This window comes from Microbacterium sp. ANT_H45B (assembly GCF_008369345.1).
In the GTDB taxonomy this organism is placed as follows: domain Bacteria; phylum Actinomycetota; class Actinomycetes; order Actinomycetales; family Microbacteriaceae; genus Microbacterium.
Map to the genome: position 1 here is coordinate 1,077,827 of NZ_VOBK01000001.1, position 54,925 is coordinate 1,132,751.

Sequence of the window (54,925 nt, forward strand, 5' to 3'; positions counted from 1 at the left end):
TTCGGCTACGACAAGCTCGAGTTCACGGCCAACATCGGCATGTTCGTCCCTCTCGGGTTCCTGCTCGGTCTCGCCCTCGCCCGCTCGGCGTGGTGGGTGGCGATCTTCCTGCTGCCCGCGTTCTCAGGGGCCATCGAGTTCACCCAGGGCATCGCTCTCGACGAGCGGGTGTCGACGGTGCTCGACGTGCTCTCCAACACCATCGGCGGCTACCTCGGTCTGCTGCTCGCGATGATCCTGCGCGCGATGATCCACGCCAGGGACCGCACCAAGATCGAACGCGAACTGTGGGAGCGCCGCGCCGCAGCCGCCGAGCTCCAGAGGCAGAACGCGGCACGCGCGCAGGCGGCGGCCTCCTCGCACCAGGCGCCGGCGCCGGCCGCCGCCCGCATCGCCGAGCCCGACCCGGTCACCCGCGTGCTGGATGCGGATTTCTGGGAGACCGGCGACGCCCCGACCGTCCGCCTCCCGCTATGACCGGCACCTCGGCACGGCGCCCCACCGCCGACGACATAGGCTGAACATGATGAACGAGCCGACGACTCCCGCAGAAGCCTCGCCGACCGTTGCAGCGCACGCTGCGCGTACGCTGTCCACCCGCAGGATCATCCTGCTGTCCATCGCGGGCGTGCTGGTCGTGGCGCTCGTCGCCACCCTGCTTGTGTTCCGTCCCTGGGAGGGGCGTGCGGAGGCACGTCCTGCGCCGATCCCGAAGTCGCAGACGCAGGTCGAGCCGGCCCTGGGAGAATGCACGGCTCCGCCCGAGGGGGACGGTTCGTCTCCCGGATTGGCGCCCGCGGCAGCGGACGATGCCTTCGGCGGATGGGAGCAGCGGCTCAACGACACGGCGGCCACCACGCGCTTCTCCGCGTCGGAGGACGTCCGTGAGGGGCTCACGTCCCTGTCTCTGACCAGCGGCACGGGCGCGCAGCCGCCGGTCCCCGAGAGGTTCGAGCAGTCCGTCCCGGTCACCACCGGAGAGACCCTGACGGTCGCCTTCTCGAGCAAGGCCGCGACGGCCGGGAGCCAGGTGTCGATCGTCCTCGGCCCGAACGCCGTGGCCAAGCGTCTCGCCATCCCCGACGGCGCCGAGTGGGCGGATACCTCCGTCAGCTACACGGTCCCGCGCGGAATGGCGTCGCTGAGCGTGGCCATCGAGATCACGTCGCTTCAGGGCGAGGTGCTGATCGACGGGCTCACCGTGCAGCGCAACGGCACGGAACTGCTCGTCAACGGCGGTTTCGAAGACACCTCGGCCGTTCTCAGCATCGACAACGCGACTCTGCTCTTCGACGGAGCTCCCGATTCCCGGGACCTGAACGTGCGCACGCGCGTCGCCGCCGCGACGACGATCGCCTGGTGCGTGTCCGGCGGCGAGACCGAGTACGGGGGCGTGTCGACGTTCGAGGACGGGCTCGTGCAGGTTCCGGTCGAGTACAGCGATCCCGGCCTGTACACGGTGAAGATCTCCATGCACCATGCGGGTCAGCTCGTCGAGCGATCTGCGACCTTCGGGGTCGTGCCGCCGCGCAACGGGGTACCCTCGGGGATCGGCATCGCCGCTCACTTCCAGGGCGGGGTGGCGCGGATGACCAACGCGCCCGCCACGCTCGCGATGCTGGGGGCGGACAGCGTGCGGTTCGAAGTTCCCTGGCAGCGCATCGAGAAGGAACCGGGGGTGTACACCTACCCGCAGTACATCGACCAGGTGATGGGCGCGTACGAGACGGCGGGCATGTCGGTCCTGACCGTCCCCGCGTACTACAACCCCCTCTACGACCAGGGCAAGACGCCGTCCACCGATCGGGGGCTGCAGGGCTACTCGGCCTACACGGGCGCGCTCCTGTCGAAGTACCCCGCCAGCGGCGGTCTCACGGAGATCTACAACGAGTACGACCACATCTTCAACACGGGAGCGTGCGGCACGACGCCCGACTGCTACATGCGGATGCTGGTGCCGGCCGCTGCCGCAGCGAAGGCGACGAACCCCGCCGCGACGGTCTACGGCCCCTCGACGGCGGGGATGCAGGTGCGCTTCGACTGGCTCGCGCCGTTCATCGCGCAAGGGGGGCTGGATCACGTCGACGTCCTGACCTTCCACCCCTACACGCAGCCGGAAGGACCCACGCTCCTGGACTCGCAGCTGCAGGAGCTGAACGGGATGATCGCCGCCGCCAAGCCCGGCGTCGATGTGCCGATCTCCTTCACCGAGATGGGATGGGCCACGGTGGACGGGTGGGTCAGCCGCGACGAGCAGGCGGCGTACACCGCGCAGACGGCTCCGATCGCGCTCAAGGCGGGCGTCGACAGCATCTACTGGTTCACACTGGCGGACACCGGTTCCGACCGGTCGAACTACGAAGCCAGCTTCGGATTCTTCGAGACCGCGAGCACGTTCACTCCGAACACCTACCAGCCCAAGATCTCCGCGATCGCTCTCGCAGTCAGCCAGAGGATGCTCGGCGGAGCCACGTTCTCCGCGGAGGAGAACTGGGGTGAAGGGGTGAAGGCGTACACGTTCACCACCGCGGACGGGCGCACGATCACCGCCGCCTGGGCCCCGGATGCTCCGGCGTCCGTGGCGGTGGAGGACCTTCCCGACGGCAAGGTGCTCGACATGAACGGACGGCAGGTGGACGCCGAGGACTCCCTCGACATCGGGGAGGCCCCCGTGTATCTGGTTCACAACGACTGATCGCCGCTCGTCCGGACGAGAAGGCGCGCGTCGGAGCCGCTGATACGATTGGCCGCGTCTTTGTCTCTTTTTCAAGGAAGTATTGGTATGTCGCGAGTACTCATCACCGGTGGCGCCGGGTTCATCGGGTCGCGGCTGGCGGTCAGCCTCCACGAGCGTGGCGATGAGGTCATCGTGCTCGACACCTTGAGCGAGCAGGTCCACGGCCCCGACCCCGAGACCACGTCGGCCACCTATCCCGTCGCCGCGAAGGTGGCGACGGTGATCCGGGGATCGGTCACCGACAGAGACGACGTGAAGCGCGCGCTGAACGGTGTGGACGTCGTCGTCCATTTCGCGGCGGAGACCGGTACCGGTCAGTCGATGTACGAGATCGAGCGCTACGTCGACGCGAACATCCGGGGCACCGCTGTGCTGCTCGAGGCGATCGCCGAGTCGGACCACCCGGTGCGCCGTGTCGTCGTCGCGTCGTCGCGTTCGGTCTACGGCGAGGGCGCCTACGAAGACGCGACCGGCGCGGTCCGATACCCGGAGCACCGCCCCGACGAGCAGCTGTCGCGGGGTGTGTTCGACGTCGTCGGTGATGACGGTGAGCCGCTGACGTGCATCGCCACGGGCGAGGAGTCGGTTCTGCATCCGTCGTCGATCTACGGCATCACGAAGCAGGTTCAGGAGCAGCTGGTTCTGACCGCGGCGCGATCGCAGGGCATCGAGGCCGTCTCCCTCCGGTTCCAGAACGTCTACGGGCCGGGGCAGTCGCTCACGAACCCCTACACGGGGATCCTGTCGATCTTCACCTCGCTTCTGCTCGCGGGGCGGCAGATCAACGTGTTCGAAGACGGCGAGGAGTCGCGCGACTTCGTCTTCATCGACGACGTCGTGGCGGCGACGGTCGCTGCGATCGACAGCGACACCGCGGACGGGCAGGCGATCAACGTCGGGTCGGGTGAGCCGACCACCGTCCTGCGCGTCCTGCAGCTGTTGGGAGCGGCGTACGCCGTCGAACCCGACCACTACGTGAGCGGCGACTACCGTCTCGGCGACATCCGACACAACTACGCCGACCTCCGCAAGGCAGAGCGGCTGCTCGGGTTCGCGCCGCAGCTCTCGGTGGAGGAAGGGATCCGGCGTTTCGCCGAGTGGGCTCGAGATGAACAGACCGATGCGGACGCGTACAAGGGGTCTCTCGGAGAGCTCCAGGATCGCGGCCTTCTCCGTTCAGTGAACTCGTGAGGCTCGCGTTCATCACGCCCTCGTTCTTCGGGTACGAGGAATCGATCGCCCAGGCCTTTCGCGACCGCGGGGTCCAGGTAGACCGGTTCGACGAGCGGCCGAGCAACTCCGCCGTCTCGCGCGCCGTCCTGCGCGTGGCTCCGAAGCTCGCGGCACGACGTGTGCGTGCGCACTTCGACGACATCGTGCGACAGATGAGCGCGCACCGATACGATGCGCTGCTCATCATCAAGGGCGAGAATCTGCCTCCGTATGTGCTCCGTGCCTTCTCCGAGCGCAACCCGAACGCCGTGCGGATCTTCTACACGTTCGATTCCCTCGCGAACAGCGGTCGATGCGTCGACCTGTTCCCTGATCTCGATGTGCGGTACTCCTTCGACCGCGGTGATGTGGCGGCGCGGGACGACCTGCGGTACAAGTCGCTGTTCTTCGCCAGGGAGTTCGCGGAGGTCAGGGGCCGGGAGCGGGCATTCGACGCATCGTTCGTCGGCACCCTGCATTCGGATCGATACAGCTTCTACCACGGTGTGGTCCGAAGCCTTCGCCCTGAGCGCTGCTTCGCGTTCTTCTACTCCCCGGCGAGATGGTACTTCGCACTCCAGCGCGTGTTCGACCGTCGGATGCGCGGTATCGCCGCCCGCGAGGTCAGCGTCGACAAGATGCCGCGGTCGCGCGTCGCCGAGGTGTTCGGGTCGTCGCGAGCCGTCGTGGACTATCAACGCCCCGGCCAGGACGGACTCACCATGCGGACCTTCGAGGCCCTGGGCAGCGGCGCCGCGCTGATCACCGCGAACCGCGCCATCCTCGACGAGAGCTTCTACGACCCCGCGCGCATCCTCGTGGTTCCCCGCGATGCGGACTCGATAGACGGCGACGCCGTCCGAGAATGGGTCTCGACCCTCGACGACGAGTGGTCCGCGGAAGACTTCGACCAGTACGGCATCGACGCGTGGGTCGACGAGTTCCTCCGCGACGTGACCCCGGGGGGCGACGTATGAGGATCGTCATCGATGCGCTCGGCGCACCCGCGGAGTCCGGGGGTATGCGTGTGCACGCCGAGGAGCTCATCCGCACGTGGACCGAGGTGTTCCCCGCGGACGAGCTCATCGTCCTCGGGTACAGCTGGCTCGAGGACTCCTTCCGCGGCGTCGAGGGCGTGGAGGTCGTCACCGCGAAGGGCAAGGCGGCGCGGTACACCGGGCAGATCTTCTGGACCGCGCAGGTCTTCCGCCGCCGGCATGCTGACGCGCTCCTCTCGCTCTCGACGATCGTGAGTCCCTTCGTCCCCTCCGACCGCACGGCGTGCTTCATCCACGACTGGCGGCACAGGCTGAACCCGGCCGAGTTCGGACGTGCGCAGCGTCTGTACCGTCGCCTGTGGCAGCTGTCGATCCGCCGTGCCGGCACGACCTTCGCCATCTCCGAGAAGACGCGGCGGGAGACGGAGAGGTTCGCTCGGCCAGCTCGCCTCGTGGTGGCCGAGAACGGCGACGATCACGCACGCAGATGGGGCGTCGAGCGAATCGTCGATCAGGGGACTCCGACGATCCTCACCTTCGGCCATTTCGCCAGCAAGCGGCCGGAACTCGTCATCGACGCGGTGTCGGTGCTGCGACGGGGCGGTGAGGATCACCGGTTGGTGGTCCTCGGAGCCAAGGGCGACTATCGCGAGGAACTCCGGACGAAGGCCGAGGTCGAGTCGGTCTCGGATCTCGTGGAGTTCCCCGGTTTCGTCACGGACGACACCCTCCATCGGTCGGTGAGCTCGGCATCCGTCCTCGCACTCGTGTCCAGCGACGAGGGATACGGCATGCCGGTGGTCGAGGGAGCGTACTTCGGAGTGCCCACCGTCGTCACCGCGGACAGCGGTCTCGTCGAGATCCACGGAGACCGGGTTGTTCCGGCCGAGGCGACCGGAGAGTCGGTCGCCAGCGCGATCCTCAGGGCGCGGGAGTCCGGACCGGAGCGGGGAGCGGATGCGCACCCGTGGTCCGACACGGTCCGCACCGTGCGGGACTCGCTGCGCGCACGCGCGCGAACGACGATGCGAGGCGAGTGATGGCTGCACGGGGGGAGTCGGTCGCTTCGCGACGGGGCGCGGGGTTCATCGGGGAACTCGGCTGGGTGCCGACCGTGATGCTCGTGTCCGCGGCGCTCGTGCTGGTGTCCCTCGCGTTCCCCGCCGTGGCGGAAGGGCACGGGCCGTGGATCGAGGGCGTCCGCAACGTCGTGCTCTGCGTGTCCCTGGTCGGCACCGCCACCGCCTCGTACGTCGCGTGGCCGAATCGGTGGAACATCCCGGCGCACCTCCAGTTGGCCTTCTCGATTCCCGCGTACGTGGTTCCCGTGTTCGGGCTCGACTGGCTCGAACTGCCGTCGCCGGGCGTATCCGCGCTGTACTTCCGCCTCGTCGCCCTGGGCTTCGTCGCGATGACGGCGGGTGTGCTCATCGGAAGGCTCCTCGCGTCGCGGTTCGTGCGCGATCGTGGCCCCGTCGTCCGCATCCAGCGCGTGCTGCACGATGCCGAGGACCGGGTGCGGCAGCGGGTGCTCCTGGTGGTCACGGCGTGCGTGGTGATCCTCCTCGTATGCTTCCTCGTGATGGGGTTCACACCCGCCCTGGCCGCCGATCCGAACGCGGCGAAGTTCTTCAAGGGCGTGTACCACGAGCCGTACCAGGTCGTGTCCATCCCATACCGGCTCACCACCACGGTGATCCCGCTGCTGATGCCCCTCGTCGCGGTGTACGCGTGGAAGCGTCGACGGAGCGTCTACTGGGTCGTGCTGCTGGCCGTCTCCGTCGGTGTGATGCTCCTCTCGCTTCTGCGAGAGCCGGCGATCAGCGGGCTGCTGCTCGCCCTCGGAATCCTCATCGCGTTCTATCGCCGGTTCCGGATCCTCTACGCCGTCGTGCTCGTCGCCGCGTATGTGGCAGGCAGTGCGATGTACGCGGTTCTCGCCCTCCTCGGCGTCAAGCAGTACCAGTCGATGGTCCGATCGCCCGAGAGCCTGCTCACGGGCATCGCGTCCGGGGCCCCCGACATCAAGGACCAGCTGGCCTTCCTGAACGCGTGGCTGCCCGGACACGAACTGACGCTCGGCCGGACGTTCCTCGGGGGACTGCTTCCCGGGAACAACCCCTGGAACCCGTCCGTGTGGGCTCTGCAGACGCTCAATCCGAACACGCCGATCGAGGACATCCGATCGGGTGGGCTGCGGCTGCCCCCGTCCGTCTGGGGATATGTGAGCTTCGACTGGGTCGGTGCCGCGATGGTGCCGCTTCTCTCCGGTGTCATCCTCGGAGCCATGTCGTTGATCGCCGCCCGCGCGGTGAACGGGATCGGACTCGAGCAGGCGGCCATGCTGATGCTCGTCTACGTCGCCGCGATCGACGTGTTCCCGGTGTTCTACCGATTGAGCTACCTGTCGGTTCTCGCCCTGATCGTCGTGCTGCTGCTGCTCGTCCCGTGGCGCCGAACCCGGTCTCGATCGCGTCCCGCCGAACAGCCGGCGCCATGAAACGACTTCTCAGGCTCGGCGCTCCGACCGTGGGCACCGTCCTTCTGCGTCTGGCCCAGCTGACGGTGCTGCTCGCGTTCGCCAGGCTCACCGAGGGTGAGACGCAGCACTTCCTGGTGACGGGGTTCGGGGTGCTCGCGTCCTTCGCGATCATCAGCGACGCGGGCGGCGCTCCCTTTCTTCTGAGTCTGCGCCCGGAGCGGCACAGTCTGCAGACGTTCGGTCGCGTGCTCGCGCTGCAGGGAGGGTTCGCGCTTCTCGGGCCCGTGGCCTTCTTCGGGTTCGCGATCCTGATCGCCCCGGACGGCATCGCGACACCGCATTTCTTCGTTCTGATCGCCCTCTCACTGGCGCAGGCCTTCGACACCATGGCGAGGACGGCGAAGTCTCCGTGGCTCGTGCAGCGCCGGGACCACCTCTTCGCCTTCCCCGACATCCTCAACGGCCTGTTCAAGATGGCCCTGGTCGGTCTCGCGCTCCTGGTCGGGAGCGTCGACCTCGTCGCAGCGGTGATGCTCGTCTCCGCGATCGCCTTCATCGGCACGTTCCTCGTGGTGCGTCGCGGTCTCCCGGAGCAGACGGAGCGAGAGCCGAAGCTCGCGCGTCGTGTGCTCGAGATCGGCGTCACAGGCATGCTGAGCAGCGCCTACTCCCAGACGCCCATGCTCTTCGCCGCGGGGATGCTGCCTCTCGAGGTCTCCGCGGTGTTCGCGGTGACATACCGGATCGTCCAGGCGCTGGAGCTGCTCCCCGCCACCGCGACGGTCCAGCTCATCCCCCGATTCCGTTCGCTGGATGCACGCAGGGTCTGGATGCTGTTCACCGGTGTCGGTGTGATCCTCGCCGTCGTGCTCATCCTGGCGTGGCCGATCGTCACCGAGGTGTTCACGATCGAGGTGCCCCTGGAATACGTCGTCCCCATCGCTCTCGCCTTCGCCCTGAAGTGCGGCAACTACTCGGTGGTGGCCTATCTGCTCAGCTCCGAGAAAGTACGTCAGAGACTCGTCGTCACCGTCCTGACGGGTATCTTCGCGGTCATACTCGTTCCGTCGCTCATCCTGGCCGCCGGACCTCGAGGACTCGCGCTCTCCGCGCCGATCATCGAGGTCGTGTTCCTCGCCACCACCATCATCATCCTTCGCACCACGATGCGACCCCTACGCCGAAAGGGATCCGAGTGAGGATTCTCGTCATCAGTTCCGACCGCACCTCGGAGCTGAACCGCCCCGTCAACCTGGGCGATGCCATGCTGACCGACGCCCTCGTCGCCTCACTGCGAGCGAAGGGGCACGACGCCATCGCCGCCGACTTCGGCGACTCGGCACGCACGGGGGGAGAGGCGCGTCTGAGACTGTCCGGAGTGGGCGCTCTCCTGCGCGCTCTGCGCGACGTCGACGCCCTCGTGATCGGCGGAGGCACCCTGCTGCAGGATGACGCCCGCGAGATCCCGGGCGGCTGGGGCGGCCTTCCGCGGCTCTGCGCTGCCAGCAGCGTCCTCGCTCGTCTGACCCGGACCAAGGTGGCGTTCTACGGCGTCGGATGCGATCCCGTCGAGAGGGTGGGAGCCCGGACTCTGCTGCGCCTCGCGGTCAGCGGAGTGCCGGTGTGGGTGCGCGACACGCGGAGCGCCGCCCGCGTCCGCGAGACGCTGAAGGGGACGGCGATGCTCGGAGCGGATGCCAGCCTGCTGATGGGATTCGATCCTCGCGGACAGGCCGCGGATGATGCGCCCGTCGTGGTCGCGCTCAACGGAGAGCATGCACGCCACCTGACTGCCGGCCAGGTGGAGGCACTGAAGCGGTCGGGGCGTCGTCTGGTCTTCCTGAACATGTCGCAGGGCGGTTCGTTCCTGGACGCGGACTCCCTCTCCGTCGAGGCCAGGGCGGCGTTCGACGAGGTGACAGAGCCCATGGGCTGGGACGAGGCGTTCCGATTGATCCGCTCGGCGGAGTCGGTCTGGGGGTCGAGGATGCACGCGCTGTACGCGGCGATGCTCAGCGGCGTCCCGATGGTCGCCCTGTCGGCGCTCCCCAAGGTCGTCACCTTCGCGGAGGACTTCGGAATCCCCCGAGTCACCGAGACGTCCGAGATCGGGGACGTGCATCCGACCCTGGCGGACACGGCTGCTCTCGACGCTGCCGTCGCGACGGCGGACCGCACGCTCGACGACCTGCTCGTCGGTTTCGTCGGCACGGGGCGGTAACGACGCGAATGGTCTTCTCCAGCCCGACTTTCCTCTTCCTGTTCCTGCCCCTCACGATGCTGGGGTATCACCTGCTCCCCGTGCGCGGACGATCGCGCAACTGGTGGCTGCTCGCCATGAGCATCGTCTTCTACTACTGGGGAGCGGGCAGCGCGATCGGCGCGATCCTCTGGGTGTCGATCTTCAGTTTCGGCGCGGCCTGGGCGATGTGGCGCTACGCGCGTCGGCGTCATGCGACCGGCCGTGCCCCTCTGGCACGCGTGCCGCTGGCCGTGGCCCTGGCGATCGTGCTGGTCCCGCTCGTGCTGTTCAAGTACCTCCCGCAGCTGGCCATCCAGGGGGTTCCGGGGGCCGTCCACATCGCCGCGCTGACGGGGGCGGAATCCTGGATCCTCCCCCTCGGCGTCTCTTTCTTCACGTTCCACGGGATCTCCTACGTCATCGACTCGTACCGGAACGGTGCCCCTCTGACCCGGTCGTTTCCGGCATACCTCCTCTACCTCTTCGTCTTCCCGCACCAGATCGCCGGACCGATCGTGCGATATGCGGAGATCAAGGACGAGGTGGAATCCTCGCGGACGATCACCGCGAGTCGCTTCGGCTACGGGGCGACCAGGTTCGCCTGGGGGCTCGCGAAGAAGGTGCTCATCGCGGACAGCGCCGGTCAACTCGCGAACGCCATGTTCGACAGCGCCGCGTTCTCCGGCCAGCTCTCGATGCCCACCGCGTGGATCGGGGCCGTCGCCTACGCCGTCCAGATCTACTTCGACTTCAGCGGATACTCCGACATGGCCATCGGATTGGCCGCGATGTTCGGCTTCCACTTCCCGGAGAACTTCCGCAGCCCGTACACGTCGCACTCCGTGAGCGAGTTCTGGCGGCGCTGGCACATCACCCTCACCCGATGGTTCCGCGATTACGTGTACATCCCGATGGGCGGAAACCGCAAGGGCCGACTGGTCGAGTACGGCGCGCTGCTGACGGTGTTCACGCTGACGTCCATCTGGCACGGGGCGCTGGCCGGGTTCCTGGTGTGGGGCGGGCTGCAGGCCGCGGCGATGCTGTTCGAACGGGCGACGGGGCTGCGCGATTCCCGACGATTCCTGGTCGCACGCCGCATCCTCACGGCGTTCTTCGTGATCCTCGCCTGGGTGCCCTTCCGGACGACCGAACTCGATGCGACGGGGCGGATCTGGAGAGCCATGTTCACCGGCCCGACGGACTTCATCGCGCCTCAGCTCATCACGGCGATCACGCCGTTCACGCTGGCGGCGCTGCTCATCGGCCTCCTCGCGTTCTTCACCACCTCGAAGAACACCGCGTTCGAGATCCTCTTCCGTCCTTCGCTGCGCGATCAGACCGTCTCCGCGGTGCGCGGATGGGTCATCGCCGCTCCGCTGTTCGTGGTGACCATCGCGATGGTGCTCCTGAGCGATTTCAGCCCGTTCCTCTACTTCCAGTTCTAAGGAGAGCCCCATGCTCACGACCTGGCTGCGACGCAGGGCCGTACCCGTCGCCGCGGTGGGCGGAAGCCTGCTGCTTCTCTCCCTGTGGCTGGTTCCCGGCGACGTCGCCGAGAGCCAGAACCGCGCCGAGGTCGAGTTCCCGGCCGTCTCGCCCCAGGCGCTCACCGAGGCGGAGACGTTCGCGCACGTCGATCGCGCTCTGAGAGATCGACTCGGCGCTCAGGTGCCGGTCGTCCACGTCGCCGGCGCGGTATCGAACGACGTCGGGATGAGCCCGAACAGCACGACCTGGCTCGGTGAGGGGCGCGAACCCTTCTTCGCTGTCGACTTCATCTATCCGTGCCGAGGGAATCCGGCGCGGATCGACGCGGTGCATCAGCAGCTCCAGGACGACACCGCCGCCGTGCAGGGCAACGGCGCCTACATCGTCTACACCGTGGCGCCGGACAAGTCGTCGATCCGGGACGAAGAGCTCGGAGTGCTGCGCGACTCCCTCCTGAACTGCTCCGACCGCGTCCGCTCGGCCTTCGCCGGCTGGGGCGAGGCTCAGGACTTCCCGCTGATCACGCTCTGGGACCGTCTCGAGCACGCCGACTCGTCGAGACAGGGGCGCGACGACGGCGCGTACTACTTCGGTGACAGCCACTGGAACGCCGATGGCGCCGCCGTGTGGACGAGGGCGTTGCTGGAGAGGCTTGTCGACGACGGCGTGGTGTCCAGCTCGGTGCTGTCCGACCTCGACGAGACCAGCACGGCTCCGGGGGAGGTCGTGATCCCGGACCTCTTCCGCAACATGGGGCTGACTGAGACCGTGGAGCGCGTCGAGAAGCTCTACGACCGTCCGGGAGTGACGACGACGACCGACACCGTGGTGAACTCCGCGGGGACGACGCTCACGCACAAGTCGTCCACATCCGCGGAGGCGGAACTCGTCCCGGGCAAGACCCTGATTCTGGGGGATTCCTTCCTGCGCACCCACGCCGCCACGCAGCTCGCTCCGTTCTTCGCCGACGTCACCTTCGGCTCGCTGGCCGACTACGAGGATGTCGCGGACTACGACAACGTCATCGTGGAGCGCGTGCAGCGCAACGCCGTGGAGCCGGGATGGCCCGACTTCGCCGGAGTGATCGGCTGACTCCGGCGAGGCGATGCCCCGGGACGCTGCTCAGCGGCGTGTCAGGTGCCCCCCGGTAGGATCACAGCGTGACCCCTACGTCTCGACGAGCAGCGCGTGAAGCTGCGCAGAAGCAGCAAGCCGATCGCGACGCCGCGGTGCGTGACACGCACGCCGGAGAGAAGAAGCCGCGACGACGGGGCGCGCGCATCGCCTGGCTCATCGTGGCGATCGTCGTCATCGTGCTGCTGGGCCTCGCCTGCTGGGTGGCCTTCAAGGCCCTCGCCGTGAAGAACGGGCTCGAGGAGAGCCAGCAGCTCATCGGCGAGCTGCAGAACGGTGCCGACCCCAAAGAGACCGTCCAGAAGATCTCCGAGCCGGCGAGGAGCGCCGCAGCGGCGGCGTCGGATCCGGTGTGGGCCGCAGTGGAGTGGGTGCCCGTCGCCGGCGAGAACCTGCGGGGCGTTCGTCTCGCGGCCCAATCGGTCGACGTGCTGATCAACGACATCGCCATGCCGGTCCTCTCTGCCGACGCGGCCAGCGGGTCGCTCATCACCCAGATCCTCGACGTCGCGAAGGGGCAGGCGCCTCGGATCGGTCAGCTCGCCGACGAGATCGCCGAGGTGCAGAAGTCGACGGCTCTGGTCGGACCGGTGCGCAGCGGAGTTGACCAGGTGGCCGAGGTCATGGACGGGGTGGCGCCCGCCGTCGACCTGCTTCCCACTCTCCTCGGTGCAGACGGTCCGCGTAATTATCTGCTCGTCTTCCAGAACAATGCGGAGTCGCTCGCGTTGGGAGGCAGTGCCGCCTCGCAGACCCTGATCCATGTGGACAACGGCGCGATCACGATGGGGGCGCAGGGCAGCAGTCTCAGCTACCAGAACGGCGTGGCCGTCGACGTCCCCGTCGACCAGAGCGCCATCGATCTCTACTCCAGCTTCCTGGTCGATCACGTGAACACGAGCATGAGTCGGCCCGACTTCCCGACCGCCGCGAAGATCATGCGCGCGTGGTGGCAGCGGGACATCGGCGCCGACCAGATCGACGGCGTGATCTCCATCGACCCGCTCGCCCTCTCCCGGATCCTGGTCGCCACAGGACCGATCGAGCTCGTGACCGGCGACACCCTGTCGTCGGAGAACGCCGTGTCCCTCCTCCTCAACGAGGTGTACAAGCGCTGGGACAGCTACAAGTACCCGGAACTGGTCGACGGCTTCTTCGCGGCGGCCGCAGGCGCCGTCTTCGACAGGGTCGCTTCGGGGCAGTTCGACCTCAAGAACATGGCGACCGCGCTGACCGAGAGCGCCGCGCAGGGGAGCATCCTCGTCTGGAGCGAAGACCCGAAGGTGGAGGAGGCGATCCGCGGCGAGCGAGTCAGCGGCGTGCTTCCGACCGAGAACGACGAGGAGACCACCCTCGGGGTCTACTTCAACAACAGCAACGGATCGAAGATCGACTACTACACCCGCACGGCCATCACCGTGGCCGAGACGTGCGAGGCGGATTCGACGACCTTCTCGGTGAACGCCGCGCTCGCGCTGCCGATCACTCAGGAGGAGGCCGACGCGCTGCCGCGGTACATCCAGAGCATGACCTTCGGGACGACCTTCCGAGACTGGATCTACATCTACGGCCCGCCGGGGACGACGGTGTCGAACGTGGAGGTGAACGGTGAGCGCATCGACATCCTGTCGCACGGGATCGACGACCTCGGCCGGCCGACCGCGCGATTCGAGGCGTGGTTCACGCCGGGCCAGCGGGTGGACGTGACCGCGGCCTTCACGGGCTCGGGGAACTTCGGGCCCGTCGCGGTGCAGACGAACCCGATGATCAACTCCGTCGAGCCGGGAATCACCGATTCCTGCAACTGATATGCCGATGTTCCCGAAGTCACAGTGACTGGAGTAAACTGACTGCCGATTCAGTGAATTCGCTGAGAGGTCAGCGGTTCGCGCCGGAGGGACAGGGTGGTCGACATAGCTGTGGATGCGGTACCGAAGCAGTCGAAGGGCCGAACGTCGTCGGACTCTCGGCAGCAGCCGCACAAGCGCAGACGTGGCGAGTGGCCCCGTCGATACGCCAGCCGGCTCTTCTACAGCGATGTGCTGGTCCTGGCCCTCACCCTCGTCTCCGCCTGGCTCCTCTCGCGCCCGAGCATGACCGTGGCCGTGTCCTGGCCGAACGGACCCCGGATCAGCTACGTCATCGTTCTCGCGATCATCGGAGCGGCCTGGCTCGTAGGGCTCGACGCGATCGACACGCGAGATCACCACATCGTGGGCCACGGCATCCTCGAGTACCGCCGCATCGCCGACGCGACCATCGCGGTCTTCGCCTTCACCGTCGCGGTCGCCTTCTTCCTCGGCATGGAGATCTCGCGGCTACTGCTCGCGCTGATCTTCCCGGTCGGTCTCGTCCTCCTCCTCGCCTCTCGGTGGATCTGGCGGCAGTGGCTCCGCAGACGACAGCGCAAAGACGAGTACACCCATCGCGCCGTCATCATCGGGGAGCGGAGCAAGGTCAAGCACGTCGCGCAGCAGATCCGGCGCAGCAAGGACAGCGGGTACACGATCGTCGGCGTCATCACCGACGGCGTCCCCTCCGAGGGCATGCCTCAACTCGAGGTTCTCGGCGACATCCGCAGCGCCGACAAGGCGCTCGATGCGGCGAACATCGATGCACTCATCATCGTGGGATCCGACGACATGGATCCGGAGACGATGCGCCGGCTCGGCTACGCGGTCGCCGACCGGGACATCCAGATGATCATGGCGCCTGCGCTCACCGACGTCGCCGGCCCACGACTGCACTCGCGTCCCGTCGCGGGCCTGCCGCTCGTGCACGTGGACTTCCCGCGCATGGAGGGCGCCCACCGCTTCCTCAAGAGGGTGTTCGATCTCGTGGGCTCCGTGCTCCTGCTCGCGCTGTTCTCGCCGGTCTTCCTCGTCACGGCGATCGCGATCAAGATCGACGGCCCCGGTCGGATCTTCTACCACCAGGAACGCATCGGTCGCGGCGGCAGGACCTTCGGCATGCGCAAGTTCCGCTCGATGGTCGCCAACGCGGACGACCAGCTGGCCAGCCTTCTCGACCTGCAGGGTTCGAGCGAGACCCCGCTGTTCAAAGTGGCCGACGACCCGCGCATCACGAAGATCGGGCGATTCCTGCGCAAGCACTCCATCGACGAGCTCCCGCAGCTGATCAACGTGTTCCGTGGCGAGATGAGCCTCGTCGGGCCCCGTCCGCAGCGTGCTGCGGAGGTCGCTCTGTACGACGACATCGCCCTGCGCCGTCTCGCGGTCAAGCCGGGTATGAGCGGTCTCTGGCAGGTGAGCGGTCGCTCCACGCTGTCGTGGGAGGAGACGATCCGTCTCGACCTCTATTACGTCGAGAACTGGTCGCTCACGCAGGATGTCGTGATCCTCTTCCGCACGATCCGTGCGGTCGTCGCTCCCGGCGCCAGCGCCCACTGACGGAGATTCCGAACGAATCCCGGCGACTGACCGGGTGCTAACGTCGTGCGAGCCATCGCCCTGGGTACATTCAAGATCATGAGATCCCCCCTTGCGACGCGTCTCGCTGCGAGTGCTCTGGCCATCGTCGTGCTCGGAGGAGCCGCGGGGTGCGCTGCGGACCCCGGTGCATCGAACCCCGTTCCCACGTCGACGGCCACGTCGGCTCCCGATCCGACGCCGACCACCGAGGCGCCGACGGCTGAGCCCACTCCGGAGCCGACCGCGTCGCCCGCTCCGGAGTACGGAGCCTTCACCTTCGAGCAGCTCGCGCAGATCTGCATCGATGCGACCGTCTCCAGCTACGCTCCCGACGTCGTCTTCGACACCCCGAACACCCGCATCGAGCAGCGGATCGTCACTCCGGAATGGCTCGTCATCGTGCCCGCCGCGACGATGGGCTACCAGGGCCAGTCCGTCTGCACGATCGGCGGAACACCTGCCGAGCATCAGCTCGAGCTCGGCTCCGGATCCATCGAGCAGCTGCCCGAAGAGCAGATCCAGAACCTGATCCGCGGCGAGAACGAGGGGGGCGATCGCTAGTGTGCGAGCCGGGGGACTCCGAGCCCTCGACGCCGCACGTCGCTCAGCCGTTCTTCTCGCGCCGAGCGATGCTGATCGGAGCCGGGGCGGCACTCGGTGCGGCAGCGATCGGGTGGGACTTCGTCTCGCCCTCCCTCTCCGCGACGGCAGCGGGCACCTATGCGCGGCCGTGCGGCGATGTCCGGATCTCCAGCACCTGGCAGGACCACAGGAACCGCAATCCGCCGTCGGGCGAGCCCGGCACCGACTACGCCGTCCCGATCGGCACGCCGGTGCGTGCAGCCGCGAACGGGGTCATCGTCGATCGCAAGGACACGACCACCACGGCGACAGGCAGATATCTCGCTCTGCGCGCCGACGACGGCAACTACATCCGCTATCTGCACCTGCGCTCCAGTGCGGTCCTTCCCGGGACGCGGGTCGTCCGCGGACAGATCATCGCGGAGTCCGGAGCCTCCGGGTTCGGCAGCGAAGGCGGCTACGGATCCCACGTCCACGTCTCCCTGTGGATCGGCGGCACGCCGCTCCAGCTGGGATTCACCAACTCAGTCGACTTCGAGAACTACGTCCAACCGGAGGATCCTGTGCCCACCCACCAATCCACGACCTACGCCTGGAACGGCATCCTCCCTCTCGCGACCTGGACGCCCATCCCCGTCTCCGCGAACTTCTTCTCTCTGGCGGAGAGCAGTTCCCTGGCGAAGGAGACCGGAGACCTCAACATCTACATCCATGCCGCCGGGGTGACGAAGGGATTCCAGATCCGTGTGATCGCGGAGTCGCTCAACGGATCCGGCGCCGTCGTGGACACCGCGGTCCAGCCGCCTCTCGAGATCCCCGCGACCGCGGACACCGGGCCGAACACGCCCACCTTCGGTGTGTACACCCTTCCGTACTTCCTCTCGGGGCGACTGCGTCTGTACTCGCAGATCCGCGCGCTCAACGCGGGCATCAAGGTGCAGCGGGTGACGGTCAAGAAGAACTACTGGCTCTCGTAGCCCGGATCGCCGAACGCCTTCCACCGCGCACCCGTTCCGTGCAGAATGTACGTGCGTCGGGCATCCGACGCAGGTGATCTCACACAAGGGGGCCCGCAATGGGTATCGAAGACACGGTCAACAAGGGCAAGGACCTGTACGAGCAGAACAAGGACAAGATCGCCGAGGCGGTCAAGAGCGAGCAGGCGGAGGACGTCAGCGACAAGGTCCTCGACGGCGTCGCCGACTTCGCCAAGAAGATCGCGCCGGGCGCGGCCGACAAGATCGACGAGATCCGCGACGCCGCCGACAAGGCCGTCGGCAACGAGTAGCGCTCTCGAGTACACGAGCGGCGGCTCCCCTCCGGGGGAGCCGCCGCTCCTCTGTATCGGGGACCAAGTATTCCGCGTGGTGGTATCGCGTTTCACTGCGTCGTGAGGTTAGACTGAATCTCGATCGCCTGGGGAACTTGCGATCAGGGATGTCGAAGGGGTTCGACATTCCGATTTCACGCGGTTGACCGCGTCAAACTGGGGATAGCGATTTTGGGGATCATCGTGCGACGTGCGCACTCTGTGCGCTCTGACGTCATCCCGCCTGCGCGGCGGTCTCATCGCCGCGCCCTCGGTCGAGGATTCCGACGTCCCTTCACGTCGGCGTCCTCGCGTTCGGTGTGCCCCCTCGCACTGAACGCCCTCCCCAAGCGGGGCGAGGCATGGGGATGCCTCGCCCCGCTCTCCTCAGCGCGCTGAGGAGGCCGTCGGCGGCGTCGATCAGAGGCGCCGGACCGGCGGCTGGGCGCGCGCTCAGGAGATGCACAGCGACCGCGACACGCCCGGGTTTGCACAAGTGAAATCGGCCGTGGCAGAATAGACAGGTTCGACATTCCGGCGCGCTCAGCGTGTACCGGATCACCATCACGGCAGTGCATAGGCGGCGCGGAAGCGCAGGGACCTAGGCCGCGGGTGGCAGGACGGCCCCGACACTCACTCCACGACGGCTCCGCCGTGTGCGGCGGGTGGGGCACATCCGCTCGCTGCGAGGCGTGCGGGATGACAGCAGAACAGTGGTGCAGCAGATCGGTTCGTGAGGGTCGTTCGAGTGCCGAGGCGCGAACAGCGCCGACGTGCGTCCAATGCCCCAGGGTCATCCGGCCCAGGACGGTAAGACGCTTAAAGAGAGTGAGCAGACAATGGCGGGACAGAAAATCCGCATTCGCCTGAAGTCGTATGACCACGAGGTCATCGACTCGTCGGCACGCAAGATCGTCGACACCGTGACCCGTGCGGGCGCGACCGTCGTCGGCCCCGTGCCGCTTCCGACCGAGAAGAACGTCGTGTGCGTCATCCGGTCGCCCCACAAGTACAAGGACAGCCGCGAGCACTTCGAGATGCGCACCCACAAGCGTCTGATCGACATCGTCGACCCGACGCCCAAGGCCGTCGACTCGCTGATGCGTCTCGACCTGCCCGCCGATGTCAACATCGAGATCAAGCTCTGAGGTCCGCCATGGTTGACATCAACTCCAAGATTTCCAAGGGCATGCTGGGCACGAAGCTCGGTATGACCCAGGTGTGGAACGAGAACGGCAAGCTCGTTCCCGTCACCGTCATCGAGCTCGCCGCGAACGTGGTCACCCAGATCCGTACCCCCGAGAAGGACGGCTACAACGCCGTGCAGATCGCCTACGGTCAGATCGACCCGCGCAAGGTGAACAAGCCCCTGACCGCCCACTTCGAGGCTGCAGGCGTCACGCCTCGCCGTCACGTCACCGAGATCCGCACCGCGGATGCCGCTGACTACTCGCTGGGCCAGGAGCTCACCGTCGACGGAACCTTCGAAGCAGGCCAGCTCGTCGACGTCGTCGGCACGAGCAAGGGCAAGGGCTTCGCCGGTGTCATGAAGCGTCACAACTTCAAGGGCGTCTCGGCGTCGCACGGTTCGCACCGCAACCACCGCAAGCCCGGCTCGATCGGCGCATCGTCGACCCCGAGCCGCGTCTTCAAGGGAATGCGCATGGCCGGCCGTATGGGTGGCGAGCGCGTGACCGTCCTCAACCTCACGGTGCACGCCGTCGACATCGAGAAGGGTCTGCTGCTCGTCAAGGGCGCCGTCCCCGGTGCTCGTGGCCGCATCGTCTACGTCCGCAACGCAGTGAAGGGTGCCTGATCATGGCTGACTCCACTCTCGCGCTTGACGTCCTCAAGGCAGACGGCAAGAAGGCTGGCTCGATCGAGCTTCCCGCCGAACTGTTCGACGCCAAGACGAACATCCCGCTCATCCACCAGGTCGTCGTCGCGCAGCTCGCGGCGGCTCGCCAGGGAACCCACTCGACCAAGCGTCGTGGTGAGGTCTCGGGTGCCGGCCGCAAGCCCTTCAAGCAGAAGGGCACGGGTAACGCTCGTCAGGGCTCCATCCGCGCGCCGCACATGACCGGTGGTGGAATCGTGCACGGCCCCAAGCCGCGCGACTACTCTCAGCGCACCCCCAAGAAGATGATCGCCGCCGCCCTCCGTGGCGCACTGAGCGATCGCTTCCGCGGGGACCGCATCCACGCCATCGAGTCCTTCGGCATCGACGGCACTCCTTCGACCAAGACCGCGGTGAACTTCCTCACCAACGTCGTCTCGTCGAAGAACGTGCTCGTCGTGATCGAGCGAAACGATGACGTGACGCTGAAGAGCATCCGCAACCTGTCGAACCTGCACGTGCTGACGTTCGACCAGCTCAACGCCTACGACGTGCTCGTCTCCGACGACATCGTCTTCACCCAGGCCGCGCTCGAGGGCTTCATCGCCTCGAAGTCCGGCGCCAACCAGGAGGTCTCCGCATGAGCGAGCAGGCATCTGTTCTCCAGACGGCCCTGAACAAGGACCCGCGCGACATCATCCTGAAGCCGGTCGTGTCCGAGAAGAGCTACGGGCTCATCGACGAGGGTAAGTACACCTTCCTCGTCGACCCCCGCGCTTCGAAGACCGAGATCAAGCTCGCCATCGAGAAGATCTTCGGCGTCAAGGTCGCAGGGGTCAACACCCTCAACCGCGTCGGCAAGGCACGCCGCACCCGCTTCGGCACGGGCAAGCGCAAGGACACCAAGCGCGCCATCGTGACCCTGAAGTCGGGCACCATCGACATCTTCACGGCAATCGGCTGATCCGGGGGATAAGGACAATCATGGCTATTCGCAAGTACAAGCCCACGACCCCGGGCCGTCGCGGCTCGTCGGTGGCTGACTTCGCCGAGATCACTCGATCGACGCCGGAGAAGTCGCTGCTGCGCCCGCTCTCGAAGACCGGTGGTCGCAACAACCAGGGACGTATCACGACCCGTCACATCGGTGGTGGCCACAAGCGCCAGTACCGCGTCATCGACTTCCGTCGCAATGACAAGGACGGCGTGGACGCCAAGGTCGCTCACATCGAGTACGACCCCAACCGCACGGCACGCATCGCGCTGCTGCACTACTTCGACGGCGAGAAGCGCTACATCCTCGCGCCGGCGAAGCTGAAGCAGGGCGACGTCATCGAGTCGGGTGCAGGTGCCGACATCAAGCCGGGCAACAACCTCCCGCTGAAGAACATCCCGACGGGTACCGTCATCCACGCGATCGAGCTCCGTCCCGGTGGCGGCGCGAAGATGGCACGTTCGGCCGGTGCATCCGTCCGTCTCGTCGCCAAGGATGGCAACTTCGCCCAGCTGCGTCTGCCCTCGGGCGAGATCCGCAACGTCGATGCGCGCTGCCGCGCGACCATCGGCGAGGTCGGCAACGCCGAGCAGTCGAACATCAACTGGGGTAAGGCCGGCCGCATGCGCTGGAAGGGCGTCCGCCCGACCGTCCGTGGTGTCGCGATGAACCCGGTCGACCACCCGCACGGTGGTGGTGAGGGCAAGACGTCCGGTGGACGTCACCCCGTCTCCCCGTGGGGCCAGGCTGAGGGTCGCACCCGTCATGCCAACAAGGAAAGCGACAAGTACATCGTGCGTCGTCGTAACGCCGGCAAGAAGCGTAAGTAGGAGTAAGAGAAGATGCCTCGCAGTCTTAAGAAGGGCCCCTTCGTCGACGATCACCTGCTTCGCAAGGTGGTCGTGCAGAACGAAGCCGGCACCAAGAACGTCATCAAGACCTGGTCTCGCCGGTCCATGATCATCCCGGCCATGCTGGGTCACACGATCGCGGTCCACGACGGTCGCAAGCACATCCCCGTGTTTGTCTCCGAGACCATGGTCGGTCACAAGCTGGGCGAGTTCGCGCCCACCCGCACCTTCCGCGGCCACGAGAAGGACGACAAGAAGGGACGGCGTCGCTGATGGTCGAATCGATCGCACGCGTGCGACACATCCGTGTGACCCCTCAGAAGGCTCGTCGTGTCGTCGCGCTCATCAAGGGCAAGCAGGCTCAGGAGGCTCTCGCCATCCTGAAGTTCGCGCAGCAGAGCGCCAGTGAGCCGATCTACAAGCTTGTCGCGTCGGCCATGGCCAACGCGCAGGTGAAGGCGGATCGCGACGGAGAGTTCCTCGACGAGCAGGACCTGTACGTGGCTAACGCGTACGTCGACGAGGGCACGACGCTCAAGCGTTTCCAGCCCCGTGCACAGGGTCGCGCTTTCCAGATCAAGAAGCGCACGAGCCACATCACGGTCGTGCTCTCGACGCCCGAGGCGGCTCCGGCCGTCAAGGGCGACAGCAACAAGAAGGCGAGCAAGTAATGGGACAGAAGGTAAACCCGTACGGCTTCCGTCTCGGTATCACCACGGACCACGTGTCGCGCTGGTTCTCGGACTCGACGAAGGCCGGTCAGCGTTACGCCGACTACGTCGCCGAGGACATCAAGATCCGCAACCTGCTGAAGACGCAGCTCGACCGCGCCGGTGTCTCGAACATCGAGATCGAGCGCACCCGTGACCGCGTCCGCGTCGACATCCACACCGCCCGTCCGGGCATCGTGATCGGTCGTCGTGGAGCCGAGGCCGAGCGCATCCGTGGCGACCTCGAGAAGCTCTCGGGCAAGCAGATCCAGCTGAACATCCTCGAGGTCAAGAACCCCGAGGCCGATGCTCAGCTCGTCGCACAGGGCATCGCCGAGCAGCTCTCTGCTCGTGTGGCGTTCCGTCGTGCGATGCGCAAGGGTCTCCAGGGCGCGCAGCGCGCTGGCGCCAAGGGCATCCGCATCCAGGTCTCCGGCCGTCTCGGCGGCGCCGAGATGAGCCGTTCGGAGTTCTACCGCGAGGGTCGTGTGCCGCTGCACACGCTGCGCGCGAACATCGACTATGGCTTCTACGAGGCCAAGACCACCTTCGGCCGCATCGGCGTGAAGGTCTGGATCTACAAGGGCGACCTGACGGCGAAGGAGCTCGCTCGCGAGCAGGCCAACGCTCCCAAGGCTCGTCGTGATGACCGTGGTGGCGACCGTCGTCGTGCACCGCGCAACGAGGCACCCGTCGCAGAAGGAGCGTCTGCCTGATGCTTATTCCCCGCAAGGTCAAGTTCCGTAAGCAGCACCACCCCGGCCGCAGTGGCCAGGCGACCGGTGGCACGAAGGTCTCCTTCGGCGAGTACGGCATCCAGGCGCTCACGCCTGCCTACGTGACGAACCGTCAGATCGAGTCCGCTCGTATCGCGGTCACGCGTCACATCAAGCGTGGCGGCAAGGTGTGGATCAACATCTACCCCGACCGTCCCCTCACGAAGAAGCCTGCCGAGACCCGAATGGGTTCCGGTAAGGGTTCGCCGGAGTGGTGGGTCGCCAACGTCAAGCCGGGTCGCGTCCTCTTCGAGGTCGCCGGTGTGAGCGAGGAACTCGCTCGCGAGGCACTGACCCGTGCAATTCACAAGCTGCCGTTGAAGGCACGCATCATCAAGCGCGAGGAGGGCGACGCGTAATGGCGATCGGCACCAAGGAGCTCGCTCCGGCAGAGCTCGACACGTTCGAAGACCAGCGCCTCGTCGAGGAGCTGCGTAAGGCCAAGGAGGAGCTGTTCAACCTCCGTTTCCAGTCGGCCACCGGCCAGCTGGAGAGCCACGGCCGCATCCGCGCGGTCAAGCGCGACATCGCGCGCCTGTACACCGTGATCCGCGAACGCGAGCTGGGCATCCGTGCGACGCCCGCTCCGGTCGAGGCTCCGGCCAAGAAGGCGACCAAGTCGAAGGCGAAGAAGGCGGACTCCGCCGACGACGCCGTGAAGGAAGAGGCTGAGTGATGGCCACCAAGAAGGAAGCGACTGTGGAGACGCAGGCCGCAGGGCACGAGTCGGCTGCACACGACGTGCGCGACTCCGCGGCTCGCGGTTACCGCAAGACCCGTCGCGGCTACGTCGTCAGCGACAAGATGGACAAGACCATCGTGGTCGAGGTCGAGGACCGCGTGAAGCACCCGCTTTACGGCAAGGTCATCCGCCGCACCTCGAAGGTCAAGGCGCACGATGAGGCGAACTCCGCCGGCATCGGCGACCTCGTCCTGATCAACGAGACCCGCCCGCTGAGCGCCACGAAGCGCTGGCGTCTGGTGGAGATTCTGGAGAAGGCCAAGTGATCCAGCAGGAATCGCGCCTCAAGGTCGCCGACAACACCGGCGCCAAGGAGCTGCTCACGATTCGCGTGCTCGGCGGCTCGAAGCGTCGTTACGCCGGTCTCGGCGACACGATCGTCGCGACCGTCAAGGACGCGATCCCGGGCGGAAACGTCAAGAAGGGCGATGTGGTCAAGGCCGTCATCGTCCGCACGGTCAAGTCCACGCGCCGTCCCGACGGCTCGTACATCAAGTTCGACGAGAACGCCGCCGTCATCCTGAAGAACGACGGGGAGCCTCGCGGCACCCGTATCTTCGGACCGGTCGGTCGCGAGCTTCGTGACAAGAAGTTCATGAAGATCGTCTCGCTGGCGCCGGAGGTTATTTAAGTCATGGCGAAGATCAAGAAGGGTGACCTGGTTCAGGTCATCACCGGAGCGACGCAGGAGCGTGGCGGAGATCGCGGCAAGCAGGGCAAGGTCCTCGAGATCCTGTCCGACAAGAACCGCGTCATCGTCGAAGGCGTGAACTACGTCACCAAGCACACGCGCGTCGGACAGACGCAGCGTGGCACCAAGACGGGCGGTCTCGAGACTGTCGAGGCGTCCATCCACATCTCGAACGTCGCACTCGTCGACCCTTCGACCAAGAAGCCGACCAAGGTCGGCCACCGGGTCGAGGAGCAGACCAAGGACGGCGTCAAGCGCACCGTCCGCGTGCGGTACGCGAAGAAGTCAGGTAAGGACCTCTGATGGCAACCACCGACGCTGCGGTGGCTGGCAAGATCCAGCCCCGCCTGAAGGCGAAGTACAACTCCGAGATCAAGAAGGCCCTGCAGGAGGAGTTCGGCTACGCGAACGTCATGCAGATCCCCGGACTGGTCAAGGTCGTCGTGAACACCGGTGTCGGCGAGGCAGCTCGCGACAGCAAGGTGATCGATGGCGCGGTCGAGGATCTCACCAAGATCACCGGCCAGAAGCCCATCGTGACCAAGGCTCGCAAGTCGATCGCGCAGTTCAAGCTGCGTGAGGGACAGGCGATCGGCGCGCACGTCACCCTCCGCGGTGACCGCGCGTGGGAGTTCATCGACCGTCTCGTCTCGCTCGCTCTGCCCCGCATCCGCGACTTCCGCGGTCTCTCGGGCAAGCAGTTCGACGGCAACGGCAACTACACCTTCGGTCTCCAGGAGCAGAGCGTGTTCCACGAGATCGATCAGGACAAGATCGACCGGGTTCGCGGTTTCGACATCACCGTCGTCACCACCGCGAAGACGGACGATGAAGGTCGCGCGCTTCTGCGTCACCTCGGCTTCCCCTTCCGCACGGAAGACGCCAAGGCGTAAGCAGGTTTCGGGCGGGGCGCACAGCGCCCCGCCCGATCCCGTACAATTGAAGATTGCGTGTCATCGCAGGCCGTCTGTCGTGTAACAGCAGCCGGAACCTCATGAACAAAGGAAAACAACAATGACAATGACAGACCCGGTCGCAGATCTGCTGACCCGTCTGCGCAACGCGAACTCGGCGCATCACGATTCCGTGACCCTGCCGTCGAGCAAGCTCAAGACGCACATCGCCGAGATCCTCCAGCAGGAGGGCTACATCGCCGGATGGGAGACGACTGACGCACGCGTCGGCTCGAACCTCACCCTCCAGCTGAAGTACGGCCCCAACCGCGAGCGGTCGATCGCGGGCATCAAGCGCGTGTCGAAGCCCGGCCTCCGCGTGTACGCGAAGTCCACCGAGCTGCCCCGTGTCCTCGGCGGCCTCGGCGTGGCCATCCTGTCCACCTCCTCCGGTCTTCTCACCGACCGTCAGGCAGAGCAGAAGGGCGTGGGCGGAGAAGTTCTCGCCTACGTGTGGTAATCGAAAATGTCGCGTATTGGACGACTTCCCATCGACGTTCCCGCGGGCGTGACCATCTCGGTCGACGGCCGTGAGGTCGCGGTGAAGGGCCCCAAGGGTGAGCTCACCCTGACGGTCGCCAAGCCCATCGAGGTCGCGGTCGAGGAGAACCAGGTTCTGGTCTCCCGTCCCGACGACGAGCGCGAGTCGCGGTCGCTTCACGGCCTGACCCGCACGCTCATCAACAACAACATCATCGGCGTGACCCAGGGCTACACCAAGGGTCTCGAGGTCGTCGGAACCGGTTACCGCGTGGCGCAGAAGGGCAGCTCGGTCGAGTTCGCCCTCGGCTTCTCGCACCCGGTCCTCATCGACCCGCCCGCCGGCATCACGCTCACGGTCGAGGGCAACAACAAGCTCACCGTCAGCGGAATCGACAAGCAGGCTGTCGGCGAGGCAGCTGCGAACATCCGCAAGATCCGCAAGCCCGAGCCGTACAAGGGCAAGGGCGTGCGCTACGCCGGCGAGATCGTGCGTCGCAAGGCCGGAAAGAGTGGTAAGTAACCATGGCTCTCAAGTCAAAGTCTGACGCCCGCGCGCGTCGTCACGCCCGCCTTCGCAAGAAGGTCGTCGGCACCGAGGTGCGTCCGCGCCTCGTCGTCAACCGTTCGGCTCGCCACGTCTTCGTGCAGCTTGTCGACGACAGCAAGGGTCACACCGTCGCGTCGGCTTCGACGCTCGAGACCGACCTGCGCTCGCTCGAGGGTGACAAGACCGCCAAGGCCCGCAAGGTCGGCGAGCTTCTCGCCGAGCGCGCGAAGGCCGCTGGCGTTTCCGAGGCAGTGTTCGACCGTGGCGGCAACCGCTACGCCGGTCGTGTCGCCGCCATCGCCGACGGCGCCCGCGAAGGGGGTCTGGCACTGTGAGTGACAACAAGGAGAACGAAGTGACCGAAACGGCTGCTGCCGCTCCCGAGACGGCTCCTGTCGTCTCTGAGACGGCCGCCGGCACGACCCAGGCCGAGCCTGCCCGCGAGGGCCGCCGCGGTGGCGGTCGCGATCGCAACCAGGGTGGCGGTCGTGACCGCAACTCGCGCGACCGCGGCGACAACCAGTTCCTGGAGCGCGTCGTCACCATCAACCGCGTCTCGAAGGTCGTGAAGGGTGGTCGTCGCTTCAGCTTCACCGCTCTCGTGGTCGTCGGCGACGGCAACGGCCTGGTCGGCGTCGGCTACGGCAAGGCTCGTGAGGTCCCTCTGGCCATCCAGAAGGGCATCGAAGAGGCCAAGCGCAACTTCTTCCGCGTTCCGCGCGTCGGAAGCACCATCCCGCACCCCGTGCAGGGTGAGGCCGCAGCAGGCGTCGTCCTGCTCCGTCCGGCCGCTGCCGGTACCGGTGTCATCGCCGGTGGTCCGGTCCGCGCCGTGCTCGAGTGCGCCGGTATCCACGACGTGCTGTCGAAGTCGCTCGGTTCGTCGAACACGATCAACATCGTGCACGCCACGGTGACGGCCCTGAAGCAGCTCGAGGAGCCCCGTGCGGTCGCCGCACGTCGTGGCCTCGAGTTCGACCAGGTCGCACCCGCGCGTCTCGTCCGTGCGGAGGCTGACGCCATCGCCGCACAGAAGGTAGGTGCCTGATGGCTGCGCGCCTGAAGGTCACGCAGGTCAAGTCCAAGGTGAGCGAGAAGCAGAACCAGCGTGACACGCTGCGCAGCCTCGGTCTGAAGCGCATCGGTGACAGCACCGTGCGCCCCGACGACGCGCAGACGCGCGGTTACGTCAAGACCGTCGCCCACCTCGTCAAGGTTGAGGAGATCGACTAATGGCTGAGAAGAACGAAGCCGAAGGCGCCGAGAAGGCCCCGAAGAAGGCTGCCGCTCCCAAGGCCGCAGCCGCCAAGAAGCCCGCAGCCAAGAAGGCACCGGCCAAGGCGTCCGACGCCAAGGCCGACGCCGTCTCGAAGCCGGCTGCCAAGAAGGCTGCGCCGAAGAAGGATGCTCCGGCATCCCGCCCCGGCGTGCTGAAGGTCCACCACCTGCGTCCGGTCCCCGGATCCAACACCGCGAAGACCCGTGTCGGTCGCGGTGAGGGCTCCAAGGGTAAGACGGCGGGTCGCGGTACCAAGGGCACCAAGGCTCGCAACACCGTTCGCGTCGGCTTCGAGGGTGGGCAGATGCCTCTGCACATGCGCACCCCGAAGCTGCGCGGGTTCAAGAACCCGTTCCGCGTGGAGTACCAGGTCGTGAACCTGGAGAAGCTCGCGGAGCTGTACCCCTCCGGTGGCGATGTCACCATCAGCGACCTGGTCGCCAAGGGTGCCGTTCGCAAGAACGAGAAGGTCAAGGTTCTCGGAGACGGCGACATCGCCGTCAAGCTCACCGTCGCGGTCGACAAGGTCTCGGGTTCTGCCGAGCAGAAGATCGTGGCAGCAGGCGGATCCGTCAAGTAACCACTTCATAAGAGGGGTCGGAGATTCTCCGGCCCCTCTTATGGGTTAGCCTGTTCTTTCAGCCGTCCCTCAGGGACGGCAACCTTTTCAGGAGGAACGTCCTTGTTTAGCGCCATCGCGCGGATCTTCCGCACGCCCGACCTGCGTCGGAAGATCGGTTTCACCCTCGCCATCGTCGCCATCTACCGACTTGGCTCGAATGTCCCTGCTCCGTTCGTGAACTTCCCGAACGTCGAGGAGTGCCTCGCGCAGAACTCGGGCACCGAAGGACTCCTCGGGCTGGTCAACCTCTTCTCCGGCGGGGCGCTCCTCCAGCTGTCGATCTTCGCGCTCGGCGTCATGCCGTACATCACCGCGACGATCATCACGCAGCTCCTCCGGGTCGTCATCCCTCACTTCGAGGCACTGCACAAAGAAGGCCAGGCCGGCCAGGCCCGCCTGACGCAGTACACGCGGTACCTCACCATCGCCCTCGCGCTGCTGCAGTCCACGACCCTCGTCACCGTCGCCCGCAGCGGACAGCTGTTCGGCACCACCGACGTCGCCGCCTGCCAGAACCTGCTCACCAACGACGTGTGGTGGGCGCAGCTGCTCATCATCATGGCGATGACGGCCGGTACCGGGCTCATCATGTGGTTCGCGGAGCTCGTCACCGAGCGCGGCATCGGCAACGGCATGTCCCTGCTGATCTTCACCTCGATCGCCGCGACCTTCCCCGGGGCCATGTGGCTCATCTGGGAGAGCAAGGGCTTCGAGGTCTTCCTTCTGGTGCTCCTGGTCGGAATCATCGTGATGGCGCTGGTCGTGTTCGTCGAGCAGTCGCAGCGGCGCATCCCCGTGCAGTACGCGAAGCGCATGGTCGGACGCCGCACCTACGGCGGCACCAACACGTACATCCCGATCAAGGTCAACATGGCCGGTGTGATCCCCGTGATCTTCGCCTCGTCGCTGCTGTACATCCCGGCGCTCATCGCCCAGTTCAACACCCCGCAGGACGGCTCGGAGCCGGCCGCGTGGGTCACCTGGATCAGCGCCAACTTCACCACGGGAAACCACCCGGTGTACATGGCCGCGTACTTCCTGCTGATCATCGGATTCACGTACTTCTACGTCGCGATCACCTTCAACCCCGTCGAGGTCGCCGACAACATGAAGAAGTACGGCGGGTTCATCCCCGGTATCCGCGCAGGTCGTCCGACCGCCGAGTACCTCGACTACGTGCTCACGCGCATCACGCTGCCCGGCTCGATCTACCTCGGTCTGATCGCGCTGATCCCGCTCATCGCCCTCGCCACCGTCGGCGCCAACCAGAACTTCCCGTTCGGTGGCGCATCGATCCTCATCATCGTGGGTGTCGGTCTTGAGACGGTCAAGCAGATCGATGCGCAGCTGCAGCAGCGTCACTACGAAGGGCTCCTCCGATGACGGCATCCGCTCGTCTCCTGATCGTCGGCCCCCAGGGGTCCGGCAAGGGCACGCAGGGCGTGCGCATCGCCGAGTCGTACGGGATCCCGGTCGTCTCGACCGGAGACATCTTCCGCGCGAACATCAAGGAGGGGACGCCGCTGGGCCAGCAGGTCACGGCGGTCCTCGACAAGGGCGACCTGGTTCCCGACGAGCTCACCAGCGAGATCGTGCGCGATCGTCTCTCTCAGGATGACGCGGCCGACGGCTTCCTCCTCGACGGGTATCCGCGCAACAGTGCGCAGGTCGCGCACCTCGACGCGTTCCTCGCCGGACGCGGCGAGTCGCTCGACGCGGTGATCCTGCTCGACGTGTCGCGCGACGAGAGCATCCAGCGACTCAAGCTCCGCGCGGCGGAGCAGGGCCGTTCGGACGACACCGACGAGGCGATCGCCCACCGTCTCGACATCTACGAGCACGAGACGGCGCCGATCCTCGAGGTCTACGGCCCCCGCGGCATCGTCGACCGGATCGACGGCATCGGATCCCTCGACGAGATCACCGAGCGCATCTTCGCCGCGCTGGCTGCGCGCGGTCTCCGCCTCGCGGCCTGATCGCCTGCGATGTTCCGCAAGTCGATCTACAAGAACGCCGCGCAGCTGCGCGCGATGGTCGAACCCGGCCTCATCACGGCGGCGGCACTCGACGCCGTGCGCCCGCTGATCCGGCCGGGTGTCACCACGCTCGAGCTCGACGCCGAGGCGAACCGGGTGATCCTCGCCCGCGGTGCGGAGTCGAACTTCCAGCTCGTGCGCGGCTACCGGCACACGACCTGCATCTCCGTGAACGACGAGGTCGTGCACGGCATCCCCGGCGAGCGGATCCTGCAGGCGGGCGACATCGTCTCGATCGACTGCGGAGCGCAGTACCAGGGCTGGAACGGCGACAGCGCGATCACGGTCGTCGTCCCCGATGACAGCCGTCCCGAGCTGGTCGCTCAGCGTCTCGAGCTGTCCCGGGTCACCGAGGGCTCGATGTGGGCCGGTATCGCCGCGATGGCGTCCGCTTCGCATCTGGGCGACATCGGCGCCGCGATCCAGGGATTCATCGAGGCACAGGGGCCGTCAGCGGTCTCCGGCGAGACCTACGGGATACTCCGCGAGTACGTCGGGCACGGCATCGGCCGCAAGATGCATGAAGCGCCGAGCGTCTTCAACTACCGCACGCCGGATCCCGGCGCAGAGGTCAAGCCGGGACTGGTGCTCGCGATCGAGCCGATGGTCACTGCGGGCAGCGACGAGACGTTCGTCGAGGACGACGACTGGACCGTGTCGACCGTCGACGGCACCGATGGCTCGCACTGGGAGCACAGCGTCGCGCTGCATGACGGGGGCATCTGGGTGCTCACCGCCGCAGACGGGGGAGCGGCGGGACTCGCCGCCTTCGGCGTGACGCCCACTCCCATCCCCTGACACCCGGTACTGCGGCCTGAGCGATGATCGTCGTGCAGAGCATCATCACAACGCGCGCATAGGTTTCTCCGGGCACAATGGGTGTATGGGTGCGCATGCACCCGAGGATTTCAGGCCGAGCCCGCAGCGGGCGGGCCTCGACAGAAACGGAAGATCCATGGCAGCTGCGAAGAGCAACACCAACTGGTTCGTGATCGGCGTCTCGGCGGCAGTGGTGGTCGTGCTGGCCGTCCTCGCCCTCGTCGTGGTGAACCTCAACAACCAGGCGACCGCGCCGGGGCCGACCCCCGAGGCCAACGACACCTTCAATTCCGACACGGGCGCCATCTCCTTCGGAGACGGCAAGGACACCGTGTCGGTCTTCGTGGACTTCCAGTGCCCCATCTGCAAGACCTTCGAAGATCAGTACGGCGCGGCTCTCGAAGAAGCGGCTGCTGATGGCCGAATCACTCTCGAGTACCACCCGATCGCGATCCTCGACCGCTACTCGCAGGGCACGGAGTACTCATCGCGTTCGGCAGGCGCCGCCGTGTGCGTTGCGGAGTCGAACCCGGAGCTCTACCTCGACTACGCCAAGACTCTCTTCGACAATCAGCCGGCTGAGAACTCCGCGGGGTTGACCACGCAGCAGCTCGCCGACTACGCCACGCAGGTAGGGGCGGACAAGGCCGCATCGTGCATCACGGACGAGACCTACCGCAAGTTCGGCGTCTCCCAGGCCAAGAGCAATGAGATCTCGGGAACCCCGACGGTGATGGTGAACGACAAGCGTCTGAACCTCCAAGACCCGACCGACTTCAAGACGTTCACCGATCTGGTCAGCTGACCGTCGGTCGGAAGTCGAGGCGAAGGCGCATCCATTTGCCGGATGCGCCTTCATCGGATAACATAGATCCTTGGTGCTTTGCGCCTTGATTCGGCGTGTCTGAATCGGCGCGAGAACCGCAATCCAACCACCCACCGCAGATCGACCGGTCTGCAGAAGCGTCAGCGAGGCTATGGCTAAGAAAGACGGTGTCATCGAGATCGAGGGCGTGATCTCCGAGGCTCTTCCCAACGCGATGTTCCGCGTTGAACTGAGCAACGGACACAAGGTCCTGGCAACGATCTCGGGCAAGATGCGGCAGAACTACATCCGTATCATCCCCGAGGACCGCGTGGTCGTGGAGCTCAGCCCCTACGACCTCACCCGCGGCCGTATCGTCTACCGCTACCGCTGATCGGTCGAGAAGTAACGGCCTGCCCCAGCTCGGGGCGGTACGAAGACAGCGAACAGGAAACATCATGAAGGTCAACCCCAGCGTCAAGCCGATCTGCGATCACTGCAAGGTGATCCGTCGTCACGGCCGCGTCATGGTGATCTGCAAGAGCAACCCGCGCCACAAGCAGCGCCAGGGCTGACCCTCGTCGGCATCGCCGACAGGGATCTTCGGATCGACTCACAACTCAACACACACCGGCAGGATCAGATCCTCCGTCAGGCTCAGGAGCCGGCGGAGGGGACACCTCGGGGCAGAGGCCCGAGCACCGATCCTGCTCCACACCTCTAAGAAACCCAGGAGAACCGCATGGCACGTCTTGCCGGCGTTGACATCCCGCGCGACAAGCGCGTGGTGATCGCCCTTACCTACATCTACGGCGTCGGCCGTACCCGCTCGGTCGAGATCCTCAAGGCGACGGACATCGATGAGAGCATCCGCGTGAAGGACCTCAGCGACGACCAGCTGATCGCCCTCCGCGACCACATCGAAGGAACCTACAAGGTGGAGGGTGACCTGCGCCGCGAGGTCGCCGCAGACATCCGCCGCAAGGTCGAGATCGGCTCCTACGAGGGCATCCGCCACCGTCGTGGCCTCCCGGTCCGTGGTCAGCGCACCAAGACCAACGCCCGTACCCGCAAGGGCCCGAAGCGCACCGTCGCAGGCAAGAAGAAGGCCCGCTAAGCGCGGCCCCAGGGACTAGGAGAACACTTTCATGGCTGCACCCAAGGCCGCCGCGCGCAAGCCGCGCCGCAAGGAAAAGAAGAACATCGCACTGGGCCACGCCCACATCAAGTCGACGTTCAACAACACGATCGTCTCGATCACCGACCCGTCCGGAGCTGTCATCAGCTGGGCATCGTCGGGTGGCGTGGGCTTCAAGGGCTCGCGCAAGTCGACCCCCTACGCCGCAGGAATGGCTGCCGAGTCGGCCGCCCGCCAGGCGCAGGAGCACGGCGTCAAGAAGGTCGACGTCTTCGTCAAGGGACCGGGCTCGGGTCGCGAGACCGCGATCCGTTCGCTGACGGCCGCCGGCCTCGAGGTCGGTTCGATCCAGGACGTCACCCCGCAGGCGCACAACGGTTGCCGCCCGCCGAAGCGTCGCCGCGTCTGATCCGGCTCGTCGAGCCGCCCGCGCCTTCGGGCCCGGGCGGCTCGACGCCCGCCCCGCGGGCATCGACTCACACAACTCAAGACCTCACCCCACCACATGTCATATAGCGGTCATGTGATCGAAAGGAACACAGAGTGCTTATTGCACAGCGTCCGACACTCACCGAGGAAAAGATCGTCGAGAACCGGAGCCGGTTCATCATCGAGCCCCTGGAGCCCGGCTTCGGATACACGATCGGCAACGCGCTGCGTCGCAGCCTGCTGTCGTCGATCCCCGGCGCCGCGGTCACCAGCGTTCGCATCGACGGCGTGCTGCACGAGTTCAGCACCATCCCCGGCGTGAAGGAGGATGTCACCGAGATCATCCTCAACATCAAGCAGCTCGTCGTCTCCTCGGAGCGCGACGAGCCCATCACCGCGTACCTGCGCAAGACCGGTTCGGGCGAAGTCACCGCCGCCGACATCTCGGCTCCGGCCGGTGTCGAGATCCAGAACCCCGAGCTCGTCATCGCGACTCTCAACGAGACCGCGAAGTTCGAGCTCGAGCTCACGATCGAGCGTGGACGTGGCTACGTCTCCGCGACGCAGAACCGCAACGAGTACGCCGAGGCCGGTCAGATCCCGATCGACTCGATCTACTCGCCGGTGCTCAAGGTCAGCTACCGCGTCGACGCCACCCGTGCGGGTGAGCGCACCGACTTCGACAAGCTCGTCCTCGACGTCGAGACCAAGTCCGCCATCAGCCCCCGCGACGCCGTCGCGTCGGCTGCGAAGACGCTCACCGAGCTGTTCGGTCTCGCTCGCGAGCTGAACGTCGAGGCAGAGGGAATCGAGATCGGCCCGGCACCGGTGGAGGCAGTGAACTCCAGCGAGCTGTCGATGCCGATCGAGGACCTCGACCTCTCGGTCCGCTCGTACAACTGCCTGAAGCGTGAAGGCATCAACACTGTTTCCGAGCTCGTCGCCCTCTCGGAGACGCAGCTCATGAACATCCGCAATTTCGGCCAGAAGTCGGTCGACGAGGTGCGCGACAAGCTCATCTCGCTCGGTCTGTCGCTCAAGGATTCGGTGCCCGGTTTCGACGGCGCCCACTTCTACGGCGGCAGCGAAGACGAGTCCTTCTGATACCCGACCCTTCTGACCAGGAGTTAGACGATTATGCCCAAGCCCACTAAGGGTCCCCGCCTCGGAGGCGGCCCCGCACACGAGCGCCTGCTGCTTGCCAACCTCGCGGCTGCTCTGTACACCCACAAGTCGATCAAGACGACCGAGACCAAGGCCAAGCGCCTTCGTCCGCTCGCCGAGCGCCTGATCACCTTCGCCAAGCGCGGAGACCTGCACGCTCGTCGTCGCGTTCTCTCGGTCATCGGCGACAAGAGCGTCGTGCACACTCTCTTCACCGAGATCGCACCGCTCGTCGCAGACCGTGAGGGTGGCTACACCCGCATCACGAAGGTCGGCAACCGCAAGGGCGACAACGCTCCCATGGCCGTGATCGAGCTCGTCCTCGAGCCCGTCACCCCCAAGGCGAAGTCGACCAAGAAGTCCGCCAAGGCTGAGAAGCCCGCCGAGGTCGTCGAGGAGGCTCCCGTCGAGGAGGCTCCCGTCGAGGAGGCTCCCGCTGACGAGGCCGGCGCCGAGTCGCAGGCCGAGGGCGAGTCCGCCGAGGCCACTGCCGAGGACGCCAAGAAGTCCGAGTAAGCATCTCGCACGAAGAAGCCCGCCGCCCCGAGAGGGACGGCGGGCTTCTTCGCGTTCGGGGTGGGGGTCAGACCCTGGCGCGCAGGTCCTTGCGCAGGATCTTGCCGGATGCCGACTTGGGGATCGCGTCGATGAATTCCACCTGCCTGACCTTCTCGTGCGGCGCGACGTGGGCGGCGACATGGGCCATCACGGCATCCGCATCGAGCTCCGCGCCCTGCTGTACGACGACGAACGCCTTCGGCACCTCCTGACCGTCGTCGTCGAAGGCGCCGATCACGGCGGCGTCGGCGATGGCGGGATGCTCGAGCAGCACCGCCTCGAGCACCGCGGGCGCCACCTGGTAGCCCTTGTACTTGATGAGCTCCTTCAGTCGGTCGACGATCCGGAAGACGCCGTCGTGGGTGACCGTGGCCACGTCGCCGGTGTGCAGCCACCCGTCGGCATCCAGCATCTCGGCCGTCGCGTCCGGGCGGTTGAGGTAGCCCTTCATCACCTGCGGTCCGCGGATCAGGATCTCGCCGGGCTCGCTCACACCGTCGGTGGGGGCGTCGATGTCGCTCCCGTCTTCCGCGAGCAGCCTGGCCTCGGTGTTCGCGAGCAGCATCCCGACGGAGGACCGGTCGATCTCCGGGCGGTCATACGGGATGGCATGGGTCACGGGACTCGTCTCGGTCATGCCGTACCCCTGGCAGACGACGCAGTCGAGACGCTCGGCCACCGCGGCCGCGAGCGTGCCGTCGAGAGGCGCCGCTCCCGAGAACACGACCCTGATCGCCGAGGTGTCGAACTGGTCGACCAGCGGATGCTTGGCCAGGGCGACGGCGATGGGCGGGGCGATGAACACCCAGTTCGTGCGGTGCTCCTGAACGACACGGAGGAACTCGCCCAGATCGAACTTCGGCATCGTGACCAGCGCGGCCCGCTGGCGCAGGGCGAAGTTCAGCAGCACGGTCATTCCGTAGATGTGGAAGAACGGGAGCACCGCGAGAACCCGATCGCCGTCGCCGACGGAGATCGTGGTGCGGCACTGGCTCACATTCGCGATGAGGTTGCGGTGCGTGAGCATCACACCCTTGGGCCTGCCGGTGGTGCCGGAGGAATAGGGGAGGACTGCGAGGTGCGTGGCCGGGTCGAAGTCGACCTCCGGGGCGGACCTGCCCTCTCCGAGCAGAGCGGGCAGCGAGGGGTGCCCGTCGGCCCCGTCGAGGACGATCACATGGTCGTCGTCGAAGCCCAGCGCGGCAGCCGCGGCCTTCGCGCCCGCAAGCAGAGGCGACACGGTGATGACCCACGAGGCGTCGGCATCCGTGAGCTGGTTGGCGATCTCGTCGGACGTGTAGAGGGAGTTGATCGTCGTCGCGGTGGCTCCCGCGCGCAGGATGCCGTGGAAGATCGTCGCGAACGCCGGGATGTTGGGGCACAGCACTCCCACCACGGTGCCCACCCCGACGCCGCGTGCGGCGAGGGCCCCTGCGAACAGGTCGATCTGCGCGATCAGCTGGCGGTAGGTCGTGGTGGCCCCGCTGACCCCGTCGACGAGGGCGACGGCGTCGAGGCGATCCTCCGCCACGTCGCCGAACAGGAACTCGTGGATCGAGACGTCGGGGATCTCGATATCGGGATAGGAACTGCGCACCATGAGATCTCCTTCGATCCGGGGAGGCGACGACGTCGTCTGGTGCGATCCAGTGTCGCACAACTCGGCACCCGGTCCCAGTGGCGCGTACAAGAGTCGGAGCAGGGCGGACCCGAGAGTAGGCTGATGCGGTGACTGATGCAGAGACCCGACACAGAGGGCCTCGTGCCTATACGGCGTTCATCGGGATCGGCCTCCTCGCGGGCCTCCTCTCCGGCCTGTTCGGGGTGGGCGGCGGCACGGTCATCGTCCCGCTGCTCGTGCTGTTCCTGCACTTCAATCAGCGACTCGGTGCCGGGACCTCGCTCGCCGCCATCGTCCCGACCGCGACGGTCGGCGTCATCTCCTACGCGCTCAACGACTCGGTCGCCTGGATCCCCGCGCTGATCCTCGCCGCGGGAGCGGTGGTCGGAGCCCAGATCGGCACCCGATTGCTGCCGCGGATCTCGCAGACCGTGCTGCGATGGTTCTTCGTCGGCTTCCTCGTGGTCGTGATCGTCAGCCTGTTCCTGGTGATCCCGTCTCGGGACGCCGAGTTCGAGCTGCACCTGCTCACCGGCATCGCCCTCGTCGCGGTCGGTGTGTGCACCGGCATCCTCGCCGGGCTCATCGGCGTCGGCGGCGGGATCGTCGTGGTGCCGATCCTCATGCTCGCCTTCGGCACCAGCGACCTCGTGGCCAAGGGGACCTCGCTGCTGATGATGATCCCCACCGCGATCTCGGGGACCATCGGCAACCTCCGCAATCGCAACGTGGATCTGACCGCCGCGGCGATCGTCGGCATCTCGGCCTGCACGACGACGGCGCTCGGGGCGTGGCTGGCGACGCTCATCGACCCGCTCCTCGGCAACATGCTGTTCGCGGCATACCTCGTCTTCATCGCCGTGCAGATGGCGATCAAGGCGATCAAGGGGCACCGGAAGGGCGACTGAGGGCGGCGACGTCGCATGCCCTCGGTAGGATCGAGGGGTGGCAGTGAATCAAGAACTGGTCGGTCGTGAGTTCCCTCCGACACCCCCGTACCTCGTCGGTCGTGAGAAGGTGCGCGAGTTCGCACGCGCCGTCTTCGCCGACGCCCCGATGCACCTCGACGTCGAGGCGGCACGCGCCGCCGGGTTCGCCGACGTCGTGGCCCCGCCGACCTTCGCCATGGTCATCCAGGACCTCACTCTGCAGCAGCTTCTCGGGGAGCCCGATTCCGGGATCGTCCTGGCGCGCACCATCCATGCCGAGCAGCGGTTCGCCTACACACGACCGATCGTCGCGGGAGACGAGCTCACCGGCCGGCTGAGCGTCACCGGAATCCGCATGATGGGCGGCAACGCGATGATCACCAGCGCCGCCGAGATCACCGATGCCGACGGCGCGCACGTGGTCACCGCGACCAGCGTGCTGCTGGTCGGCGCCGAAGAAGGAGCACAGTGATGCCGTTCGCCGTCGGAGACGTCGTCGCAGAGCGCACCGTCCACCTCACCCGCGAGTCCCTCGTCCGTTATGCCGGCGCCTCCGGAGACTTCAACCCGATCCACTACCGCGACGACATCGCCGCCTCGGTCGGGCTCCCCGGCGTCCTCGCCCACGGCATGCTCACGATGGGCATCGCCTCGTCCGTGGTCGTCGCCGCGCTCGAGCCCGGCACCGAGATCCTCGACTACGGAGTGCGCTTCACCAAACCCGTCGTCGTCGATCCGGCCGCGGGTGCCGACCTGCACGTGGTGGCCACGGTGGGTGCGGTCGACGAGTCCTCGACCCGCATCGACCTCAAGGTCACGTTCGACGAGACCACCGTGCTGGTCAAGGCGCAGCTGCGCGTCGCCTCCTGATGGGCGACGGCGTGGTGCGTGAGCGGGAGCCCCTGGCGCTCTCGACCCTGACGACCCTGCGCACCGGAGGCGCGCCGGAGCGGATGCTGGAGGCTGCGACGACCGACGAGCTCGTCGCGGCGCTGCGAGACGTGTGGTCGCGCGGCGATGACTGGTTCGTCCTCGGTGGCGGCTCCAACCTCTTCATCGGCGACGAGCCGTTCGAGGGCACCGTCATCCGCATCCTCACTCAGGGCATCGAGGAGCTCCCGTCGCCGCACGCCGGACGCATCCGGCTGCGTGTGCAGGCCGGGCACGGCTGGGACGCCCTGGTCGCCTACGCGGTCGAGCACGGCTATGCAGGCCTCGAGGCCATGAGCGGCATCCCCGGCACGGTGGGCGCATCGCCGGTGCAGAACATCGGCGCATACGGACAGGAGATCCAGGAGACCTTGGTCGAGGTCGAACTGATCGACGAGGCGACGGGCGAGATCTCCGTGGTTCCCGCGTCCGAACTCGGGCTCGGATTCCGCACCTCCGTCCTCAAGCATCACTACGGGGGAGTGTCGCGGCGTCGCGCCGTCATCCTCTCGGTGACCGTCGATCTCGTGGTCGCCCAGGAGCGGGTCGTGCAGGGCGCGCAGCTGCGCCGGGCGCTGGGGTTGGATTCCGACGCGCCCGTGCCGCTGACCTGGGTGCGCGAGCGCATCCTCGCCACCCGCGCGTCCAAGGGGATGCTGCTCGACGATGCCGACCCCGACACGCACGGCGTCGGCTCGTTCTTCCAGAATGCGATCGTGCCCGAGGCGGTGGCGCGCGCGCTGCCCCCCGAGTGCCCGCGGTGGCCGGTGACGCCCGATCTCGACACGGTGACGGTGATCCCGCTCGCGCTGTACGACGGGTACGTTCCGCCGGTCAAGCCCGAGACTCCCGACGTCAAGGTGAGCGCCGCGTGGCTGATCGAGCAGGCAGGCATCCGCAAGGGCTTCGCGCTGCCGAGGTCGCGGGCCTCCGTGTCGACCAAGCATGCGCTCGCCCTCACCAACCGGGGCGGTGCGACAGCCGCCGAGGTGTCGGAGCTCGCACGGTTCATCCAGAGCCGGGTGCACGCGGAGTTCGGGCTCGTGCTGCAGCCCGAACCGGTGCTGCTCGGCGTGGAACTGTAGTCACACCCGGCCGTCCGCGACCGATCGACTGACAACGTCGACGGTTCGCCGTACACTCGCGGCATGAGCGGACTGATCCCGTACCTGATGTTCCCCGGCAACGCCGCTGAGGCGTTGGAGCACTACCGCGCCGTCTTCGGCGGGGAGCTGCAGCTCGTCGACTATGCGCAGGCGGGTCGCCACGACGGCCCGGGAGACGCGGTCGCGCACGGGCAGCTGTCCGGTCCGGTCGAGGTGGCCGGGGCCGATGCCGGGGCCGACGACGACGCCGTGCAGATGAGTGGGATGTTCCTCTCGCTGCTCGGCACCGCCGACGCGTCGACCCTCACCGGCTGGTTCGACCGCCTGTCGAACGGCGGCCGCGTCATCGACCCGTTGCAGAAGAGACCCTGGGGCGACTACGACGGCACGCTCGTCGACCGGTACGGCATCCGCTGGCTCATCGGATTCCGCGACGAGGACTGACCTCCGTGCCGCGCGGCCGCCGGCGTCAGGAGAACAGCCGCTGCAGGCGCTGCACGCCTTCGAGGAGCTGGTCGTCACCAAGCGCGTACGACATGCGGATGTACCCCGACGGGCCGAAGGCCTCGCCCGGGACCACGGCGACCTCGGCCTGCTCGAGGATGAGGTCGGCGAGCTCGAGCGACGTGGTCGGCGTCACGCCGCCCCAGGTGCGGCCGAGAAGGCCCTGCACGTCGGGGTAGACGTAGAAGGCGCCCAGGGGGTTCGGCACGACGAGGCCCTCGATCTTCGACAGCTCCGAGACGATCAGGCGGCGACGGCGGTCGAACGCCTCACGGAACTGCTCGGCCTCGGTCTGCGGTCCGTTGAGGGCCGCGATGGCCGCCTTCTGGGCGACGTTGTTCACGTTGCTCGTCAGGTGCGACTGCAGGTTGCCGGCGATCTTGATGGCGTCGGCGGGCCCGACCATCCAGCCCACGCGCCAGCCGGTCATCGCATACGTCTTCGCGACGCCGTTGACGAGGATCGTCTGGCCGGCGACCTCGGGCACGGCCTCGACGACCGAAGTCGCCGTGACGCCCTCGTAGGTCAGGTTCTGGTAGATCTCATCGCTGATGATCCAGATGCCGTGCTCGAGCGCCCACTCGCCGATCGCCCTGGTCTCCTCGGCGGTGTAGACCGATCCCGTGGGGTTCGACGGTGAGACGAACACGAGGGCGGTGGTGCGCGCCGTGCGCGCGGCCTCGAGCTGCTCGACGGTGACCTTGTACTCCTGGTCGGCGCCGGCGAACACCTCGACCGGGGTGCCGTCGGCGAGGCGGATGGCCTCGGGGTAAGTGGTCCAGTACGGCGCGGGCAGCAGCACCTCGTCGCCGGGGTTCACGACCGCCTGGAATGCCTGGTAAACGGACTGCTTGCCGCCGTTGGTCACGATGACCTGGCTCGGCGAGACCTCGAGGCCGGAGTCGCGCAGCGTCTTCGCAGCGATCGCCTCGCGGAGCGCGGGCAGGCCGGGAGCCGGGGTGTACCGGTAGCTCGCCGGGTCGGCGAGGGCCTCGGCCGCGGCGTCGACGATGAACTGCGGGGTCGCGAAGTCGGGCTCGCCCGCCGCGTAGGAGATGATCGCCTTGCCGTCGGCCTTGAGGGCCTTGGCCTTGGCGTCGACCTTGAGGGTCGCCGATTCGGCGATGGCGGACAGCTTGCGGGAGAGAGGAGCGCGTTCGGTCACGACTACGAGCGTACTCGGATGACGCGTCGCACCGCCGGGTGGGTCGTCATCAAGAATCCGTGTTCTTGCGCGCCACGCTCGGACACGCGTTCCCGCGGGCACCGCTCAGGCGGTCGTGAACCCGTGAGCTCGCGCGACGGCATCCAGGGTGATGCGTCCACCCTGCACGTTCAGGCCCTTCGCCAGCGAGGCGTCCGCGGATGCTGCCGCCTCCCAGCCCTTGCCGGCGATCGCCGAGACGTAGGGCAGGGTCGCGTTGGTCAGAGCGCGGGTCGCGGTCTCGGGCACGGCACCCGGCATGTTGGCGACGCAGTAGTAGATCGAGTCGTGCACTGCGAAGGTGGGGTCATCGTGCGTGGTCGGGCGCGAGCCCTCGAAGCATCCGCCCTGATCGATCGCGATGTCGACGAGCACCGAGCCCGGCTTCATCGCCGCCACCATGTCGTCGGTGACGAGCTTGGGCGCCGCTGCGCCGGGGATCAGCACCGAGCCGATCACGAGGTCGGCGGTCGCCAGCTCCTCGGCGATGTCGTAACGGCTGGAGGCGCGGGTCTGCAGCGCGCCGCCGTAGCGGTGCTCGAGCTCGCGGAGCCGGGGGAGGGAGATGTCGATCACGGTGACCGTGGAGCCCAGTCCCAGTGCGTTCGCGGCGGCGTGCTCGCCGGCGACGCCTCCGCCGATCACGACCGTCTTGGCGCGGGGCGTGCCGGCGATGCCGCCCATCAGCACGCCGCGCCCTCCGGCGGAGCGCATCAGCGAGTACGACCCCATCGTCACGGAGAGCCGGCCGGCGATCTCGCTCATGGGCACGAGCAGCGGCAGGCTGCGGTCGGGCAGTTGCACGGTCTCGTAGGCGACGGCGGTGGTGCCCGCATCGACCAGCGCGGTCGTCAGGGCGCGGTCGGCGGCGAGGTGGAGATAGGTGAAGAGCGTGAGGTCGGGACGCAGGAAGCCGTACTCCTGCGCGATGGGCTCCTTCACCTTGATCAGCAGGTCGGCCTCGCCCCAGGCCTCGTCCGCCGTCGCGACGATCTCGGCACCCGCGGCGCGGTAGGCCTCGTCGGAGATGCCCGACCCGACACCCGCCCCGGACTGCACCAGCACCCGATGGCCTTCGTGCACCAGACGGTCGGTGCCCGCGGGGGTGAGAGCGGTGCGGTTCTCGTTGTTCTTGACCTCGGTCGGTACGCCGATCTTCATCGATCCTCCAGGTGCGGTGTGGGTGCACCCAGAATCGCAGAAACGTCGATCCGACGACAGAATCACTGAAGAAGATTCGCATCGAGACGAATTCCTGCATAATCGTTCGCATGGAGACCTCTGCGGAGCCCCCTCGTCCGAACACTCTTCGGGCCCCCGCGCTCGACGCCGTCGATGCGCGCATCGTCACGCTGCTGAGTGCGGACGGGCGGATGACGAACGCCGAGCTCGCCGGGCACCTCGGCGTCGCCCCCTCGACGGCCCACTCACGGCTGCGCGCACTGGTCGATCGAGGGGTCATCACCGGCTTCCACGCCAGTGTGGACGAGCGGATGCTGGGCGCCGGCCTGCAGGCCGTGATCGGCGTCACGCTGCGACCGAGCGGGCGGCGCGAGAGCATCGTGGAGTTCGCCGATCGGGTGCGGGTGCTTCCCCAGGTGATCCAGGTGTTCTTCCTCGGCGGGGATGACGACTTCCTGCTGCACATCGCCGTCGCCGATTCCTCCGAGATGCGCGAGTTCGTGCTCGAGCACCTCTCGGCGCAGAGCAGCGTCGCATCCACGCGCACCAGCATCGTGTTCGACTACCACCGCAACTCCGTCGCCGCCTCGTTCCGCTGAGCCGGAGCATCGGGGCGAGGCCGGTGGCGACCGCCTCGGTCAGGAGCCGAACGCGGCGGGGAGGGCGCAGTAGTCGGCGAACCTCCGGGTCGGATGCTCGGGATCGGTGACATCCACCAGGGCGGAGGCGATGGTGTGCGGCTGCTCGTCGCCCGCGAGCTGCCAGAGGGTGAAGTTCCACATGCCGCGAGCCTCGGGGCCCAGTAGCGCGGCGGGTCCCGAGACGATCAGGACGGCGCCCGCGGTGTCGTTCGCGCGGAACGGCGAGATGACGACGTCGCGCAGTGCGGGGGAGTCGACGTCGTCGCTGTGCACGCGCTCGACCGACTGCCCGGCGGCGGTGAGGGCGGCGGCGAGGTCGTCGGCGGCCCGGCGGGAGCGCCCGGCATCCGCACCGGCGACGGCCAGAAGTCGGGTGCCGCGGGGGTAGAGGTGCAGGAACTCCGCGGCGATGTCGGTCCAGGCGTCGGTCATGTCCTCAGGCTACGCCCGCGTGGACGACTGAGGTCTCAGCCGTACATCAGGATGAAGGTGACGAAGGACAGTACGTGCAGGACGATGCCGAAGGACGCGAGGGTGCGGAGGCCGGTGCACTGCGGAATGCCGATGGCCAGCAGCAGCGCGAGCACGCCCACCAGGCTCCAGATCCAGGAGGTCCAGACGAAGAGCACCGGGAGGAAGAGCGCATAGCCGCCGCCGGCGAGGAGCGCGAGGACGACAAGCAGCAGTGCGAGGATCCAGGTCCCGAATGAGAGCCAGGCGGTCACCAATGCGCCGAAGTACCGTCCTCCCCGCGGCGGTGCGTGCGGCGTGGGCACCGGACGGCGCGTCGCCGGGGGTGGAGCGAACGGCGAGGAGGCGGGCCGGGACTCGGAGGCGTCGCTCATCGACACAGCGTGGCACAGCGGGCATACGGATGTCGGCATGAATCGCGCACGACCGCTCCCGTCGCGCCTTGCGTCTCGCGGCTGAACCGGTCGACGCGGAGGCGCGACGGGAGGGCGGTGTCAGTCCTCGACCAGGAACCGCGAGTAGGCGCCGAGGGTGAGGAACGCGGGGAAGTCCTCCTTCAGCGCGACGTCGCGGAATACCGACGCCGCATCGTCGAAGCGGTCGCCGTCGGTGCGGTCGACGGTGTCGAGCACCTCGCCGATCAGACCCTCCACGTACTCGGCCGTGATCGGCGTGCCGTCCTCGGTCGTGCGGTCCTGGTGAATCCACTGCCACACCTGCGAGCGGCTGATCTCGGCGGTCGCCGCGTCCTCCATCAGGTTGTCGATGGCCACGGCGCCGAGGCCGCGCACCCACGCTTCGAGATATCGGATCGCCACCGAGACGTTGTCGCGCACGCCCTGACCGGTGATCGGCCGTCCGATGTGCAGATCGAGCAGCTGCGCCGCCGTCACCGAGACCTCGGGGCGCGAGCGGTCGATCTGGTTCGTCCCGTCGCCGAGCACGGCATCGAATTCGGCCTGAGCGGTCGGGATCAGGTCGGGGTGCGCCACCCAGGTGCCGTCGAAGCCGTCCCCGGCCTCGCGGCGCTTGTCGGCCGTGACCTTCTCGATCGCCCGAGCCGTCACCTCGGGGTCGCGCCGGTTCGGGATGAAGGCGCTCATGCCGCCGATCGCGTAGGCGCCCCGCTTGTGGCAGGTCTGCACGAGCAGTTCGGTGTAGGCCCGCATGAAGGGCACCGTCATCGTGACCTCGCTGCGGTCGGGGAGCACGAAGCGGGCGCCGCGACCACGGTAGTTCTTGATGATCGAGAAGATGTAGTCCCAGCGACCCGCGTTCAACCCCGCGCAGTGATCGCGCAGTTCGTAGAGGATCTCGTCCATCTCGAACGCCGCGGGCAGCGTCTCGATGAGCACTGTCGCACGGATGGTCCCGTGCGGGATCCCCACGTACTCCTCGCTGAACGAGAAAACGTCGTCCCACAGCTTCGCCTCCTCGCTCGATTCCAGCTTCGCGAGGTAGAAGTACGGCCCGCGACCGTTCGCGATCAGCTCCTCCGCGTTGTGCAGGAAGTACAGACCGAAGTCGACGAGCGACCCGGATGCCGCGGTGCGGCGCCCCGCGCGGTCGATGAACTGCAGGTGCTTCTCGGGGAGGTGCCAGCCGCGGGGACGCATCACGATCGTGGGCGTGCGCTCCGCGGTGACGCGGTACTCCTTGCCCTCCGGCGACGTGAACGACAGCGCGCCGCGGATGGCGTCGCGCAGCGAGAGCTGTCCCTCGATGACGTTCCGCCAGGTGGGGCTCGTGGCATCCTCCTGGTCGGCCAACCAGACTCGGGCTCCCGAGTTCAAGGCGTTGATCGTCATCTTCGGATCCGTCGGCCCGGTGATCTCGACGCGGCGGTCCTCGAGCCCGGGACCTGCTCCCGCCACCCGCCACCCCGCGTCGTCGCGGATGTGCCTGGTGTCGTCGCGGAACCGCGGGTCGTGCCCGGTGCCGATCTCGAAGTGCCGTCGCAGGCGGTCGGCGAGCCGGTCGTGGCGGCGCGACGCGAAGCGGTGGTGCAGCTCGGTGAGGAAGGCGATGGCCTCGGGGGTGAGGATCTCGTCGTAGTGCTCTCGCAGCGGCCCCGTCACGGTGATCGCGGGACCCTGCTGGGTGGTCTGGATCGGAGCGGTGGTCGGGGGAGCGGTGGGAGTGGTCATGGTCGTGGTCCTATTCATCGGGTGGCCCTTGGTCTCGTCACATCCGGTTCCTGAGCGAGCGGAGCGAGACGAAGGGCGCGAAGGGCGGGAAGGGTGGGAAGGGTGGTCGCCCCTCGTCTCATCGCTGCGCTCCTCGCTCAGGAACCGCGGAGCGAGACGAAGGGCGCGGTGTTCAGTGGAACTGCGCGGTCTCGGTGGAGCCGGCGAGCGCGAGGGTCGCGCTGTCGGGGTTGAGTGCGGTCGAGATCACGTCGAAGTAACCGGTTCCCGCCTCGCGCTGGTGCTTGGTGGCGGTGTAGCCGTTCGCCTCGTCGGCGAACTCGGCTTCCTGCAGTTCGACGTAGGCGCTCATGGCGCGTTCGGCGTAGCCGCGGGCGAGATCGAACATGGAGTGGTTCAGGGCGTGGAAGCCGGCGAGGGTGATGAACTGGAAGCGGTACCCCAGTTCGGCCAGCTCCTGCTGGAACGTCGAGATCTCGGCGTCGGAGAGATGACGCTTCCAATTGAAGCTCGGTGAGCAGTTGTAGGCGAGCAGCTTGCCCGGGTGCCTGGCGTGGATCGCCGCGGCGAACTCGCGCGCCAGCTCGATGTCGGGCTCCCCGGTCTCCACCCAGAGCAGGTCGGCGTAGGGCGCGAAGGCGAGGCCGCGGCTGATGACCGACTCGATGCCGGGGCGGATGCGGTAGAAGCCCTCGGCGGTGCGCTCGCCGGTGGTGAACCGCTGGTCCCGCTCGTCGACGTCGCTGGTGAGCAGATCGGCGGCGAGAGCATCCGTCCTGGCGATGATGACCGTCGGCACGCCGGCGACGTCCGCGGCGAGGCGGGCCGCGTTGAGCGTGCGGATGTGCTGCTGTGTGGGGACGAGGACCTTGCCGCCCAGGTGCCCGCACTTCTTCTCGCTCGCCAGCTGGTCCTCCCAGTGGATGGCGGCGGCGCCGGCCTGGATCAGCGACTGCGCGAGTTCGTAGGCGTTCAGCGGACCGCCGAAGCCGGCTTCGGCGTCGGCGACGATCGGCGCGAGCCAGTCCCGGGTGATCTCGCCTTCGGCGTGCTCCAGCTGGTCCTGACGGATCAGCGCGTTGTTGATGCGGCGGACCACGGCAGGCACAGAGTTCGCGGGGTAGAGCGACTGGTCGGGGTACGTCTGCCCGGCGAGGTTGCCGTCGGCCGCGACCTGCCAGCCCGAGAGGTAGATCGCCTTGAGGCCCGCCCGCACCTGCTGCACGGCCTGCCCGCCGGTGTAGGCACCGAGCGCCCGCACGTAGTCCTCGGTGTGCAGCAGGTTCCAGAGGTTCTCGGCCCCGCGGTGGGCGAGGGTGGAGTTCTCGCGGACCGACCCGCGGACGCGGATGACGTCGTCGGCCGAGTACGTGCGCTCGACGCCGTCCCAGCGAGGATCCGTCTCCCAGATCTCCTGCAGCTCGGCGGCCGTCTGAACCTGGTCGCCGGCGCGAAGACCCGCGGGGCGGGGTGTGTGATTCTGAGCGGTGTTCGTCATGGTGTCTCCTCCGTGGGATGCCCGGACAGTGAAGCCGGGTGGCGTGTTCCCACTGTGTGTGAAGAAGTCCCGCTCCACTGACCGATCCCGGTGTGAAGATCGCTCGAAATTCTGTTTCTGTGACAGAATCGGCCCCATGAGCACCTCCACGGTCGAAGAAGACGCCGACGCCCTCACGATCGGACGCCGCATCCGTCAGCTGCGCACGGCGCGCGGGATGACCCTGGACGACCTCGCCGCGGCCGTCGATCGTGCCCCGAGCCAGCTGTCGATGATCGAGACCGGCAAGCGGGAGCCGAAGCTCACGCAGCTGCAGGCGATCGCGCGGGCACTCGGTGTCACGATCGACGCGCTGCTCGAGGGAGAGCCGCTCGACGAGCGCAGCGCGATCGAGATCGCCCTCGAACGGGCCATGAAGGGGCAGACGTTCCAGGCGCTCGGGATCGAGCCGTTCCGCATCGCCAAGAGCATGCCGACGGATGCTCTCAAGGCGCTGCTGGCTCTGCACGGCGAGATCGATCGGCTCAAGGACGAGCGGGCGGCCACACCGGAGGAGGCCAGGCGTGCGAACGTCGAGCTCCGTCATCTGATGCGCAGGCAGGACAACCACTTCGCCGACCTCGAGGCGAAGGCGGCGGAGCTCCTCGCCGCGGTGCGCCACCCCGGCGGTCCGCTCACCCAGCGGACCGCATCGGAGATCGCCGCGCATCTCGGCTTCACGCTGCACTATGCCCCCGACCTTCCGCAGACGACGAGGAGCGTCGCCGATCTCGCCCACGGGCGGCTGTACCTGTCGAGCAGCGTGCCGGCCAAGGGCGACGCGAGGACGGCCGTGCTGCAGGCGCTCTCGAGTCGCATCCTCGGACACTCCGAGCCCCGCAGCTACGCGGAGTTCCTCCGCCAGCGCGTCGAGACCAACTACCTCACCGGCGCGCTGCTGATCCCGGAGGCGCACGTGGTGCCGGCGCTGCGGGAGGCGAAGACGCGCAGGGCGATCTCGATCGAGGATCTGCGCGACGCGTACTCGGTCTCGTACGAGACGGCGGCGCATCGCTTCACGAACCTCGCGACCCGCCACCTCGACATCCCCGTGCACTTCCTCAAGGTGCACGAGTCCGGCACCATCACGAAGGCGTACGAGAACGACGACGTGAACTTCCCGACCGATCGGCTCGGCGCGATCGAGGGGCAGATGTGCTGCCGTCGCTGGACCAGTCGCGTGGTCTTCGACGAGGACGACCGCTTCAATCCGTACTACCAGTACACCGACACCGGCAACGGCACCTACTGGTGCACGGCCAGGGTGGAGGCGTCGAGCGAGGGACTGCACTCGGTCAGCGTGGGCGTGCGCTTCGATGACACGAAGTGGTTCGTCGGGCGGGACACCCCGCACCGGGGCGTGTCGAAGCACTCGGTGGAGGTCTGCTGTCGCAGGGCTCCCGCCGAGCTCGAGGGGCGGTGGCGCGAGAACTCGTGGCCCAACGTGAAGACGCCGCGCACGCTGCTCGCGACCCTGCCCACGGGGTCGTTCCCCGGCGTCGACACCACCGACGTGTACGAGTTCCTCGAGGCGCACGCGCCCCGCTGAGGCCGGTCAGTCGGTGAGACGGTTTCGCGCCGCGGCGCGCCAGGATTCAAGATGCGGCGGAAGGCCGACGATGAGCGTCTGCCAGAAGAGGTCGTCGTTCATGGAGCGACAGCCGGAGTGCGCGGCGATGTTTCGCATCGTGATGAGTGCGAGTCTGACCTCGTCGGCGACGTTGCCCAGATGCGCCTCGAACTCCTCGGTTTCGAACAGCGCCGCGGCGCGGATGACCGCCATCGACCCAGAGGCGTACGCGGGTGAGTCTCGAACGAAAGCCTCTCGCCCGCCCGAGACCGCGTGGTCGAGAAGCGTCGAGATGGCGTCGAGGCTGTCGTTCACTTTGATGAGCGAGATCTCGGCTGCCGTGGCGCCGTCGCCCGCGCGGGGAACACGGGTGAACGAGTGTCCGTGCGGCCGGCTCTGATCGCTCATAGCGGCACGAGGGTGGTGTCGTCGAGGAAAGCGGGGCGTGCGGCGTCGTCCACCACGATGTCCACCGGGAACCCGGTGAGAGCCTCGACCTCGTTCTGGAACAGCGCGACATCGAAGTAGCTGCGGTCCGCGTCCACGCGTGCCAAGAGATCGATGTCGGAGGTGAAGTGGTCGGTGCCTCGCGCGACGGAGCCGAAGACGCGGATGTCTCGAATACCGCGTCGGACACCTGCGGCGACGATCGCTGCCGCCGTCTCTTCCAGCGGGAGGCTCGGCCGATAGTCGGCAGCGCTCAACAGCCGCTCCAGCGCATCGGGCCCCACAGCACGACGCCCGGCTTCGATGGCCGCGATGTTCGGCTGGCTCATCCGCGCCGCTCGCGCGAGTTGAGCCTGAGTCATCTGCCGATCTGCTCGTGCCGCGGCGACGAGGGCCGCGCTGCGCTGAGGGTCGAAACGGTGAGCCATGAGATACCTCCGTGATATAGCGTACGGGCATCTCTCTGCTCGGGGAAGGCGCTCTCAGCGGGAGGGGGTTGAGTGAACACCGAACACGTGTTAGGTTTTCGCAGATCGACGCGCTGCGATCGGCGGCGCCGTTCTCGACGAGGAGACACGATGAAGCGATGGATGAGCGCAGTGGCGACGGCCGGACTGGTCGTCTCGGGATTGGCACTCGCGGGCCCGGCGGTCGCCGGCGGCGGTCCGGCGGGCGGGGGCGGCAGGCCGGGGACGCACGAGCTCGAGCGTTGGGCGACCGACACCTGGCGGTCACTCGATGCGATGACCGACGAGCAGACGGGCCTGCCGTCCGACAACGTCACCGGTGATCTGCAGACCCCGGGGGAGTACACCTCTCCGACCAACATCGGCGGATACCTGTGGTCGACCGTGACCGCGCGCGACCTGGGCATCATCGACGATGCCGAGGCGCACTCCCGCCTGTCGACGACCCTCGACACGCTCGCTGGCCTCGAACGCAACGACGCGAGCGGCATGTTCTACAACTGGTACTCGCCCACCACGGGAGAGAAGCTGACGACGTGGCCCGACTCGGGTGACACCGTGTACCCGTTCCTCAGTACCGTCGACAACGGATGGCTCGCCGCCTCGCTGCGCATCGTCCGCGAAGCGGATCCCGCCCTCGCGGGGCAGGCCGATGCCCTCTACGACTCGATGGACTTCGCATCGTTCTTCGACCCCGCAGGCGCCGCCGGTCTCCCGGCCGGCACGAATCGCGGCGGCTTCTGGGATGCCCCGCCGCCGGACTGCAGCGTCGAGGCGCCCATGTACAACGGCTCGGGGGCGACGGCGTTCTACACCTGCCATCACTACGACACCACCGTCAGCGAGAGTCGCATCGCGACCTACCTCGGCATCGCCAACGGGCAGATCCCCGCGACCGCGCTGTACGGCACCCACCGCACGATGCCTCCCGGATGCGACTGGGCCTGGCAGGAGCAGCTGCCGCAGGGCGAGTACCGCGCCTACGACGGCGTCGAGGTCTGGGAGGGTGCCTACTCCTACGACGGGATGTCGTTCGTCCCGAGCTGGGGCGGCAGCATGTTCGAGTCGCTGATGCCCGACCTGCTCGTGCCCGAGACGAAGTGGGGGCCGAAGTCCTGGAAGCTCAACCACCCCATCACGGTCGCCGTGCAGAAGCAGCACGGGCTCGATGAGGCCGGATACGGATACTGGGGCTTCTCGCCCGCGAGCGATCCGTTCGGCGGATACGCGGAGTACGGCGTGGACATCGCCGGCATGCGGTCGGACGGCTACACCTCGGACGCCGAGAAGACCGACGTCGACGTCGACCGGCCGGGATGTGCGGAGGGCACGAATCCCGCGCCGGAGTTCGGCGACGGGGTCGTGACCCCGCACGCGGCATTCCTCGCCCTGCCCTATGACCGCAAGGGCGCGCTGCGCAACCTCGAGGGCATCGAGAAGGACCTCGGCGCCTACGGGCCCGGCGGGTTCTACGACGCCGTCGCCGTGAAGAGCGGTACGGTCGCCGAACGCTATCTGTCGCTGGACCAGTCGATGATCATGGCCGCGATCGGCAACGAGCTCACGAAAGATACACTCAAGGACTACTTTGTGGACCGCGAGATGGAGCAGCGCCTGCGGCCCGCGATGAGACAGCAGGTATTCGGCTCGTCATGGGGAGCGGGGCACGGCCACCACGGCTGAGCCCGCCTCGCCGCGCGGGAGGACACGGAGTGGGCGATGAGCACGGATGAGCGGTCGGCAGCGGCACGAAGGCCCCGTGGTCCGTACGCCACGGGGCAGGCTCGCCGACAGGCCATCGTCGACGAAGCGCTCGCCGTGTTCTCCCGCACGGGATTCCACGGTGGATCCCTGCGGGAGATCGCGAAGCGGGTCGGCGTGACGCCGGCGGGGCTGCTGCACCACTTCGCCGACAAGGAGGAGCTGTTCGCCGAGGTGCTGCGTCAGCGCGATGAGAAGGTGCGGGCGGCCGCGGGCGACCCGGCGGAGCACACGCTGATCGAGCAGGCCAAGAGGGTCGTGGCCCACAACCGGACCTCGCGCGGTCTGACGTCGCTGTACGCGATCATCTCGGCGGAGGCCACCGACCCCGACCACCCCTCGCACGTCGACTTCGCGGCCCGCTACCGTGACCGTGCCGCCGACGCCGAGCAGATCCTCCGCCGCGGGCAGGTCGACGGCGAGGTGCGCGACGACATCGATCCCGCCCGTGCGGCGCGACTGATCAGCGCGGTGATGGACGGCATCCAGCTGCAGTGGCTCCTCGACGACTCCGTCGACATGGTCCTGCTCTTCGAGGAGTTCGTCGCGGGCTATCTGACTCCCGCTGCGGCGCCGACCGGCTGAGAGCGTCGTCAGTCCCTGGCGGTCTGCAGGAGCGCCCACAGCTCGGCGCGCGCCGGGAACGACGACAGGTCGAACCCCAGCAGCACGCCCGCCTGGGTGATGCGGGAGCGCAGAGTGTGCCGGTGCACGCCGAGCACCGCGGCCGCGGCCTCGCTCTTCGCATCGTGCTCCAGCCAGATGCGCACCGAGGTCTCCAGTTCGCCGCCGGTCCTGGTGTCGTGGTCGCGGAGAGCTGCGAGACGGGACTCGGCCACCAGACGCGCCTCGTCGGTCGCGAGTGCGCTGAGGATGCTGGAGCCCACCGTGTCGGCGTAGGCGAAGACGCCCGGACCCTGTTGTTGCCGGAGTGCTGCGAGGGCCTGGGCATGCGCGCGGGAGAAGGCGTCGTAGGACTCCGAGCCCGACGCGCCGATGCGCACGCCGAAGCGGGTGGCCACCTCGTCGAGCAGAGACGCGTCCGCGGCGGAGAGGCAGAGGACGACGCCGTCCGCCGATTCCGCGAGGAAGCTCGCCGTGCCGTGCTCGCTGCGCCGCCGCTCCCACCAGTCCGTCAGGGGGCCGGCCGGTCCGTCCGCGGCGACGGCGACGATCACCGGAGCCGCGGGCATGCTGCCGAGCACCCGGCGGGCGAGCGCGGCGTCGTCGCCGAGCAGCGAGCCCAGCAGCTGCGAGTGCAACCGGCGGCGGCTGCGGGCCAGCTGATCGCTCTGCTCGAGGGCGAGACCCGCCATCGCGATCACCGATGTCACGACGGTGCGCGCCTCGGCGTCGAGAGCATCGACGGCGAGGGCGATGACGCCCCGCAGGTGCCCGCCGCGCCCGACCGTGAAGAGCGTGAAGGTGCGCTCGTCGATGGTGAGCGACTGCCCGGTCTCCAGTCCGCGCGCGAGCACCTCGGTGGCGCGGACGCCGAGCGGGGCGAGCGCCTCCGACGGCAGGGCCGAGGGGGGATGCGAGAGCTGCAGCGCGCCGGAGGCGTCGTACATCCCGACCCAGACGCCGAGCCGGCGGCCGAGTTCCGCGACCGTCGCATCCAGGCCGCGGGGGCGGAGCGCCGCCAGGGCGAGCGCGCGCTGCGTGTCGAGTGCCCAGGACCTGCGGGCGTACGCCTGAGCGGCGATCGCCTCGGAGTGCGCGCGGGCGACGGCGATGAACGGCGTGCGGTAGGGCACCTCGAACAGCGGGATGCCTCGGCGCGCGCATTCTACGACGAGCTCGTCGGGCACCCCGGCGCGGTGCACGTCGGAACCGAAACCCAGGCCGAGCACGCCGCGATCGGAGAGCCGGTCGACGTAGACGTCGAGGTCGGCATCGGCATCGAACTGCGTGCCGGTGGTCAGCAGCGCGAGATCCTCGGCGAGGAACGGCGTCGGGTCGGCGAGGTCGGAACTGTGCACCCAGCGCAGCGGGCGGTCCAGTGCGCCGGCCGGCAGCAGGTCCTCCCGGGAGACGAGACGCAGCCCCAGATCGGTGCGAGCGAGCAGGGCGCGCAGCGTCGGCTGCTCGGTCGCATCCATGCCGATGACCTCCTGCCCGTCGCGCCGAACTGTACGGCGCGGCGATGATCCTGATCAGATTGTACAGTCCGGCGAATGCAGGGGCCCCCACCGCGGTCGTACGCTCGCCCACATGGCACTCCTCGACACCGCAGCAGTCGCAGTTCCCCTCGGCGGCCCCGACCTCCCCCAGGAGCGTCGACTCGTGACCGACCTCCCCGGCCCCCGGTCGGCCGAGATCCTCGCCCGCAAGGCCGACGCCGTCGCCGCCGGTGTCGGGCACACCGTTCCCGTCGCGGCCGTCGCGGCCGGCGGTGGCGTGGTCGTCGACGCCGACGGCAACTCCCTGATCGACCTCGGCTCCGGCATCGCCGTGACCACGGTCGGCAACGCGCACCCGAAGGTCGCCGCGGCCGTCGCCGCGCAGGCCGCGCAGTTCACGCACACCTGCTTCATGATCTCGCCCTACGAGTCGTACATCGGCGTCGCCGAGGCGCTCAACCGGCTCACCCCCGGCGACTTCGCCAAGAAGAGTGCTCTGTTCAACTCCGGCGCCGAAGCCGTCGAGAACGCGATCAAGATCGCGCGCAAGCACACCGGTCGCCAGGCGGTCGTCGCGTTCGACCACGGCTACCACGGCCGCACCAACCTCACGATGGCCCTGACCGCGAAGTCGATGCCGTACAAGAGCGGCTTCGGACCGTTCGCCCCCGAGGTCTACCGCGCGCCGATGTCGTACCCCTTCCGCGACGGGCTCGAGGGCGGCGAGGCGGCCTCCCGCGTCATCCTGCAGCTCGAGAAGCAGATCGGCGCCGACAACCTGGCGGCCGTGATCATCGAGCCCATCCAGGGCGAGGGCGGCTTCATCGTCCCCGCCGACGGGTTCCTCCCCGCGATCGCGTCGTGGTGTCGTGCCAACGGCGTCGTCTTCATCGCCGACGAGGTGCAGACCGGCTTCGCGCGCACCGGCCACATGTTCGCCAGCGAGATCTTCGGCATCGAGCCCGACCTCATCACCACCGCCAAGGGCATCGCCGGCGGCCTGCCCCTCGCCGCCGTCACCGGCCGCGCCGAGATCATGGACGCCTCGCACTCCGGCGGCCTCGGCGGCACCTACGGCGGCAACCCGATCGCCTGCGCCGCGGCGCTCGCCGCGATCGACGTCTTCGAGAACGACGGCCTGATCGAGCGCGCGCGAGAGATCGGCGAGATCCTCACGCGGCGCCTCGGCGAGATGCAGGAGAAGGATGCCCGCATCGGAGACATCCGCGGACACGG

At 67.5% G+C, this 54,925-nt stretch carries 65 protein-coding genes (2 of these 65 cut by a window edge); 55 read left to right on the top strand and 10 right to left on the bottom strand.

What is annotated here, in order from left to right; all coding sequences use genetic code 11:
* The 45 genes from FQ142_RS05155 to rplQ all read left to right on the top strand — a co-directional run.
* On the top strand, positions 1-477 hold the 3' portion of the coding sequence (locus FQ142_RS05155; protein WP_149422494.1) for a VanZ family protein. Its footprint begins 192 nt before the window's first position; only the last 477 of its 669 coding nucleotides appear in the window; its start codon lies beyond the left edge, outside the window; it ends in the stop codon at positions 475-477.
* 49 nt (positions 478-526) lie between these two features.
* Positions 527-2,695: a hypothetical protein gene (locus FQ142_RS05160; protein ID WP_149422495.1), complete on the top strand. Its 2,169-nt coding sequence runs from the start codon at positions 527-529 to the stop codon at positions 2,693-2,695.
* 87 nt (positions 2,696-2,782) lie between these two features.
* The gene (locus FQ142_RS05165) at positions 2,783-3,928 is read left to right on the top strand and encodes an NAD-dependent epimerase/dehydratase family protein (protein WP_056419962.1); all 1,146 of its coding nucleotides are present in this window, start codon (positions 2,783-2,785) and stop codon (positions 3,926-3,928) included.
* The gene (locus FQ142_RS17425) at positions 3,925-4,926 is read left to right on the top strand and encodes a glycosyltransferase (RefSeq protein ID WP_188042313.1); all 1,002 of its coding nucleotides are present in this window, start codon (positions 3,925-3,927) and stop codon (positions 4,924-4,926) included. The genes FQ142_RS05165 and FQ142_RS17425 overlap by 4 nt, the downstream gene beginning before the upstream one ends.
* Positions 4,923-5,987, top strand: coding sequence for a glycosyltransferase (locus FQ142_RS05170; protein ID WP_188042314.1), 1,065 nt, complete (start codon positions 4,923-4,925; stop codon positions 5,985-5,987). The genes FQ142_RS17425 and FQ142_RS05170 overlap by 4 nt, the downstream gene beginning before the upstream one ends.
* Positions 5,987-7,447, top strand: a complete 1,461-nt coding sequence (locus FQ142_RS05175; RefSeq protein WP_149422497.1) for a hypothetical protein — start codon at positions 5,987-5,989, stop codon at positions 7,445-7,447. Before FQ142_RS05170 ends, FQ142_RS05175 begins: the two co-directional genes overlap by 1 nt.
* Positions 7,444-8,628 (top strand): lipopolysaccharide biosynthesis protein, encoded by a 1,185-nt coding sequence (locus FQ142_RS05180; protein ID WP_149422498.1) that lies wholly within the window; start codon positions 7,444-7,446, stop codon positions 8,626-8,628. The genes FQ142_RS05175 and FQ142_RS05180 overlap by 4 nt, the downstream gene beginning before the upstream one ends.
* Positions 8,625-9,650 (top strand): polysaccharide pyruvyl transferase family protein, encoded by a 1,026-nt coding sequence (locus FQ142_RS05185; RefSeq protein ID WP_149422499.1) that lies wholly within the window; start codon positions 8,625-8,627, stop codon positions 9,648-9,650. The genes FQ142_RS05180 and FQ142_RS05185 overlap by 4 nt, the downstream gene beginning before the upstream one ends.
* A gap of 8 nt (positions 9,651-9,658) precedes the next feature.
* Complete coding sequence (locus tag FQ142_RS05190; protein WP_149422500.1) at positions 9,659-11,116, top strand: MBOAT family O-acyltransferase; 1,458 nt, start codon at positions 9,659-9,661, stop codon at positions 11,114-11,116.
* 10 nt (positions 11,117-11,126) lie between these two features.
* On the top strand, positions 11,127-12,251 hold the full coding sequence (locus FQ142_RS05195; RefSeq protein ID WP_149422501.1) for a hypothetical protein: 1,125 nt from the start codon (positions 11,127-11,129) through the stop codon (positions 12,249-12,251).
* Between the two features lie 68 nt (positions 12,252-12,319).
* Entirely contained in the window at positions 12,320-14,101 is a 1,782-nt protein-coding gene (locus tag FQ142_RS05200) for a DUF4012 domain-containing protein (RefSeq protein WP_149422502.1), read from the top strand.
* A gap of 96 nt (positions 14,102-14,197) precedes the next feature.
* Positions 14,198-15,703: a sugar transferase gene (locus tag FQ142_RS05205; RefSeq protein ID WP_253384141.1), complete on the top strand. Its 1,506-nt coding sequence runs from the start codon at positions 14,198-14,200 to the stop codon at positions 15,701-15,703.
* Positions 15,704-15,781: 78 nt separating this feature from the next.
* Positions 15,782-16,285: a hypothetical protein gene (locus FQ142_RS17430; RefSeq protein ID WP_188042315.1), complete on the top strand. Its 504-nt coding sequence runs from the start codon at positions 15,782-15,784 to the stop codon at positions 16,283-16,285.
* Complete coding sequence (locus FQ142_RS05210; RefSeq protein WP_188042316.1) at positions 16,285-17,283, top strand: M23 family metallopeptidase; 999 nt, start codon at positions 16,285-16,287, stop codon at positions 17,281-17,283. The genes FQ142_RS17430 and FQ142_RS05210 overlap by 1 nt, the downstream gene beginning before the upstream one ends.
* A gap of 98 nt (positions 17,284-17,381) precedes the next feature.
* A complete protein-coding gene (locus FQ142_RS05215) occupies positions 17,382-17,594 on the top strand; it encodes a hypothetical protein (protein WP_149422504.1) in 213 nt (70 codons plus the stop codon).
* Positions 17,595-18,454: 860 nt separating this feature from the next.
* On the top strand, positions 18,455-18,763 hold the full coding sequence (rpsJ, locus tag FQ142_RS05220) for a 30S ribosomal protein S10 (protein WP_030147986.1): 309 nt from the start codon (positions 18,455-18,457) through the stop codon (positions 18,761-18,763).
* Positions 18,764-18,771: 8 nt separating this feature from the next.
* Positions 18,772-19,431, top strand: a complete 660-nt coding sequence (gene rplC, locus FQ142_RS05225) for a 50S ribosomal protein L3 (protein ID WP_045253844.1) — start codon at positions 18,772-18,774, stop codon at positions 19,429-19,431.
* Positions 19,432-19,433: 2 nt separating this feature from the next.
* The gene (rplD, locus tag FQ142_RS05230; protein ID WP_045253843.1) at positions 19,434-20,096 is read left to right on the top strand and encodes a 50S ribosomal protein L4; all 663 of its coding nucleotides are present in this window, start codon (positions 19,434-19,436) and stop codon (positions 20,094-20,096) included.
* Positions 20,093-20,416 (top strand): 50S ribosomal protein L23, encoded by a 324-nt coding sequence (gene rplW, locus FQ142_RS05235; protein ID WP_017829206.1) that lies wholly within the window; start codon positions 20,093-20,095, stop codon positions 20,414-20,416. The genes rplD and rplW overlap by 4 nt, the downstream gene beginning before the upstream one ends.
* A 20-nt stretch (positions 20,417-20,436) precedes the next feature.
* Complete coding sequence (rplB, locus tag FQ142_RS05240) at positions 20,437-21,276, top strand: 50S ribosomal protein L2 (protein WP_045253842.1); 840 nt, start codon at positions 20,437-20,439, stop codon at positions 21,274-21,276.
* 12 nt (positions 21,277-21,288) lie between these two features.
* Complete coding sequence (gene rpsS, locus FQ142_RS05245; protein ID WP_017829205.1) at positions 21,289-21,570, top strand: 30S ribosomal protein S19; 282 nt, start codon at positions 21,289-21,291, stop codon at positions 21,568-21,570.
* Complete coding sequence (gene rplV, locus FQ142_RS05250) at positions 21,570-21,968, top strand: 50S ribosomal protein L22 (RefSeq protein ID WP_149422505.1); 399 nt, start codon at positions 21,570-21,572, stop codon at positions 21,966-21,968. The genes rpsS and rplV overlap by 1 nt, the downstream gene beginning before the upstream one ends.
* Entirely contained in the window at positions 21,968-22,723 is a 756-nt protein-coding gene (rpsC, locus tag FQ142_RS05255; protein ID WP_149422506.1) for a 30S ribosomal protein S3, read from the top strand. The genes rplV and rpsC overlap by 1 nt, the downstream gene beginning before the upstream one ends.
* On the top strand, positions 22,723-23,142 hold the full coding sequence (gene rplP, locus FQ142_RS05260; RefSeq protein WP_045253840.1) for a 50S ribosomal protein L16: 420 nt from the start codon (positions 22,723-22,725) through the stop codon (positions 23,140-23,142). The genes rpsC and rplP overlap by 1 nt, the downstream gene beginning before the upstream one ends.
* Positions 23,142-23,459 carry a 50S ribosomal protein L29 gene (rpmC, locus tag FQ142_RS05265; RefSeq protein ID WP_017829202.1) on the top strand — a complete coding sequence of 106 codons (318 nt, stop codon included), beginning with the start codon at positions 23,142-23,144 and terminating at the stop codon, positions 23,457-23,459. The genes rplP and rpmC overlap by 1 nt, the downstream gene beginning before the upstream one ends.
* Positions 23,459-23,791, top strand: a complete 333-nt coding sequence (gene rpsQ, locus FQ142_RS05270) for a 30S ribosomal protein S17 (protein WP_052677685.1) — start codon at positions 23,459-23,461, stop codon at positions 23,789-23,791. The genes rpmC and rpsQ overlap by 1 nt, the downstream gene beginning before the upstream one ends.
* On the top strand, positions 23,788-24,156 hold the full coding sequence (rplN, locus tag FQ142_RS05275) for a 50S ribosomal protein L14 (RefSeq protein ID WP_050722502.1): 369 nt from the start codon (positions 23,788-23,790) through the stop codon (positions 24,154-24,156). The genes rpsQ and rplN overlap by 4 nt, the downstream gene beginning before the upstream one ends.
* A 3-nt stretch (positions 24,157-24,159) precedes the next feature.
* A complete protein-coding gene (gene rplX / locus FQ142_RS05280; protein ID WP_045253837.1) occupies positions 24,160-24,519 on the top strand; it encodes a 50S ribosomal protein L24 in 360 nt (119 codons plus the stop codon).
* On the top strand, positions 24,519-25,109 hold the full coding sequence (gene rplE / locus FQ142_RS05285) for a 50S ribosomal protein L5 (RefSeq protein WP_045253836.1): 591 nt from the start codon (positions 24,519-24,521) through the stop codon (positions 25,107-25,109). The genes rplX and rplE overlap by 1 nt, the downstream gene beginning before the upstream one ends.
* A gap of 121 nt (positions 25,110-25,230) precedes the next feature.
* Complete coding sequence (rpsH, locus tag FQ142_RS05290; RefSeq protein ID WP_045253835.1) at positions 25,231-25,629, top strand: 30S ribosomal protein S8; 399 nt, start codon at positions 25,231-25,233, stop codon at positions 25,627-25,629.
* Positions 25,630-25,635: 6 nt separating this feature from the next.
* The gene (gene rplF, locus FQ142_RS05295; protein ID WP_045253834.1) at positions 25,636-26,172 is read left to right on the top strand and encodes a 50S ribosomal protein L6; all 537 of its coding nucleotides are present in this window, start codon (positions 25,636-25,638) and stop codon (positions 26,170-26,172) included.
* Between the two features lie 2 nt (positions 26,173-26,174).
* Positions 26,175-26,534 carry a 50S ribosomal protein L18 gene (gene rplR / locus FQ142_RS05300; RefSeq protein WP_029260926.1) on the top strand — a complete coding sequence of 120 codons (360 nt, stop codon included), beginning with the start codon at positions 26,175-26,177 and terminating at the stop codon, positions 26,532-26,534.
* Between the two features lie 20 nt (positions 26,535-26,554).
* Positions 26,555-27,247 (top strand): 30S ribosomal protein S5, encoded by a 693-nt coding sequence (gene rpsE, locus FQ142_RS05305; protein WP_279625477.1) that lies wholly within the window; start codon positions 26,555-26,557, stop codon positions 27,245-27,247.
* Positions 27,247-27,432: a 50S ribosomal protein L30 gene (rpmD, locus tag FQ142_RS05310; protein WP_042538783.1), complete on the top strand. Its 186-nt coding sequence runs from the start codon at positions 27,247-27,249 to the stop codon at positions 27,430-27,432. Before rpsE ends, rpmD begins: the two co-directional genes overlap by 1 nt.
* Entirely contained in the window at positions 27,432-28,058 is a 627-nt protein-coding gene (rplO, locus tag FQ142_RS05315; protein WP_082539484.1) for a 50S ribosomal protein L15, read from the top strand. Before rpmD ends, rplO begins: the two co-directional genes overlap by 1 nt.
* 102 nt (positions 28,059-28,160) lie before the next feature.
* Complete coding sequence (gene secY / locus FQ142_RS05320; RefSeq protein ID WP_149422507.1) at positions 28,161-29,483, top strand: preprotein translocase subunit SecY; 1,323 nt, start codon at positions 28,161-28,163, stop codon at positions 29,481-29,483.
* Positions 29,480-30,076 (top strand): adenylate kinase, encoded by a 597-nt coding sequence (locus FQ142_RS05325; protein WP_056420004.1) that lies wholly within the window; start codon positions 29,480-29,482, stop codon positions 30,074-30,076. The genes secY and FQ142_RS05325 overlap by 4 nt, the downstream gene beginning before the upstream one ends.
* 9 nt (positions 30,077-30,085) lie before the next feature.
* Positions 30,086-30,934 (top strand): type I methionyl aminopeptidase, encoded by an 849-nt coding sequence (map, locus tag FQ142_RS05330; protein WP_149422508.1) that lies wholly within the window; start codon positions 30,086-30,088, stop codon positions 30,932-30,934.
* A gap of 157 nt (positions 30,935-31,091) precedes the next feature.
* Positions 31,092-31,760 carry a DsbA family protein gene (locus FQ142_RS05335; protein WP_149422509.1) on the top strand — a complete coding sequence of 223 codons (669 nt, stop codon included), beginning with the start codon at positions 31,092-31,094 and terminating at the stop codon, positions 31,758-31,760.
* A 172-nt stretch (positions 31,761-31,932) separates the two neighbouring features.
* Complete coding sequence (gene infA / locus FQ142_RS05340; RefSeq protein WP_017201569.1) at positions 31,933-32,154, top strand: translation initiation factor IF-1; 222 nt, start codon at positions 31,933-31,935, stop codon at positions 32,152-32,154.
* 64 nt (positions 32,155-32,218) lie between these two features.
* Entirely contained in the window at positions 32,219-32,335 is a 117-nt protein-coding gene (gene rpmJ, locus FQ142_RS05345) for a 50S ribosomal protein L36 (RefSeq protein ID WP_005050492.1), read from the top strand.
* Between the two features lie 167 nt (positions 32,336-32,502).
* Complete coding sequence (gene rpsM / locus FQ142_RS05350) at positions 32,503-32,877, top strand: 30S ribosomal protein S13 (protein ID WP_045253827.1); 375 nt, start codon at positions 32,503-32,505, stop codon at positions 32,875-32,877.
* Between the two features lie 31 nt (positions 32,878-32,908).
* A complete protein-coding gene (rpsK, locus tag FQ142_RS05355; RefSeq protein ID WP_045253826.1) occupies positions 32,909-33,307 on the top strand; it encodes a 30S ribosomal protein S11 in 399 nt (132 codons plus the stop codon).
* 134 nt (positions 33,308-33,441) lie between these two features.
* Entirely contained in the window at positions 33,442-34,431 is a 990-nt protein-coding gene (locus tag FQ142_RS05360) for a DNA-directed RNA polymerase subunit alpha (RefSeq protein WP_017829188.1), read from the top strand.
* Between the two features lie 33 nt (positions 34,432-34,464).
* Positions 34,465-35,007: a 50S ribosomal protein L17 gene (gene rplQ / locus FQ142_RS05365; RefSeq protein ID WP_149422510.1), complete on the top strand. Its 543-nt coding sequence runs from the start codon at positions 34,465-34,467 to the stop codon at positions 35,005-35,007.
* Positions 35,008-35,074: 67 nt separating this feature from the next.
* Here the strand turns inward: rplQ and FQ142_RS05370 are convergent, their stop codons facing one another.
* Positions 35,075-36,649, bottom strand: coding sequence for an AMP-binding protein (locus tag FQ142_RS05370; protein WP_149422511.1), 1,575 nt, complete (start codon positions 36,647-36,649; stop codon positions 35,075-35,077).
* 128 nt (positions 36,650-36,777) lie between these two features.
* Here FQ142_RS05370 and FQ142_RS05375 point away from each other — a divergent pair, with 128 nt between their 5' ends.
* The 5 genes from FQ142_RS05375 to FQ142_RS05395 all read left to right on the top strand — a co-directional run bounded on the left by FQ142_RS05375 (position 36,778) and on the right by FQ142_RS05395 (position 40,079).
* Positions 36,778-37,578 (top strand): sulfite exporter TauE/SafE family protein, encoded by an 801-nt coding sequence (locus FQ142_RS05375; protein ID WP_149422512.1) that lies wholly within the window; start codon positions 36,778-36,780, stop codon positions 37,576-37,578.
* 37 nt (positions 37,579-37,615) lie between these two features.
* Positions 37,616-38,071, top strand: a complete 456-nt coding sequence (locus FQ142_RS05380; RefSeq protein ID WP_056420026.1) for a MaoC family dehydratase N-terminal domain-containing protein — start codon at positions 37,616-37,618, stop codon at positions 38,069-38,071.
* Positions 38,071-38,469, top strand: a complete 399-nt coding sequence (locus FQ142_RS05385) for a MaoC/PaaZ C-terminal domain-containing protein (RefSeq protein ID WP_149422513.1) — start codon at positions 38,071-38,073, stop codon at positions 38,467-38,469. Before FQ142_RS05380 ends, FQ142_RS05385 begins: the two co-directional genes overlap by 1 nt.
* A complete protein-coding gene (locus FQ142_RS05390) occupies positions 38,469-39,614 on the top strand; it encodes a UDP-N-acetylmuramate dehydrogenase (RefSeq protein WP_301285127.1) in 1,146 nt (381 codons plus the stop codon). The genes FQ142_RS05385 and FQ142_RS05390 overlap by 1 nt, the downstream gene beginning before the upstream one ends.
* 63 nt (positions 39,615-39,677) lie before the next feature.
* Positions 39,678-40,079 carry a VOC family protein gene (locus tag FQ142_RS05395; protein WP_056420031.1) on the top strand — a complete coding sequence of 134 codons (402 nt, stop codon included), beginning with the start codon at positions 39,678-39,680 and terminating at the stop codon, positions 40,077-40,079.
* A gap of 25 nt (positions 40,080-40,104) precedes the next feature.
* Here the strand turns inward: FQ142_RS05395 and FQ142_RS05400 are convergent, their stop codons facing one another.
* Both FQ142_RS05400 and ald read right to left on the bottom strand, forming a co-directional pair.
* Positions 40,105-41,304, bottom strand: a complete 1,200-nt coding sequence (locus tag FQ142_RS05400; protein ID WP_056420034.1) for a pyridoxal phosphate-dependent aminotransferase — start codon at positions 41,302-41,304, stop codon at positions 40,105-40,107.
* A 105-nt stretch (positions 41,305-41,409) separates the two neighbouring features.
* Complete coding sequence (gene ald, locus FQ142_RS05405; protein WP_149422514.1) at positions 41,410-42,504, bottom strand: alanine dehydrogenase; 1,095 nt, start codon at positions 42,502-42,504, stop codon at positions 41,410-41,412.
* A 110-nt stretch (positions 42,505-42,614) separates the two neighbouring features.
* Between ald and FQ142_RS05410 the strand changes: the two genes are divergently transcribed.
* Positions 42,615-43,124 (top strand): Lrp/AsnC family transcriptional regulator, encoded by a 510-nt coding sequence (locus FQ142_RS05410; RefSeq protein WP_056420040.1) that lies wholly within the window; start codon positions 42,615-42,617, stop codon positions 43,122-43,124.
* Between the two features lie 39 nt (positions 43,125-43,163).
* Here the strand turns inward: FQ142_RS05410 and FQ142_RS05415 are convergent, their stop codons facing one another.
* The 4 genes from FQ142_RS05415 to aceA all read right to left on the bottom strand — a co-directional run bounded on the left by FQ142_RS05415 (position 43,164) and on the right by aceA (position 47,282).
* Positions 43,164-43,598 carry a hypothetical protein gene (locus FQ142_RS05415; RefSeq protein WP_149422515.1) on the bottom strand — a complete coding sequence of 145 codons (435 nt, stop codon included), beginning with the start codon at positions 43,596-43,598 and terminating at the stop codon, positions 43,164-43,166.
* 35 nt (positions 43,599-43,633) lie between these two features.
* Positions 43,634-44,011, bottom strand: a complete 378-nt coding sequence (locus FQ142_RS05420; protein WP_149422516.1) for a hypothetical protein — start codon at positions 44,009-44,011, stop codon at positions 43,634-43,636.
* 120 nt (positions 44,012-44,131) lie between these two features.
* The gene (gene aceB, locus FQ142_RS05425) at positions 44,132-45,784 is read right to left on the bottom strand and encodes a malate synthase A (protein ID WP_149422517.1); all 1,653 of its coding nucleotides are present in this window, start codon (positions 45,782-45,784) and stop codon (positions 44,132-44,134) included.
* Positions 45,785-45,956: 172 nt separating this feature from the next.
* Positions 45,957-47,282, bottom strand: a complete 1,326-nt coding sequence (gene aceA / locus FQ142_RS05430) for an isocitrate lyase (protein ID WP_149422518.1) — start codon at positions 47,280-47,282, stop codon at positions 45,957-45,959.
* 136 nt (positions 47,283-47,418) lie between these two features.
* On the opposite strand from aceA, the gene FQ142_RS05435 reads away from it, so the two are divergent.
* Positions 47,419-48,870, top strand: a complete 1,452-nt coding sequence (locus FQ142_RS05435) for a helix-turn-helix domain-containing protein (RefSeq protein ID WP_149422519.1) — start codon at positions 47,419-47,421, stop codon at positions 48,868-48,870.
* A 6-nt stretch (positions 48,871-48,876) separates the two neighbouring features.
* Here the strand turns inward: FQ142_RS05435 and FQ142_RS17435 are convergent, their stop codons facing one another.
* Entirely contained in the window at positions 48,877-49,299 is a 423-nt protein-coding gene (locus FQ142_RS17435) for an antitoxin (protein ID WP_188042317.1), read from the bottom strand.
* Positions 49,296-49,766: a helix-turn-helix domain-containing protein gene (locus FQ142_RS05445; protein WP_149422520.1), complete on the bottom strand. Its 471-nt coding sequence runs from the start codon at positions 49,764-49,766 to the stop codon at positions 49,296-49,298. Before FQ142_RS05445 ends, FQ142_RS17435 begins: the two co-directional genes overlap by 4 nt.
* Positions 49,767-49,916: 150 nt before the next feature.
* On the opposite strand from FQ142_RS05445, the gene FQ142_RS05450 reads away from it, so the two are divergent.
* Positions 49,917-51,488 (top strand): glucoamylase family protein, encoded by a 1,572-nt coding sequence (locus tag FQ142_RS05450; protein ID WP_149422521.1) that lies wholly within the window; start codon positions 49,917-49,919, stop codon positions 51,486-51,488.
* Positions 51,489-51,524: 36 nt separating this feature from the next.
* Positions 51,525-52,151: a TetR/AcrR family transcriptional regulator gene (locus tag FQ142_RS05455; RefSeq protein WP_056420065.1), complete on the top strand. Its 627-nt coding sequence runs from the start codon at positions 51,525-51,527 to the stop codon at positions 52,149-52,151.
* A gap of 8 nt (positions 52,152-52,159) precedes the next feature.
* On the opposite strand, the gene FQ142_RS05460 is transcribed toward FQ142_RS05455, so the two are convergent.
* Positions 52,160-53,668 carry a PucR family transcriptional regulator gene (locus FQ142_RS05460; RefSeq protein WP_149422522.1) on the bottom strand — a complete coding sequence of 503 codons (1,509 nt, stop codon included), beginning with the start codon at positions 53,666-53,668 and terminating at the stop codon, positions 52,160-52,162.
* 112 nt (positions 53,669-53,780) lie between these two features.
* Between FQ142_RS05460 and gabT the strand changes: the two genes are divergently transcribed.
* Positions 53,781-54,925, top strand: partial view of a 4-aminobutyrate--2-oxoglutarate transaminase gene (gene gabT, locus FQ142_RS05465; protein ID WP_149422523.1) — the 5' portion only. Its footprint extends 217 nt past the window's final position; only the first 1,145 of its 1,362 coding nucleotides appear in the window; the start codon lies at positions 53,781-53,783; its stop codon lies beyond the right edge, outside the window.

Coding starts and splice junctions, on each gene's coding strand:
- FQ142_RS05160 (WP_149422495.1), top strand. CDS start 527: ATGAACGAGCCGACGACTCCCGCAGAAGCCTCGCCGACCGTTGCAGCG.
- FQ142_RS05165 (WP_056419962.1), top strand. CDS start 2,783: ATGTCGCGAGTACTCATCACCGGTGGCGCCGGGTTCATCGGGTCGCGG.
- FQ142_RS05170 (WP_188042314.1), top strand. CDS start 4,923: ATGAGGATCGTCATCGATGCGCTCGGCGCACCCGCGGAGTCCGGGGGT.
- FQ142_RS05175 (WP_149422497.1), top strand. CDS start 5,987: ATGGCTGCACGGGGGGAGTCGGTCGCTTCGCGACGGGGCGCGGGGTTC.
- FQ142_RS05180 (WP_149422498.1), top strand. CDS start 7,444: ATGAAACGACTTCTCAGGCTCGGCGCTCCGACCGTGGGCACCGTCCTT.
- FQ142_RS05190 (WP_149422500.1), top strand. CDS start 9,659: ATGGTCTTCTCCAGCCCGACTTTCCTCTTCCTGTTCCTGCCCCTCACG.
- FQ142_RS05195 (WP_149422501.1), top strand. CDS start 11,127: ATGCTCACGACCTGGCTGCGACGCAGGGCCGTACCCGTCGCCGCGGTG.
- FQ142_RS17430 (WP_188042315.1), top strand. CDS start 15,782: ATGAGATCCCCCCTTGCGACGCGTCTCGCTGCGAGTGCTCTGGCCATC.
- FQ142_RS05215 (WP_149422504.1), top strand. CDS start 17,382: ATGGGTATCGAAGACACGGTCAACAAGGGCAAGGACCTGTACGAGCAG.
- rpsJ (WP_030147986.1), top strand. CDS start 18,455: ATGGCGGGACAGAAAATCCGCATTCGCCTGAAGTCGTATGACCACGAG.
- rplC (WP_045253844.1), top strand. CDS start 18,772: ATGGTTGACATCAACTCCAAGATTTCCAAGGGCATGCTGGGCACGAAG.
- rplD (WP_045253843.1), top strand. CDS start 19,434: ATGGCTGACTCCACTCTCGCGCTTGACGTCCTCAAGGCAGACGGCAAG.
- rplW (WP_017829206.1), top strand. CDS start 20,093: ATGAGCGAGCAGGCATCTGTTCTCCAGACGGCCCTGAACAAGGACCCG.
- rplB (WP_045253842.1), top strand. CDS start 20,437: ATGGCTATTCGCAAGTACAAGCCCACGACCCCGGGCCGTCGCGGCTCG.
- rpsS (WP_017829205.1), top strand. CDS start 21,289: ATGCCTCGCAGTCTTAAGAAGGGCCCCTTCGTCGACGATCACCTGCTT.
- rplV (WP_149422505.1), top strand. CDS start 21,570: ATGGTCGAATCGATCGCACGCGTGCGACACATCCGTGTGACCCCTCAG.
- rpsC (WP_149422506.1), top strand. CDS start 21,968: ATGGGACAGAAGGTAAACCCGTACGGCTTCCGTCTCGGTATCACCACG.
- rplP (WP_045253840.1), top strand. CDS start 22,723: ATGCTTATTCCCCGCAAGGTCAAGTTCCGTAAGCAGCACCACCCCGGC.
- rpmC (WP_017829202.1), top strand. CDS start 23,142: ATGGCGATCGGCACCAAGGAGCTCGCTCCGGCAGAGCTCGACACGTTC.
- rpsQ (WP_052677685.1), top strand. CDS start 23,459: ATGGCCACCAAGAAGGAAGCGACTGTGGAGACGCAGGCCGCAGGGCAC.
- rplX (WP_045253837.1), top strand. CDS start 24,160: ATGGCGAAGATCAAGAAGGGTGACCTGGTTCAGGTCATCACCGGAGCG.
- rplE (WP_045253836.1), top strand. CDS start 24,519: ATGGCAACCACCGACGCTGCGGTGGCTGGCAAGATCCAGCCCCGCCTG.
- rpsH (WP_045253835.1), top strand. CDS start 25,231: ATGACAATGACAGACCCGGTCGCAGATCTGCTGACCCGTCTGCGCAAC.
- rplF (WP_045253834.1), top strand. CDS start 25,636: ATGTCGCGTATTGGACGACTTCCCATCGACGTTCCCGCGGGCGTGACC.
- rplR (WP_029260926.1), top strand. CDS start 26,175: ATGGCTCTCAAGTCAAAGTCTGACGCCCGCGCGCGTCGTCACGCCCGC.
- rpmD (WP_042538783.1), top strand. CDS start 27,247: ATGGCTGCGCGCCTGAAGGTCACGCAGGTCAAGTCCAAGGTGAGCGAG.
- rplO (WP_082539484.1), top strand. CDS start 27,432: ATGGCTGAGAAGAACGAAGCCGAAGGCGCCGAGAAGGCCCCGAAGAAG.
- FQ142_RS05325 (WP_056420004.1), top strand. CDS start 29,480: ATGACGGCATCCGCTCGTCTCCTGATCGTCGGCCCCCAGGGGTCCGGC.
- map (WP_149422508.1), top strand. CDS start 30,086: ATGTTCCGCAAGTCGATCTACAAGAACGCCGCGCAGCTGCGCGCGATG.
- FQ142_RS05335 (WP_149422509.1), top strand. CDS start 31,092: ATGGCAGCTGCGAAGAGCAACACCAACTGGTTCGTGATCGGCGTCTCG.
- infA (WP_017201569.1), top strand. CDS start 31,933: ATGGCTAAGAAAGACGGTGTCATCGAGATCGAGGGCGTGATCTCCGAG.
- rpmJ (WP_005050492.1), top strand. CDS start 32,219: ATGAAGGTCAACCCCAGCGTCAAGCCGATCTGCGATCACTGCAAGGTG.
- rpsM (WP_045253827.1), top strand. CDS start 32,503: ATGGCACGTCTTGCCGGCGTTGACATCCCGCGCGACAAGCGCGTGGTG.
- rpsK (WP_045253826.1), top strand. CDS start 32,909: ATGGCTGCACCCAAGGCCGCCGCGCGCAAGCCGCGCCGCAAGGAAAAG.
- rplQ (WP_149422510.1), top strand. CDS start 34,465: ATGCCCAAGCCCACTAAGGGTCCCCGCCTCGGAGGCGGCCCCGCACAC.
- FQ142_RS05370 (WP_149422511.1), bottom strand. CDS start 36,649: ATGGTGCGCAGTTCCTATCCCGATATCGAGATCCCCGACGTCTCGATC.
- FQ142_RS05385 (WP_149422513.1), top strand. CDS start 38,071: ATGCCGTTCGCCGTCGGAGACGTCGTCGCAGAGCGCACCGTCCACCTC.
- FQ142_RS05390 (WP_301285127.1), top strand. CDS start 38,469: ATGGGCGACGGCGTGGTGCGTGAGCGGGAGCCCCTGGCGCTCTCGACC.
- FQ142_RS05395 (WP_056420031.1), top strand. CDS start 39,678: ATGAGCGGACTGATCCCGTACCTGATGTTCCCCGGCAACGCCGCTGAG.
- ald (WP_149422514.1), bottom strand. CDS start 42,504: ATGAAGATCGGCGTACCGACCGAGGTCAAGAACAACGAGAACCGCACC.
- FQ142_RS05410 (WP_056420040.1), top strand. CDS start 42,615: ATGGAGACCTCTGCGGAGCCCCCTCGTCCGAACACTCTTCGGGCCCCC.
- FQ142_RS05415 (WP_149422515.1), bottom strand. CDS start 43,598: ATGACCGACGCCTGGACCGACATCGCCGCGGAGTTCCTGCACCTCTAC.
- FQ142_RS05420 (WP_149422516.1), bottom strand. CDS start 44,011: ATGAGCGACGCCTCCGAGTCCCGGCCCGCCTCCTCGCCGTTCGCTCCA.
- aceB (WP_149422517.1), bottom strand. CDS start 45,784: ATGACCACTCCCACCGCTCCCCCGACCACCGCTCCGATCCAGACCACC.
- aceA (WP_149422518.1), bottom strand. CDS start 47,282: ATGACGAACACCGCTCAGAATCACACACCCCGCCCCGCGGGTCTTCGC.
- FQ142_RS05435 (WP_149422519.1), top strand. CDS start 47,419: ATGAGCACCTCCACGGTCGAAGAAGACGCCGACGCCCTCACGATCGGA.
- FQ142_RS17435 (WP_188042317.1), bottom strand. CDS start 49,299: ATGAGCGATCAGAGCCGGCCGCACGGACACTCGTTCACCCGTGTTCCC.
- FQ142_RS05445 (WP_149422520.1), bottom strand. CDS start 49,766: ATGGCTCACCGTTTCGACCCTCAGCGCAGCGCGGCCCTCGTCGCCGCG.
- FQ142_RS05450 (WP_149422521.1), top strand. CDS start 49,917: ATGAAGCGATGGATGAGCGCAGTGGCGACGGCCGGACTGGTCGTCTCG.
- FQ142_RS05455 (WP_056420065.1), top strand. CDS start 51,525: ATGAGCACGGATGAGCGGTCGGCAGCGGCACGAAGGCCCCGTGGTCCG.
- FQ142_RS05460 (WP_149422522.1), bottom strand. CDS start 53,668: ATGGATGCGACCGAGCAGCCGACGCTGCGCGCCCTGCTCGCTCGCACC.